Annotated in this window: 48 protein-coding genes (2 of these 48 only partly in view); 23 read left to right on the top strand and 25 right to left on the bottom strand. The window is 69.3% G+C overall.

All coding sequences use genetic code 11. The features are described 5' to 3' along the window. From QTI51_RS30285 to QTI51_RS30260, 6 genes are all read right to left on the bottom strand, one after another. Window positions 1–457: the 5' portion of an SDR family NAD(P)-dependent oxidoreductase gene (locus QTI51_RS30285; RefSeq protein ID WP_116910394.1), read on the bottom strand. It extends 329 nt beyond the left edge of the window; the window shows 457 of its 786 coding nt (coding positions 1–457); it begins with the start codon at window positions 455–457; the stop codon falls past the left edge of the window. A 5-nt stretch (window positions 458–462) separates the two neighbouring features. After that, window positions 463–1,770: an MFS transporter gene (locus QTI51_RS30280; RefSeq protein WP_116910393.1), complete on the bottom strand. Its 1,308-nt coding sequence runs from the start codon at window positions 1,768–1,770 to the stop codon at window positions 463–465. 16 nt (window positions 1,771–1,786) lie between these two features. Continuing rightward, window positions 1,787–3,001 carry an SAM-dependent methyltransferase gene (locus QTI51_RS30275; RefSeq protein ID WP_116910392.1) on the bottom strand — a complete coding sequence of 405 codons (1,215 nt, stop codon included), beginning with the start codon at window positions 2,999–3,001 and terminating at the stop codon, window positions 1,787–1,789. Between the two features lie 22 nt (window positions 3,002–3,023). Next, window positions 3,024–3,914 (bottom strand): DUF1365 domain-containing protein, encoded by an 891-nt coding sequence (locus QTI51_RS30270; RefSeq protein WP_116910391.1) that lies wholly within the window; start codon window positions 3,912–3,914, stop codon window positions 3,024–3,026. Next, window positions 3,911–5,266, bottom strand: coding sequence for an NAD(P)/FAD-dependent oxidoreductase (locus QTI51_RS30265; protein ID WP_116910390.1), 1,356 nt, complete (start codon window positions 5,264–5,266; stop codon window positions 3,911–3,913). Before QTI51_RS30265 ends, QTI51_RS30270 begins: the two co-directional genes overlap by 4 nt. Before the next feature lie 302 nt (window positions 5,267–5,568). Continuing rightward, window positions 5,569–6,183 carry a glutathione peroxidase gene (locus QTI51_RS30260; protein WP_116910389.1) on the bottom strand — a complete coding sequence of 205 codons (615 nt, stop codon included), beginning with the start codon at window positions 6,181–6,183 and terminating at the stop codon, window positions 5,569–5,571. Window positions 6,184–6,311: 128 nt separating this feature from the next. Here QTI51_RS30260 and QTI51_RS30255 point away from each other — a divergent pair, with 128 nt between their 5' ends. The 3 genes from QTI51_RS30255 to QTI51_RS30245 all read left to right on the top strand — a co-directional run bounded on the left by QTI51_RS30255 (window position 6,312) and on the right by QTI51_RS30245 (window position 8,742). Further along, window positions 6,312–7,169, top strand: a complete 858-nt coding sequence (locus QTI51_RS30255; protein WP_116910388.1) for a ferritin family protein — start codon at window positions 6,312–6,314, stop codon at window positions 7,167–7,169. 113 nt (window positions 7,170–7,282) lie between these two features. Then, a complete protein-coding gene (locus QTI51_RS30250) occupies window positions 7,283–8,194 on the top strand; it encodes an RNA polymerase sigma-70 factor (RefSeq protein ID WP_116910387.1) in 912 nt (303 codons plus the stop codon). A gap of 86 nt (window positions 8,195–8,280) precedes the next feature. Beyond that, entirely contained in the window at window positions 8,281–8,742 is a 462-nt protein-coding gene (locus QTI51_RS30245) for a carboxymuconolactone decarboxylase family protein (protein ID WP_116910386.1), read from the top strand. A gap of 35 nt (window positions 8,743–8,777) precedes the next feature. Here QTI51_RS30245 and QTI51_RS30240 read toward each other — a convergent pair whose 3' ends face one another. Continuing rightward, window positions 8,778–10,031 (bottom strand): septal ring lytic transglycosylase RlpA family protein, encoded by a 1,254-nt coding sequence (locus tag QTI51_RS30240; protein WP_116910385.1) that lies wholly within the window; start codon window positions 10,029–10,031, stop codon window positions 8,778–8,780. Then, entirely contained in the window at window positions 10,024–12,828 is a 2,805-nt protein-coding gene (gene glnE, locus QTI51_RS30235) for a bifunctional [glutamate--ammonia ligase]-adenylyl-L-tyrosine phosphorylase/[glutamate--ammonia-ligase] adenylyltransferase (protein WP_116910384.1), read from the bottom strand. Before glnE ends, QTI51_RS30240 begins: the two co-directional genes overlap by 8 nt. 25 nt (window positions 12,829–12,853) lie before the next feature. Here glnE and QTI51_RS30230 point away from each other — a divergent pair, with 25 nt between their 5' ends. The 4 genes from QTI51_RS30230 to QTI51_RS30215 are packed head-to-tail and all read left to right on the top strand — an operon-like array spanning window position 12,854 to window position 20,664. Beyond that, a complete protein-coding gene (locus QTI51_RS30230) occupies window positions 12,854–17,104 on the top strand; it encodes a YhdP family protein (RefSeq protein ID WP_353506560.1) in 4,251 nt (1,416 codons plus the stop codon). Next, complete coding sequence (locus QTI51_RS30225; RefSeq protein WP_116910382.1) at window positions 17,101–17,916, top strand: carbon-nitrogen hydrolase family protein; 816 nt, start codon at window positions 17,101–17,103, stop codon at window positions 17,914–17,916. Before QTI51_RS30230 ends, QTI51_RS30225 begins: the two co-directional genes overlap by 4 nt. Window positions 17,917–17,918: 2 nt before the next feature. Beyond that, on the top strand, window positions 17,919–20,000 hold the full coding sequence (locus QTI51_RS30220; protein WP_116910381.1) for a two-component system sensor histidine kinase NtrB: 2,082 nt from the start codon (window positions 17,919–17,921) through the stop codon (window positions 19,998–20,000). A gap of 37 nt (window positions 20,001–20,037) precedes the next feature. Then, window positions 20,038–20,664: a response regulator transcription factor gene (locus tag QTI51_RS30215; protein ID WP_093129028.1), complete on the top strand. Its 627-nt coding sequence runs from the start codon at window positions 20,038–20,040 to the stop codon at window positions 20,662–20,664. Between the two features lie 53 nt (window positions 20,665–20,717). Here QTI51_RS30215 and QTI51_RS30210 read toward each other — a convergent pair whose 3' ends face one another. From QTI51_RS30210 to QTI51_RS30200, 3 genes are all read right to left on the bottom strand, one after another. After that, window positions 20,718–21,284 carry an OmpA family protein gene (locus QTI51_RS30210; RefSeq protein ID WP_116910380.1) on the bottom strand — a complete coding sequence of 189 codons (567 nt, stop codon included), beginning with the start codon at window positions 21,282–21,284 and terminating at the stop codon, window positions 20,718–20,720. A 93-nt stretch (window positions 21,285–21,377) separates the two neighbouring features. Beyond that, on the bottom strand, window positions 21,378–22,037 hold the full coding sequence (locus tag QTI51_RS30205) for a YiaD family glycine zipper/OmpA-like lipoprotein (protein ID WP_116910379.1): 660 nt from the start codon (window positions 22,035–22,037) through the stop codon (window positions 21,378–21,380). Between the two features lie 197 nt (window positions 22,038–22,234). Then, window positions 22,235–22,423 carry a hypothetical protein gene (locus tag QTI51_RS30200; protein ID WP_116910378.1) on the bottom strand — a complete coding sequence of 63 codons (189 nt, stop codon included), beginning with the start codon at window positions 22,421–22,423 and terminating at the stop codon, window positions 22,235–22,237. On the opposite strand from QTI51_RS30200, the gene mltA reads away from it, so the two are divergent. Next, window positions 22,422–23,573, top strand: a complete 1,152-nt coding sequence (mltA, locus tag QTI51_RS30195) for a murein transglycosylase A (RefSeq protein WP_116910377.1) — start codon at window positions 22,422–22,424, stop codon at window positions 23,571–23,573. The genes QTI51_RS30200 and mltA overlap by 2 nt on opposite strands. Window positions 23,574–23,777: 204 nt before the next feature. Further along, a complete protein-coding gene (locus tag QTI51_RS30190) occupies window positions 23,778–25,787 on the top strand; it encodes a PhoX family protein (RefSeq protein WP_116910376.1) in 2,010 nt (669 codons plus the stop codon). A 16-nt stretch (window positions 25,788–25,803) separates the two neighbouring features. On the opposite strand, the gene QTI51_RS30185 is transcribed toward QTI51_RS30190, so the two are convergent. Further along, window positions 25,804–26,277: an Lrp/AsnC family transcriptional regulator gene (locus QTI51_RS30185; RefSeq protein ID WP_116910375.1), complete on the bottom strand. Its 474-nt coding sequence runs from the start codon at window positions 26,275–26,277 to the stop codon at window positions 25,804–25,806. A 105-nt stretch (window positions 26,278–26,382) separates the two neighbouring features. On the opposite strand from QTI51_RS30185, the gene mdeB reads away from it, so the two are divergent. The 9 genes from mdeB (at window position 26,383) to QTI51_RS30140 (ending at window position 36,663) form a co-directional block, all read left to right on the top strand. After that, window positions 26,383–29,070, top strand: a complete 2,688-nt coding sequence (gene mdeB, locus QTI51_RS30180; protein WP_116910374.1) for an alpha-ketoglutarate dehydrogenase — start codon at window positions 26,383–26,385, stop codon at window positions 29,068–29,070. Window positions 29,071–29,150: 80 nt separating this feature from the next. After that, entirely contained in the window at window positions 29,151–29,927 is a 777-nt protein-coding gene (locus tag QTI51_RS30175; RefSeq protein ID WP_116910373.1) for a FadR/GntR family transcriptional regulator, read from the top strand. 157 nt (window positions 29,928–30,084) lie between these two features. Next, window positions 30,085–31,011, top strand: coding sequence for an L-threonate dehydrogenase (gene ltnD, locus QTI51_RS30170; protein WP_116910372.1), 927 nt, complete (start codon window positions 30,085–30,087; stop codon window positions 31,009–31,011). A 16-nt stretch (window positions 31,012–31,027) separates the two neighbouring features. Further along, window positions 31,028–32,041, top strand: a complete 1,014-nt coding sequence (gene denD / locus QTI51_RS30165) for a D-erythronate dehydrogenase (RefSeq protein WP_116910371.1) — start codon at window positions 31,028–31,030, stop codon at window positions 32,039–32,041. A gap of 3 nt (window positions 32,042–32,044) precedes the next feature. Further along, window positions 32,045–33,343, top strand: coding sequence for a 3-oxo-tetronate kinase (otnK, locus tag QTI51_RS30160; RefSeq protein ID WP_116910370.1), 1,299 nt, complete (start codon window positions 32,045–32,047; stop codon window positions 33,341–33,343). Between the two features lie 69 nt (window positions 33,344–33,412). Continuing rightward, a complete protein-coding gene (locus QTI51_RS30155; RefSeq protein ID WP_116910369.1) occupies window positions 33,413–34,087 on the top strand; it encodes a class II aldolase/adducin family protein in 675 nt (224 codons plus the stop codon). A 12-nt stretch (window positions 34,088–34,099) separates the two neighbouring features. Next, the gene (otnI, locus tag QTI51_RS30150) at window positions 34,100–34,942 is read left to right on the top strand and encodes a 2-oxo-tetronate isomerase (protein ID WP_116910368.1); all 843 of its coding nucleotides are present in this window, start codon (window positions 34,100–34,102) and stop codon (window positions 34,940–34,942) included. After that, window positions 34,939–36,165: an amidohydrolase family protein gene (locus tag QTI51_RS30145; RefSeq protein WP_116910367.1), complete on the top strand. Its 1,227-nt coding sequence runs from the start codon at window positions 34,939–34,941 to the stop codon at window positions 36,163–36,165. Before otnI ends, QTI51_RS30145 begins: the two co-directional genes overlap by 4 nt. Before the next feature lie 30 nt (window positions 36,166–36,195). Beyond that, a complete protein-coding gene (locus QTI51_RS30140) occupies window positions 36,196–36,663 on the top strand; it encodes a RidA family protein (protein ID WP_116910366.1) in 468 nt (155 codons plus the stop codon). Here the strand turns inward: QTI51_RS30140 and QTI51_RS30135 are convergent. The 12 genes from QTI51_RS30135 to QTI51_RS30080 form a co-directional block, all read right to left on the bottom strand. Continuing rightward, entirely contained in the window at window positions 36,656–37,312 is a 657-nt protein-coding gene (locus tag QTI51_RS30135; protein ID WP_116910365.1) for a TetR family transcriptional regulator C-terminal domain-containing protein, read from the bottom strand. The two genes, QTI51_RS30140 and QTI51_RS30135, sit on opposite strands and share 8 nt — an antisense overlap. Continuing rightward, on the bottom strand, window positions 37,309–38,289 hold the full coding sequence (locus QTI51_RS30130) for a PDR/VanB family oxidoreductase (RefSeq protein ID WP_116910364.1): 981 nt from the start codon (window positions 38,287–38,289) through the stop codon (window positions 37,309–37,311). Before QTI51_RS30130 ends, QTI51_RS30135 begins: the two co-directional genes overlap by 4 nt. A gap of 16 nt (window positions 38,290–38,305) precedes the next feature. After that, the gene (locus tag QTI51_RS30125; RefSeq protein ID WP_116910363.1) at window positions 38,306–38,902 is read right to left on the bottom strand and encodes an NAD(P)H-dependent oxidoreductase; all 597 of its coding nucleotides are present in this window, start codon (window positions 38,900–38,902) and stop codon (window positions 38,306–38,308) included. A 151-nt stretch (window positions 38,903–39,053) separates the two neighbouring features. After that, entirely contained in the window at window positions 39,054–40,082 is a 1,029-nt protein-coding gene (locus QTI51_RS30120; RefSeq protein ID WP_116910362.1) for an ABC transporter substrate-binding protein, read from the bottom strand. 105 nt (window positions 40,083–40,187) lie between these two features. After that, entirely contained in the window at window positions 40,188–41,570 is a 1,383-nt protein-coding gene (locus QTI51_RS30115; protein ID WP_116910361.1) for an FAD-binding oxidoreductase, read from the bottom strand. Then, complete coding sequence (locus QTI51_RS30110; RefSeq protein WP_207786718.1) at window positions 41,560–42,462, bottom strand: ABC transporter permease; 903 nt, start codon at window positions 42,460–42,462, stop codon at window positions 41,560–41,562. Before QTI51_RS30110 ends, QTI51_RS30115 begins: the two co-directional genes overlap by 11 nt. Beyond that, window positions 42,440–43,270, bottom strand: coding sequence for an ABC transporter ATP-binding protein (locus tag QTI51_RS30105; RefSeq protein WP_116910360.1), 831 nt, complete (start codon window positions 43,268–43,270; stop codon window positions 42,440–42,442). The genes QTI51_RS30110 and QTI51_RS30105 overlap by 23 nt, the downstream gene beginning before the upstream one ends. A gap of 23 nt (window positions 43,271–43,293) precedes the next feature. Beyond that, window positions 43,294–44,115: a creatininase family protein gene (locus QTI51_RS30100; RefSeq protein ID WP_116910359.1), complete on the bottom strand. Its 822-nt coding sequence runs from the start codon at window positions 44,113–44,115 to the stop codon at window positions 43,294–43,296. 173 nt (window positions 44,116–44,288) lie between these two features. Next, complete coding sequence (locus tag QTI51_RS30095) at window positions 44,289–46,964, bottom strand: autotransporter family protein (protein ID WP_116910358.1); 2,676 nt, start codon at window positions 46,962–46,964, stop codon at window positions 44,289–44,291. 282 nt (window positions 46,965–47,246) lie between these two features. Next, window positions 47,247–48,872 (bottom strand): MFS transporter, encoded by a 1,626-nt coding sequence (locus tag QTI51_RS30090; RefSeq protein ID WP_116910357.1) that lies wholly within the window; start codon window positions 48,870–48,872, stop codon window positions 47,247–47,249. Between the two features lie 32 nt (window positions 48,873–48,904). Continuing rightward, window positions 48,905–49,675 carry an amino acid ABC transporter permease gene (locus tag QTI51_RS30085; protein ID WP_116910356.1) on the bottom strand — a complete coding sequence of 257 codons (771 nt, stop codon included), beginning with the start codon at window positions 49,673–49,675 and terminating at the stop codon, window positions 48,905–48,907. An 81-nt stretch (window positions 49,676–49,756) separates the two neighbouring features. Then, a complete protein-coding gene (locus QTI51_RS30080; RefSeq protein ID WP_116910355.1) occupies window positions 49,757–50,533 on the bottom strand; it encodes a basic amino acid ABC transporter substrate-binding protein in 777 nt (258 codons plus the stop codon). Between the two features lie 231 nt (window positions 50,534–50,764). On the opposite strand from QTI51_RS30080, the gene QTI51_RS30075 reads away from it, so the two are divergent. The 4 genes from QTI51_RS30075 to QTI51_RS30060 all read left to right on the top strand — a co-directional run bounded on the left by QTI51_RS30075 (window position 50,765) and on the right by QTI51_RS30060 (window position 52,990). Continuing rightward, entirely contained in the window at window positions 50,765–51,457 is a 693-nt protein-coding gene (locus tag QTI51_RS30075) for a hypothetical protein (protein WP_132748849.1), read from the top strand. A gap of 100 nt (window positions 51,458–51,557) precedes the next feature. Further along, a complete protein-coding gene (locus tag QTI51_RS30070; RefSeq protein WP_207786717.1) occupies window positions 51,558–52,100 on the top strand; it encodes a GTP-binding protein in 543 nt (180 codons plus the stop codon). Beyond that, window positions 52,097–52,534 carry a roadblock/LC7 domain-containing protein gene (locus QTI51_RS30065; protein ID WP_116910352.1) on the top strand — a complete coding sequence of 146 codons (438 nt, stop codon included), beginning with the start codon at window positions 52,097–52,099 and terminating at the stop codon, window positions 52,532–52,534. Before QTI51_RS30070 ends, QTI51_RS30065 begins: the two co-directional genes overlap by 4 nt. Window positions 52,535–52,630: 96 nt before the next feature. Further along, window positions 52,631–52,990 carry a hypothetical protein gene (locus QTI51_RS30060; RefSeq protein WP_116910351.1) on the top strand — a complete coding sequence of 120 codons (360 nt, stop codon included), beginning with the start codon at window positions 52,631–52,633 and terminating at the stop codon, window positions 52,988–52,990. Between the two features lie 112 nt (window positions 52,991–53,102). On the opposite strand, the gene QTI51_RS30055 is transcribed toward QTI51_RS30060, so the two are convergent. Continuing rightward, a complete protein-coding gene (locus QTI51_RS30055; protein WP_116910350.1) occupies window positions 53,103–53,579 on the bottom strand; it encodes an Lrp/AsnC family transcriptional regulator in 477 nt (158 codons plus the stop codon). Window positions 53,580–53,757: 178 nt separating this feature from the next. Here QTI51_RS30055 and QTI51_RS30050 point away from each other — a divergent pair, with 178 nt between their 5' ends. Further along, window positions 53,758–57,113 carry the 5' portion of an indolepyruvate ferredoxin oxidoreductase family protein gene (locus QTI51_RS30050; protein WP_116910349.1) on the top strand. The gene runs 253 nt beyond the window's last position, so the window shows 3,356 of its 3,609 coding nt (coding positions 1–3,356); it begins with the start codon at window positions 53,758–53,760; the stop codon falls past the right edge of the window.

The raw sequence follows: 57,113 nt of genomic DNA, 5'->3' as shown, positions 1-57,113 counted from the left end.
GAAAGCCGGCCACGCTGCCGGTGATGGCGATGTGGCCCGCGTTGCGCGCCACGAAGTCGGGCAGCACGGCCGCCAGCACGTGCAGCGCGCCCACGTAGTTGACCTCCTGGTGCGCCAGCATCGTGTCGAGCGCGAAGGCGTCCGCGCGCAGGGCGTCGTACATGGCCGCGTTGTGCAGCACGAAGTCGACGCTGCCGGTGGCCGCGCGCAGGTGCGCGTGCGCGGTGGCCACGGCGGCGGCGTCGCGCACGTCCAGCGGCAGCACGATCACGCGCGGGGGCTGGCCGGCCTCGTTGTGCAGCGCCGCCAGTTCGTCGAGCGCCTCGCCGTTGCGCGCCGACACACCCACCCGCGCCCCGCGCGCGAGCAGCGCCAGCACCGTCGCGCGGCCGATGCCCGACGAGGCGCCCACGACCCACGCCGTCTTGCCCTGCCAGTCGGTCAGTGGTGGATTCATGGGCTTCAAGGAGAAACTTTCGGCAGCGGCAAGGAAGAGGCGTCGTTGGACGGGCGAATCACCAGCGCCCACAGCGCCAGCCCCGCCGCCACCTTCAGCACGCAGGGCAGCAGGCAGTACGCCAGCGACAGCGCCTGCAGCGCGCCGGCTTCGCGCGCGCCCGGCACGTAGCCGGCCAGCCCGAGCAAGGGCAGGGCGAGCCCGGCGGCCAGCGCCAGGTTGAGCTTAGTCGCGAAGTTCCACCAGCCGAAGTAGGCGCCGGCGTGGGGCTGGTCGCCCGCCTCGGCGATGAGGCCGGCCAGCATCGCGCCCGGCAGCACCAGGTCGGAACCGATGGCGAAGCCCGACAGCGCGCACACCACCAGGAACGGCACCGCGTCGCCCGCGCCCATGGCGCCGGCCCAGGCGAACACCGCCACCGACATGCACATGCCACCCAGCCACGAGCGCGCCAGCCCGAAGCGCCGCACGATGCGTAGCCACGCCGGAATCGACGCCGCGGCCATCACGAAGTAAAGCCCGAGAAAGGCCGGCTCCAGCGAGGCCGGCGCCTGCAGCCGGTCTTGCACGAAGAACAGCACCAGCGTGGCCGGCACCGCGCTGGCGATGCCGTTGAGCACGAACACCGCGAGCAGCCGGCGGAACGCGGGGCGCCGAAGCGGCAGGCGCAGGTCGACTGGCGCGTGGGGCGCCGTGCCGCGCACCGGTCGGGGCGCCTGCGTCCACAGCGCCCAGCCGAGCACCAGCAGCACGCCGAACAGCGCCACCATCGCCAGCAGGCCCGCCACCGTCGGCACCACCGACGCCAGCACCACGCCCACCAGCCCCATGCCTTCGCGCCAGCCCACGATGCGCCCGCGCTGCAGCGCGTCGCCGCCCAGCATCGCGCCCCACGACTGGTGCGCGATGCTCAGCATGCTGTAGCCCGCATAGGTCACCGCCAGCAGCACGGCCGCCGCCACCAGCAGCGCGCCGTGGCGCGCGGGGTCGACCAGCAACTGCGGAAAGAACAGCAGCCCGAAGCCCAGCAGCAGCACGCCCGCGGCGAAGGCGCCGAAGCCCAGCACCGCCCGCGGCGAGCGCGCATGCAGCCGGTCGCTCAACCGCCCCAGCAGCGGGTCGACCAGCGCATCGAGCAGCCGTGCGCCCAGCAGCACCGCGCCCAGCGTGGCCAGCGGCACGCCGAAGGCGCGCGCGTAGTGGTTCGGCAGCAGCACGTACAGCGGCAGCGCAACGAACGCGAGCGGCAGCCCGAGCAGTCCGTAGCGCAGGCCGTCGAGGGTTCCGAAGCGGGAAGAAGAAACAGGAGGCACGGAAGGCCGCGCGCTGCTAGCGCTTGCGCAGCGTGTACTGCACCACGTCGATGTTGGCCTGCGAGAACGCGGCCTCGCAGTAGGCCAGGTAGAACTCCCAGATGCGCATGAAGCGCTCGTCGAAGCCCAGCTGCAGGATGTGGGCGCGCTGCGCCAGGAAGCTCTCGCGCCAGCGGCGTAATGTTTCGGCGTAGTCGGCGCCAAAGGCGAATTCGTCGATCACGTCCAGCCCCGCGGCCTCGGCTTCGCGGCGGAACTCGCGCGGGCACGGCAGGCAGCCGCCCGGAAAGATGTACTGCTGGATGAAGTCGGTCGAGTCGATGTAGCGGTCGAACAGCTGGTCGTCGATCACGATGCTCTGCACGCAGGCGCGCCCGCCCGGCTTCAGCAGCCGGCTCACGCTCTGGAAGTACGTCGGCCAGTATTCGCGGCCCACGGCCTCCACCATCTCGATGGAGCACACGGCGTCGAAGGGCGCGTCCTGGATGTCGCGGTAGTCCTGCAGCCGCAGGTCGGCGCCCATGCCGGCGGTGCGGTTCTGGGCGAAGGCCAGCTGCTCGGTGGACAGCGTCACGCCTGTCACCGAGGCGCCGAAGTCGGCGGCCGCCATTTCGGCCAGCGCGCCCCAGCCGCAGCCGATTTCGAGCACGCGGTCGCCGGGCTTCACCGCCGCCAGCTCGAGCGCGCGGCGCACCTTGGCGCGTTGCGCCACGGGCATCGGCTTGGCGAGGTCGCCTTCGAACCAGGCCGACGAGTAGTTCATGGTCTCGTCGAGCCACAGCTTGTAGAAGGCGTTGCCCAGGTCGTAGTGCGCGTGGATGTTGCGCGAGCTGCCGGCCTTGCTGTTGCGGTTCATGATGTGCCGCACCCGGTACACCAGCCGGCCGAACCAGCTGCCGTACACCACGTCCTCGATGGCGCGGCGGTTGGCGATGAACACCTTGATGAGTTCGGTGAGGTTGGGCGTGGTCCAGTCGCCGGCGATGTAGCTCTCGGCAAAGCCGATGTCGCCCGACTTCAGCGCCGCGTGGCACACGTTCCAGTTGCGCAGCGTGAGCGAGGCCGTGGGGCCGCTGCCCGGCGTGGCGCCGAAGTGGCGCACCGAGTCGTCCGGCAGGCGCACGGTGAGCGAGCCGTAGGCCAGCCGCTGCAGCAGGCCGAGCACGGTGCGTGCGGAACCGGGCGCGTCCTGGGGAAGCGAAAAGCGGGTGGCCGTGGTGGTGGACGTCATGGAAATACCTTGGTGCGTCGCACTACGGTGCGAGCTTGCTGGGGGCGGCCTGGCGCGGCTCGCGGGAGGTCGCCTGCTGCGGTTGCGGCAGCGTTGGATACGGCTGTTGCGGCGGTTGCTGTGGCTGCTGGTTGTCGCGCGAAACGAAATGGGTGGGCGCTGCCGGCTTGGGAATGAACGGCACGCGCTTGAACCAGAGCTTCGCGGCCTGCCAGTGGATGCGCGCGATCAGCCCGAAGGTCATTGCGGGGTAGCGCCACAGCGCGCGCCGCACGTTGGCCGGCGTTGCCAGCACCAGGTCGCCGCTCACGCTGGTCTGCAGCAGCGGGCCGTCGGCGTCGTCGTGGTCGATGCGCACCACGGTGCGGGTCATGTCGGCGTCGACGAAGAAGCGAAACCGGTAGCTGCCGCTCACGTGGCAGAACGGCGACACATGAAAGGCCTTGCTCGCCTTCAGCTCCGTGCCGTACACGGGCCGGTCGAGCAGGTAGCAATGGCGCTCGCCGAAGGTGTTGTTCACCTCGACCACGATGGCGCGCAGCACGCCTTCGCGTGTGTGGCAGTACCAGAAGCTCACCGGCTTGAAGGTGTAGCCGAGCACGCGCGGGTAGCAGTGCAGCCAGGCTTCGCCGGCGGCGTCGTGGATGTGGTGCGCTGCCAGCAGCTCGTCGAGCCAGGCCAGCGCGCCGCCCTGCGCGGGCGTGCGCCCGTCGCCGTGGTCGACGTCGTGGAACGACAGGGCGCCCGCGCGGTTGACCGCCAGGCTGTCGCTGCCGTGCGCGCGCAGGGTGCGCATGGGCAGCATCAGGAAATAGGTCGGGTAGACGAAGGCGTTGCGCGCGGGGCGCAGGCGAGCATGGCGCACCTCGCCGAATCCCATCAGCGGGGCCGGCGTCGGTTGCGCGTGGGTCATGCCAGCGCGCTCCCCATGGCATGGGCGGGCGCGCCCTGGCCGGCGAGGCGGGCGCGCAGGCCCTCGGCCGCGGCCAGGCCGGCCTTCAGCCCGTCTTCGTGGAAGCCGTAGCCCATCCACGCGCCCGCGAACCAGGTGTTGCGCTGGCCTTGCAGGGCGGGCACCTCGGCTTGCGCGCGGATCGCGGCAAGGTCGAGCACCGGGTGGTCGTAGTCGTATTCGGCCATGACCTGACTACGCTGGATCTCGCGCACCGGATTCAACGAAACGACGACCGGTTGTTCCCAGGGCAGCGGCTGCAGCTTGTTGAGCAGGTAGTGCAGGCAGACCCGGCCCGACTCGCGCTCGCCGGCGGCCGCGCGCTCGTAGTTCCAGGCGGCCCAGGCCGAGGGGCGCCGGGGCAGCACGCCGGCGTCGGTGTGCAGCACGGCGTGGTTCGCCTGGTAGCGGATGGCGCCCAGCACCGCAGCCTCGGCCGGGCTGGCGCCGCCGCCCAGCAGGGCGAGCGACTGGTCCGAATGGGTGGCGAGCACCACGTGGTCGAAGTGCTCGGTGCCGGCGTCGGTGGCCAGCCGCACGCCATCTGCGGCGCGGTCGATGTGGCGCACGGGCGTGTTCAGCCGCGTGTCGGGCAGGCCCGCGACGATCTTCTCGACGTAGTGGCGCGAGCCGCCGCGCACGGTGCGCCACTGCGGCCGGTTGGCGATCTGGATCAGGCCGTGGTTGTGGCAGAAGCGGATCATGGTCGCCACCGGAAACGCGAGCATCTGCGTGGTCGAGCAGCTCCAGATGCAACCCATCATCGGCAGGAAGTACCAGTCGCGAAACGCCGCGCCGAAGCGGTGGGCGTCCAAGAACTGGCCCAGCGGCTGGGCCAGCTCGCCCTCGGTGCCGGCCAGGGCGATGCGGGTGGTGAGGCGGTTGAAGCGCAGCAGGTCGCCCAGCATGCCGAGGAAGCGGGCGTCCAGCAGGTTGCGCCGCTGGGCGAACACGGTGTTCAGGTTGTTGCCGCTCCATTCGAGCGGGCCGCCGTCGTCGCGCGTGGCCTGCACCGAGAACGACATTTCCGACAGCGCCGTGTCGACGCCGAGTTCGGAGAAAAGCCGGATCAGCTGGGGGTAGGTGCGGTCGTTGTAGACCAGGAAGCCGGTGTCGACGCCGTGGGCGACGCGGGTGGGGTTCGAGGCGGAGCGGGGAAGCTCGATCGTTGCCGTGTGGGCGTGGCCACCGAAGTAGTCACTGGCTTCGAAGAGGGTGACGGCAGCCACGTCGCGCAATGCGTGGGCCGCGGCCAACCCGGAAATGCCGGCGCCGATGACGGCCACGCGGGCGGGTGACGTCACGGTGGTCATGACGCACCCCCCGGCCGGCGGGAAGACAAAAATGCTGCGAGGCGCCCCGACGCGAAGGAGGGAGGGAGGGAGGAGGAGAAGAATCGCCTCGGGATTTCGACCGGACGGCAGGCGCCCGGAAGACCTCGCAACATGAAAACCGGTGGGCACTCACTGCCCACCCGATTTAGGAGCGCGGCATCCGCAGCACGGTTCCCGCGCGTTTCGTAAACGTTTGTTTCTCTCGGCTCACGGAGTTCACATTGATTTGGACGCATCGGTAAATAATATTACCGATGCGTCTTCTTGTGAACTGGTCAGTCTCAATTCGGCCCGAGCTGCTTCTCGATGACGTTCACAAAGCCGTTCTCGTCGGGCGCCGTCATGCTCGACCACGCCTGCACGACCTTGCCGTCGCGCCCGATCAGGTACTTGTAGAAGTTCCACTTGGGCGTGGTGCCCGAGGCCTGCGCCAGCTGCTTGAACAGCGGGTTGGCGTCGCTGCCGCGCACCGAGGTCTTGGCGAACATCGGGAATTTCACGCCGAAGGTGCTTTCGCAGAAGTCGGCAATTTCTTTGTTCGAGCCCGATTCCTGGGCGAAGTCGTTCGACGGAAAGCCCAGCACCACGAGGCCGCGCGAGCGGTATTTGAGGTCCAGCGCCTCCAGCCCCTTGTATTGCGGCGTGAATCCGCAGAAGCTGGCCGTATTGACTACCAGCACCACCTTTCCGGAGTACTGGCACAAGGCCTGGGGTTTTTCGTCCTGCAGTCGCGGGAAGGTGTGTTGCAGGATGGCGGGGCACCCTGCGGCCTGCTCCGCGGCGGGTGCGGCGGGCGTGCCCTGGGCGCTGGCCGGCAGGGCGGAAAAGAGGCTCGCCACGAGGGAAATCGCAGGTGCGCAGCGCACCAGCGTCGACAATCGGGAGAGGGTTCGCATGGCGGACTCCAGGTTCGGAAAAGGGGGGCGCATCCGTGTCGTCGAGGCGCACGTATCCGCATCATCGCGCGTCTGTCATGGTCGCGCCAAACGTGCCGACTAAAATCGACGGCCATAGAAAGACATTGATGCTCTATCCGGAACTCTTCAGACAACTCGAATCCGTCCGCTGGGACATGGACAAAGACATTCCCTGGCAGTCGTTCGACGCTTCCTTGCTGACGGATGAGCAGGCGCAGACCATCAAGATGAATGCCATCACCGAGTGGGCGGCGTTGCCGGCCACCGAGATGTTCCTGCGCGACAACCGCCACGATAGCGATTTTTCCGCTTTCATGTCGATCTGGTTCTTCGAGGAACAGAAGCACTCGCTGGTGCTCATGGAGTACCTGAAGCGCTTCAGCCCCAAGCACGCGCCCACCGAGGCCGAGCTGCACGAGGTGCGCTTCGACTTCGATCCGGCGCCGCCGCTGGAAACCCTCATGCTGCATTTCTGCGGCGAAATCCGCCTCAACCACTGGTACCGCCGCGCCGCCCAGTGGCACACCGAGCCGGTCATCAAGCACATCTACACCACGCTGAGCCAGGACGAAGCCCGCCACGGCGGCGCCTACCTGCGCTACATGAAGCGCGCGATGGAAAAGTTCGGCGACGAAGCCCGCGCGGCCTTCACCAAGGTCGGCGTGCTGATGGCCAGCGCCCGGCGCACCGCGCAGGCGCTGCACCCGACCAACCTGCACGTGAACAAGGCGCTGTTCCCCAACGACACCATCCAGAGCCGCATGCCCGACCCGGACTGGCTGGAGCACTGGCTCGACAAGCAGATCAAGTTCGACGCCGTGTGGGAAACCAAGGTGGGCGAGCGCATCCTGCACAACCTGAGCCTGCTGATGAACCGCAGCTTCAAGACCGTGCAGGAGCTGAACCGCTACCGCAAGGAAGTCGCGGCCACGCTGGGCCCCAGGCCCGAGTACCAGGGCGCATAGGCGCGGGGCGCCAGGGCGCACGCAAGCAACACACCAGAAAGCGCCCCGGACCCCGGGGCGCTTTTTTTTGGCAGCCACCGTCACAAACCACCAACGCCATCCGTCTAGCCCCCATGGACGACGCCACCCTCACCTTCAACCGCCTGCGCCCGCGCCTGCAGGGCATCGCCTACCGCATGCTCGGCTCCATGGGCGAGGCGGAAGAGGTGGTGCAGGACGCCTGGCTGCGCTGGCATGAAGCCGCAAAAGACACCCTCGACAGCGCCGAAGCCTGGCTGGTGACCGTTGTCACCCGCCTGTCGATCGACCGGCTGCGCACCGCCAAGGTCGAGCGCGAGCACTACATCGGCACCTGGATGCCCGAGCCCACGATGACGGGCGCGCCCGACACCCCCGAGCAGCTGCTGGAGCGCGCCGACAACGTTTCCGTCGCGTTCCTGGCCGTGCTCGAGCGCCTGGCGCCGGAGTCGCGCGCCGCCTTCCTGCTGCGCGAGGTGTTCGACGCCGACTACGAGGACATCGCCAGCACCCTCGGCAAGACCGAGGCCGCCTGCCGCCAGCTGGTGCACCGCGCCAAGTCGCAGGTGCTGGAGGCGCGCCCGCGCTTCAGCGTGTCGCGCGAGACGCACGAGCGCCTGCTGCGCGCCTTTGCCGACGCCGCCGCCCGCGGCAACCTGCAGGACCTGAAGGCGCTGATGTCGGAAGACGCCGAACTCGTCTCCGACGGCGGCGGCAAGGTGCCCAGCTTCGGCAAGATCCTGCGCGGCAGCCAGCGGCTGGCGCAGCTGTATTTCTCGGTCTGGCGCCGGCTGGGCCCGGGCGGCGCGCACATGGTGCTGGTCGACCTCAACGGCGAGCCGGGGCTGCTGCGCTTCATCGACGGCCAGCTTGAATCGGCGCAGACCTTCGAGATCGAGGGCGAGCGCATCGTGCGCATCCGCGCGCAGCGCAACCCGGACAAGCTCGCGCGGATCGCGAACATGGCGAACATCGCTGGAACTGCGCAGGCGCTTTCGTCGAAATAATTCGCGCGGCGTGTCACAGGGCGATCAGTTCGCCCGTCTTCAGTGGGTAAGCAGATTTCATCGTCAACCACCTGAAGGAATTCACCATGAACACCGCCCCCCGTCTCGCCTGGTTCAAGATCGCGCCCAAGGCCTTCCAGGCCATGATCGGCGTCAACGGCGCCATCGAGGCGACCACGCTCGGCAAGAAGCTGGTCGACCTGGTCTTTGCCCGCGTCTCGCAGATCAACGGCTGCGCCTACTGCCTGGACATGCACGTGCGCGACCTGCGCGTGCAGGGCGAAGGCTGGCAGCGCATCAACAGCCTGGCCACCTGGCGCGAAGTGAGCTTCTACGACGCACGCGAACGCGCCGCCCTCGGCTGGGCCGAAAGCCTGACCCGCCTGTCGAGCGACCACGGCTCGCGCGATGAGGAATACGAGGCTGTGAAGGCCCAGTTCAACGAGCTTGAGATCGTCGAACTCTCGGTGGCCATCGCGCAGATCAACGCCTGGAACCGCCTGGGCGTGGGCATGCAGCTGCCGGTGGCGGCCAAGGCCATCGACTGAGCTCGGGCGCTGAAGGCCTGGAAGGCCCGGAAGGCTCAGCGCCTTTCCACCACCATCGGTGAAATGCGCAGGCTGTCGCGCAACTGCGTGACCGCCTCGCCGGCAGCACTGCGCGACGGGAAAGGCCCGGCCTGCAGCCGGTGCGTGCCCGCCTCGCTGAACACGCGCAGTTGCGACGCCAGAGAGGGCAGGCCGCGCGCGGCCTGGTTCAGCAAGGTCTCGGCGCCGTCGCGCTCGCGGAAGGCACCGAGCTGCACCCAGAAGCCCTGCAGTGCGGCCGATGGCGCGGGTGCGCCGGGCGGCAGCGGCGGCGGCGACGAAGGTGCCGCCTGCAGCGGCGCCAGGTCGTTGACCACGATGGCGGGCCCGGACGGCGCGGACGGCACAGAAGATTGGAAAGAGGGCGACCTGGCAGGCGGCACGGACGGAGGCGATTGCGCCGACTCCGGCTCGGCCCCGGTCCCGGCCGGCATCGCCGAGGTCATCGGCGTCTGTGGCGCCACCGGCATGGTCGAGGCCGGCGGTGGCAGGTCGTTGTAGGCCGCGCCCACCGGCGCCACCCATTCGGCCGGCACCTGCACCTGCTGGGCGCTCGCCACGCGCGTGGCCGGCATGCGCACCGGAACGGCCAGCGGCGAGGCCATGGGTGCCGTGACCGGCGCAGCAGCCGCGTACGCCGTGCCGTCATCCCGCCGCCATGCACCGGTACGGATGTCTTCGTTGGTGATCCGCTCGATCTCCACCGGCGCCACGCCGCGCAGCAGGTCGAGCTTCAGCGCGGCCGTGTAGCTCAGGTCGATGACGCGGCCGTCGACGAAGGGGCCGCGGTCGTTCACGCGCACGACCACTTCGCGCCCGTTGGCCGGGTTGCGCACGCGCACATAGCTCGGCAGCGGCAGCGTCTTGTGCGCGGCCGTCATGGCGTACATGTCGTAGGGCTCGCCGCTGGACGTGGAGGCCGCGTGAAATTTGCTGCCATACCAGGAGGCCAGCCCCGATTCGCGGAACGGCCGGTCGTCGGTCAGCGGCGCGTAGCCGCGGCCCAGCACCGTGTACGGCTTGCTGGTGCCGCCGCTGGTGCGGATGGGTTCGATGCGGGGCTCGGCGTCGGGCACGCTGGCCAGGTTCGGTGGAATGTTCGAGCCCGGGCCGTCCCGGCCGCCGGCGACGCCACCGCTGCTTCCACTGTTTCCACGAGGGCCGCTGGCGCAGCCGGCCAGAACAATGGCCACGGCCACCGCGCAGGCGCCCAGCGCGGTCGTCGCGTGCGAACGGCCGCCGTCAGCCAAACACGGCCTTCCACAGTGCCAGCATGGCGTCGCGCTCGGCGGCCAGTGCGGGCGGGGTGACCTGCGTGGGCTCTTCGTTCAGCCGCGCGCGATGCTGCACGCGGCGCAGCTCGCGGTAGGCGCGCGCGGCGCTGCGGCCCACGCCCTCGGGCAGCATGCCGGCCAGTTCGGCGCGCAGCAGCAGCGCGATGTTGCCCACGTTGGGAATCAGCTCGGGGTGCTCGCCGGACGACGACAGCACCAGGAACTGCACCGCGAACTCGGCATCGACCATGCCGCCGGGGCTGTGTTTCACATCGAAGTGGCCGGCCTTCACCGGCCGCGCGCCGCGCAGCTTGTCGCGCATGGCGATGATCTCGGCCTTCAGGGCCTCGCGGTCGCGCGGCGCCACCAGCACGGCCTCGCGCACCTGGTCGAAGCGCGCGCCCAGTTCGGCGCCGTGGTCCTCGCTGCCCAGCACGAAGCGCGCGCGCGTCATGGCCTGGTGCTCCCAGGTCCACGCGGTGTTGCTGCCGCGGCCGAGCTGGTACTTCTCGTAGGCCTGGAAGCTGGTGGTCAGCAGGCCCGAGTTGCCGTTGGGCCGCAGCGCCGTGTCGATCTCGAACAGGTCGCCCTCGCGCGTCTTCACGGTGAGCCAGTTGATCAGCTTGCGCACATAGGCCGCGTACACCTCGCCGGCGCGTTCGTCGTCGTCGTCGTAGACGAACACGATGTCCAGGTCGCTGCCGTAGCCCAGCTCTTTTCCGCCCAGCTTGCCGTAGCCGATGATCGCGAACTGCGCCACCTCGCGGTGCCGGTTGCGCACATGCGGCCAGCACCAGCGCGCGGTCACGCGCAGCGTGGTGTCGGCCAGCGCGCTCAGGTCGTCGGCCACCTGCTCCACGGTGATGCGGCCGTCCACGTCGCGCGCCAGGGTGCGGAACACCTCGGCGTGGTGCGCGTGGCGCAGCAGGTTCAGCAGGCGCTCCTCGTCGGCCTCGCCGGTGCGGGTGAGCGAGGCGTGGCGCGCTTCGAGCTCACGCTCGAATTCCGCGGCCACGAAGCGGCCCGACAGCATTTCGTCGCTCGCCAGCTCGTCGATCACGCCGGGGTGTTGCAGCAGGTAGCGCGCGGGCCACTTGGCCGAGCCCAGCAGGCGTAGCAGGCGCTCCTGCACGGCGGGGCGTTCGACCAGCAGCGCCAGGTAGCTCTCGCGGCGCATCAGCGGCTCGATCCAGTCGGCCCAGCGCAGCGCGGCATCGACGTGGCGCGGCGTCTGGCCTTCGCCGTCGCCGTCGGGCTCCTTCAGCCAGGTGCCGGTGCGCTGCACCAGCTGGCGCAGCCGTGCGCGGGTTTCCTCGCGCAGCGCCAGCACGCGCGGTTGCTCGCACCAGTCGCGAATGCGCTCGGCGAAGGCGGGCGGCAGGTCGTCGAGCAGGTCGGCCAGCTCGGCGGGCGCGGCGGCCTTCTTGCCGCTGCACTTGCCGTTGCAGGGCTTTTCGCCGCCGAGCAGCTTGTCGAACTCCTGCGCCACGAACTCGCGGTGCGTGTCGAGTTGCGCCAGGAAGGGGCAGGTGTCGGCATAGCCCAGGGTCTGGGCAATCCAGCGCAGGTCGTCGTCGGCCACCGGCAGCACGTGGGTCTGCTGGTCGTCCAGGTATTGAATGCGGTGCTCCACCCGGCGCAGGAACTCGTAGGCCTGCGCCAGCGCGTCGGCGGTTTCCTGCGGCATGAGGTTGGCGCGCGCCAGGCGCTGCAGCGCGTCGAGCGTGGGCCGCGTGCGCAGCTCGGGGAACTGGCCGCCGCGCACCACCTGCAGCAGCTGCACGGTGAACTCGATCTCGCGGATGCCGCCGCGCGACAGCTTCACGTCGTTGGCGCGTTCGGGCCGGCCCGCGCTGCGGCGCGCCGACTGCTCGCGAATCTGCCGGTGCAGCACGCGCAGCGCATCGAACACGCTGTAGTCGAGGTAGCGGCGGAACACGAAGGGCAGCACCGCCCCGCGCAGGCCCTGGGCCTGGCCCGCCAGCACGATGTCGCGCGGCGCCACCACGCGGCTCTTCATCCAGGCAAAGCGCTCCCACTCGCGGCCCTGCACCTGGAAATACTCTTCCAGCGCATCGAGCGAGACCACGCTCGGGCCCGAGTTGCCGTTGGGCCGCAGCGCCAGGTCGACGCGGAACACGAAGCCGTGCTCGGTGGTGTCGCCCACCAGCGCGTAGATGCGCTTCACGGCGCGCGAGAAGTACTCCTGGTTCGACAGCCGCCCGCGGCCGTCGGCGTCACCGCGGGTCTCGCCGTCGAGGTCGTAGAGGTAGATCAGGTCGATGTCGCTCGACACGTTCAGCTCGCGCGCGCCCAGCTTGCCCATGCCCACGATCCACAACTGCGCGCGCTGCCCGTCGGGGCCCAGCGGCGCGCCGTGCACGGTGTCGAGCTCGTGGCAGGCGTCTTCGCAGGCGAGGTCGAGCGCCAGCTCGGCCAGCTCGGTGACGGCGGTGGTCACCACGGCCAGCGGCGCCTGCGCGTCGCAATCGAGGGTGACGAGCCGCTCCATCACCAGCTGCCGCACAATCCTCAGTGCATCGCCCACGCTGTCCCCACGTTGGCGCAATGCCTCGTAGGCCACAGTCATCGAATCGCGCCGCGGCGCGCCAGGGGGAAGCAATGAAAGCTCGGCCGCATACCTGCGACGCAGGCGCTGCACGAAGCGGGAGTAGGAGGAGGACGCGATCTGCGCGACGGGCGTCGAAGTGGCTGGCAACTGGTTCACACTGCTATCGGTTTCCGTGGAACCCCTCTGAATGCTGGCGGTCATAATTCCCGACACAGCGCGATCCTCAATGAACGACACGGCGTCTTCCCCTTCACGTCTGCTCAAAATCACCGCTGTGACGGCGCGCTGGCTGTTGGGTCTGTTGATCGCCGCATGGCTTCTGCTGGCGCTGTCAGTCGTGGTCCTGCACGCGTGGATTGTGCCGCGAATCGGTGATTTTCGCGGCGCCCTGGAAGCACAGGCTAGCAAGGCCATCGGCGTGCCGGTGCGCATCGGCTCGATCACCGCCCGCTCCGAAGGGCTTTTTCCGGCCTTCGAATTGCGCGACGTGGTGCTGCAGGACGCCGACCAGCGCGAGGCGCTGCGCCTCGTGCGCGTGGTGGCCAGCGTGTCCCCGCGCTCGCTCTGGCGGCTGAACTTCGAGCAGCTCTACATCGAGGGCCCGCAGCTCGACGTGCGCCGCGACACTCAGGGAAAACTCCATGTGGCTGGATTGCACATGGCCACCGACACCACCGGAGAAACCCGTGGCGCCGACTGGTTTTTTGCGCAGCGCGAACTGGTGATCGAAGGCGGCACCGTGCGCTGGACCGACGAGCTGCGCCAGGCCGAGCCGCTGATGCTCACCGACGTGCGCTTCGTCGCGCGCAACACCGCGCGCCGCCACGGCCTGCGGCTCGACGCCACGCCGCCGGCCGGCTGGGGCGAGCGCTTCACCCTGCGCGGGCAGTTCCGCCAGCCGCTGCTGTCCATCCGCAGCGGCCACTGGCAGACCTGGGACGGGCAGCTCTACGCCGACCTGCCCTACATCGACGTCACGCGCCTGGGCCAGTACGTGTCGCTGGACGCGCGCATCCGCGAAGGCAACGGCGCGCTGCGCGTGTGGGCCGACGTGGACGACGGCCAGGTCGTGGGCGGCGCGGCCGACCTGGGGCTGGCCAAGGTCGACGTGTCGCTCGACAAGGGCCTGCAGCCGCTGGTGCTGCGCGCCGTCACCGGCCGCCTGGCCGGCCTGCTGACCGAAGACACGCTCGAGTTCTCGACCACCGCGCTGCAGTTCGACACCAGCGACGGCCTGCGCTGGCCCGGCGGCAACCTGTGGCTGCAGCACACGCCCAACAAGGGCCGCACGCCCGAGCACGGCGCCATGCGCGCCGACCGGCTCGACCTGGCCGCGCTGGCGCTCATCGCCGACCGGCTGCCGCTCGGCGCGGCCACGCACAAGGTGCTCGATGCCTACGCGCCGCGCGGGCTGGTGGAGCACATCGACGTCAACTGGCAGGGCTCGCTGGGCGCGCCAGAGCGCTACCAGGCCAAGGGACGCATCGTCGGCCTGCGCGTGGCCTCGCAGCCCGGCGCGAGCGACGCGGCGGCCACGGCATCAGCCACGACATCGACCACGGCATCGACCACCACGCCGAACGCACCCACGACCAACGCCGCAGCCAACGCGGCAGCCGCCACACCGCCCAAGGTCCACCCCGGCACGCCCGGCCTGAGCGGCGCCACCGTCGACTTCGACGCCACCCACACCGGCGGCACCGCCACGCTGGCCATCGCGCAGGGCACGCTCGAATTCCCCGGCGTGTTCGAGGAGCCGGTGATTCCCATCGACCGGCTTTCCACCCAACTGCAGTGGAAGCTCGACAAGGGCAACGCCCAGCTGCAGGTGTCGAAGCTCAGCTTCGCCAACACCGACGCCGAGGGCGACGCCCAGGCCAGCTGGCGCACCAGCGACCCGGCCACCTCGAGCAGCAAGGCGCGCTTTCCGGGCGTGCTCGACCTGCAGGGCAAGCTCACGCGCGCCGACGGCACGCGCGTGTTCCGCTACCTGCCGCTGGACATTCCCCAGCACACGCGCGACTACGTGCGCGACGCCGTCACCAAGGGCACCGCCAGCAGCGTCGACTTCCGCGTGCGCGGCGACCTGCACGACATGCCCTTCATGGACCCGAAGCTGGGCGACTTCCGCATCGCGGCCAAGGTGGCCGATGTCGACTACGCCTACGCCCCCCCTCACAACCCGCCCACCCCCGCGCGCAACGGCATGCCCCCGCCCGTGTGGCCGCCGCTCACGGCGCTGTCGGGCGAGCTGGTGTTCGAGCGCGCCGGCATGCTGGTGCGCAACGCGCGCGGCCGGCTGGTCGGCGCGCCGGGCGTGGAGGTGACCCGGGCCGAGGCGCAGATTGGCGACATGTCGCACCACGCCTCCCTGCTGCGCGTGGACGCGCAGGCCAAGGGCCCGCTCGCCGAGGTGCTGCGCGCGGGTGCGCCGCTGGCGGGCGAAACCGGCGAGATCATGCTGCGCGCGCGCGCCACCGGTTCGGCCGACTACAAGCTGCACCTGGAGCTGCCGCTCGCCGCCATGGACAACGCCAAGGTGCAGGCCAGCGTGGTGCTGGCCGACAACGAGCTGCAGGTCGTGCCCGAGGCGGCCAGCTTCAGCCAGGCCAAGGGCACGCTCAACTTCACCGAGACCGGCTTCGCGCTGGCCAACGTGCAGGCGAAGCTGCTCGGCGGCGACATCCGCGTGGAAGGCCGCGGCCGCTTCAGCGGGCCCAACCGCGAAGTGGCGCTGAAGGCGCAGGGCACCGCCACCGCCGACGGCCTGCGCGGCGCGCGCGAGGTCGACTGGCTGGCCCGCCTGGCCAGGAAGGCCACGGGCAGCACGCCCTACGCGGCCACCTTCTCGATGCGCGACGGCACGCCCGAGTTCTCGCTCACCAGCACCCTGCAGGGCCTGGCGCTGCAACTGCCGCCGCCGCTCGTGAAGACCGCCGAGGAGCAGATGCCGCTGCGCATCGAGAAGAAGGTGCTGGCGCGCGAAACCCGCACGGGCACGGCCGTGCCCGTGGGCACCGCCACGCAGGACCAGCTGCTGCTCGACCTCGGCCGCGTCGGCAGCGTGCAGTACGTGCGCGACCTGGTGGGCGGCGAGGCCCGCGTGGCGCGCGGCAGCATCGGCATCGGCCTGTCGGCGGGCGAGACGGCCGCGCTGCCCGACAAGGGCGTGTTCGCCAACATCAACGTGGCCAAGCTCGACACCGCCGCGTGGCAGGCGCTGGTCGGCGAGGCCACCGGTTCCGCCCAGGCCGCGCCGGTGTCGTCCGGCACGGCCGCCACCGAAATGCCAGAGCGCGCGGACGACCCGTCGATGGCCTACCTGCCCACGCGCATCGCCGTGCGCGCGCAGCAGCTCGCCGTGGCCGGCCGCACGCTGCACAACGTGGTGCTCGGCGGCACGCGCGACGGCGCCCTGTGGCGCGCCAACATCGACGCCACCGAGCTCAGCGGCTACGCCGAGTACCGCCACACGCAGGCCGGGCGCCTGTATGCGCGGCTCGCGCGGCTGAAGATCGCGCCCAGCGAGGCCACCCAGGTCGAGACCCTGCTCGACGAGCAGCCCGGCACGCTGCCCGCGCTGGACATCGTGGTGGACGACTTCGAGCTGCTCGGCAAGCGCCTGGGCCGCGCCGAGATCGACGCGGTCAACCGCGGCGGCGCGGGCCGCGAATGGGCGCTCAACAAACTGGCCTTCACCATGCCCGAGGCCAGCTTCGCCGCCAAGGGCACCTGGGCCGGCGTGCCCGGCGGCACGGCCGGCCAGCGCCGCACCGGCATGACCTTCAGGCTCGACATCGCCGATGCCGGCGAGCTGCTCGCGCGCTTCGGCATGCCGGGCGTGCTGCGCCGCGGCAAGGGCCGGCTGGAGGGCGACGTCAACTGGAGCGGCTCGCCGTTCTCGCTCGACTACCCCAGCCTGGGCGGCCAGCTGCAGGTCGACGTGGAGCAGGGCCAGTTCCTGAAGGCCGACCCGGGCCTGGCCAAGCTGCTGGGCGTGCTGAGCCTGCAGGCGCTGCCGCGGCGCCTCACGCTCGACTTCCGCGACGTGTTCAGCCAGGGCTTCGCCTTCGACTTCATCCGCGGCGACGCGAAGATCGCCAAGGGCATCGCCAGCACCAACAACCTGCAGATGAAGGGCGTGAACGCCGCCGCGCTGATGGACGGCTCGGCCGACATCGTGCGCGAGACCACCGACCTGCGCGTGGTGGTGGTGCCCGAGATCACCGCCGGCACGGCCGCGCTGGTGGCCACGGCCATCAACCCGGCCATCGGGTTGGGCGCCTTCCTGGCCCAATGGGTGCTGAGCAAGCCGCTGTCGGCGGCCGCCACGCAGGAATTTCACATCGAAGGCACCTGGGCCGACCCCAAGATCGCGAAGGTGCCGCGCTCGCTGCAGCTGCTGCCACAGGGCATTCCTTCGATGCCGGGCCTCTCGGGTGCGAACGAAGGCAAGAAACAGGAGACCACGCAATGAAAGTCGCAGCCATCCAGATGGTGTCCGCCATCGCCCGCGAAGCCAACCTCGCACGCGCCCACGAGCTGCTCGCGCAGGCCGCCGCGGCCGGCGCCGAGCTGGCCGTGCTGCCCGAGTATTTCTGCATGATGGGCGCGCGCGACACCGACAAGCTGGCCCTGCGCGAGACCGCCGGCGCGGGCACGGTGCAGGGCTTCCTGGCCGACGCGGCGCGCGAGTTCGGGCTGTGGATCGTGGGCGGCACGCTGCCGATAGAAAGCACCGACGCCGAGCACGTGTTCAACAGCTCGCTCGCCTTCTCTCCCGAGGGCAAGTGCGTGGCGCGCTACGACAAGATCCACCTCTTCTATTTCGACAACGGCACCGAGCGCTACGACGAGCGCCGCGTCATCGCGCCGGGCCACGAGCCCGTGGTGTTCGAGCTGCCTTCGCGCGACGGCCACGCCTGGCGTGTGGGCATGAGCGTGTGCTACGACTTGCGCTTTCCGGAGCTGTACCGCGCGCTGGCCAGGCAGGGCGCCGACCTGATGCTGGTGCCCAGCGCGTTCACGCGCACCACCGGCGCCGCGCACTGGGAGGTGCTGCTGCGCGCCCGCGCCATCGAGAACCTGGCCTGGGTGGTCGCGCCCGCGCAGGGCGGCACGCACGAAAACGGCCGCCACACCTGGGGCCAGTCGCTGGTGGTCGATCCCTGGGGCGCGGTGGTGGCGCAGCAGCCCACCGGCGAGGGCGTGGTGCTGTTCGACATCGACGCCGCGCAGGTCGCGCGCACACGGGCGCAACTGCCCGTGCTGTCCCACTGCGTGCTCTAGCGATGTCCGATGCGCTGCTGACCGTCGCACCGCAGCGGTGGGCGCTGCTGGCGCTCGCGCGGCTGCGCTCGCTGTGGCAGCGCTGGTTCCTGTGGCTGCTGCTGGCGGTGCTGGTGTCGGCGCTGCTGGTCACGGTGGTGTGGCTGGCGGGCCGGCACGAGGTGGAGCAGGTGCAGGCCGCGCTCGACCGCGACACGGCCGACGCCGTCTCCGACCTGCGCAGCGGCTTCCAGCGCAATGCGCAGAGCCTGCGCGCCACGCAGGCCCCGGGCGCCGACCGCGCGCTGTGGCCCGACATCGCGGCCTCGCTGCTGCGCGAGCACCGCGAGTGGCTGCGGCTCGAGTGGCGCGACGCCGCGCTGCGCCCGCTGCAGGCCGTCAACACGCCCTACCGCATGCGCATCCTCGACGAGGCCACGCGCGGCGCCGAGCAGTCCGACGTCACGCTGGCCTGCGCCGCGGCGCGCAAGCTGGGCGCGCCGGCCTACTCGCCGAGCCACTACGTGCCCATTGCCGGCGGCGGCGGCGTCGAGGTGATGGAGCTGTGCGTGCCCATCGACGCGGGCGGCTACCTGGTGGCCAGCTATTCGCTGCGCGACGCGCTCATCGAGCTGGTCGGCCCCACGCTCACGCGCGGGCAGGAGGTGGCCTTCACCGAAGCCGACGGCACGCGGCTGGTGGCGCTGGGCACCTCGCGGCGCACCGGCACGCGGGTGTTCACCTCGCAGCAGCTCATCGACCTGCCGGGCACCGCGCTGATGCTGCGCGTGGACGGCTGGCGCGCCGCGCCCGACCTGTTCCCCAACATGCTCACCGCGCTGGTCACGGCCATTTCCATCGCGCTGGTGTCGGTGCTGGTGCTGCTGGCGCGCGACACCCGCCGCCGCCTGCGCGCCGAGCGCGATCTGGCCGACGCGCTGGCCTTTCGCAAGGCGATGGAAGACTCGGTCATCACCGGCCTGCGCGCGCGCGACCTGCAGGGCCGCATCACCTACGTGAACCCGGCCTTCTGCGAGATGGTGGGCTTCAGCCCCGAGGAGCTGATGGCGGGCAACGCCGAAACATCCGCCGCCCCCGGCGCACCCAGCGCACCCGAAGCGCCCTATTGGCCCACCGAGCTGGCGCACGAATACCAGCAGCGCCAGGCCCGGCGCCTGGCCGGCGGCATGCCGCCGCGCGAGGGCTTCGAGTCGGTCTTCATGCGCAAGGACGGCACGCGCTTTCCGGTGCTGATCTTCGAGGCGCCGCTCATCAACGCGCACAAGGTGCAGACCGGCTGGATGAGCGCCTTCATCGACGTGAGCGAGCAGCGCCGCATCGAGGAGCTGTCGCGCGCCAGCCAGGAGCGCCTGCAGGCCAGCGCGCGGCTGGCCACCGTGGGCGAGATGGCCTCGCTGCTCAGCCACGAGCTCACGCAGCCGCTGGCCGCCATTGCCAGCTACGCGAGCGGCTCGCTCAACCTGCTCGGCCCGCACGCCAAGGGCGACCAGGGCGAGGTGGCGATGGCCGTGCGGCGCATTGCAGAGCAGGCCGACCGCGCCGGCCAGGTGATTCGCAGCGTGCACGACTTCGTGCGCCGGCGCGACCGCACGCGCGAGCCCGTGGCGCCGCAGGCGCTGATCGACGCGGTGCTGCCGCTGGTGCGGTTGCAGGCGCGCAAGCTGGGCGTGATCATCGAGGTGGTGTTCGAAGACAAGCTGCCCGCGGCCATGTGCGACCGCACCCTGGTCGAGCAGGTGCTGCTGAACCTGGCGCGCAACGCCATGCAGGCCATGGACAGCCCCGACAACGTCGGCAGCCGCGTGCTGCGCCTGCGCGTGGCGCGCGCCGTGGCGGTGGGCGGCACCGGGCAGGAAGACGGCCGGCGCTGGATCGAGTTCTCGGTGGCCGACCTGGGCTGCGGCATCGGCGCCGAAGTGGCCGAGCGGCTGTTCACGCCCTTTTTCACCACGCGCGCCGACGGCATGGGGCTCGGCCTGAGCCTGTGCCGCACGGTGGTGGAGCAGCACGGCGGGGCGCTGGTGTTCGAGCCCAACAAGCCGCGCGGCACCGTCTTCCGCTTCACGCTGCCAGCCGCCGGCTGACGCCGCGTTCAACCAACAATCTCCTGGACCTCATGGCATGCAACCGCTGATCGATGGCTTGATCTTTATCGTGGACGACGACGCCAGCGTGCGCGAGGCGCTGGCCTGGCTGCTGCGTTCGCGGCGCCTGGCGAGCGAGCATTTCGGCAGCGCCGAGGCGTTCGAGCAGTTTCTCGACCAGGGCCCGCTGCCCGAGCAGCCGCTGTGCCTGCTGCTGGACGTGCGCATGCCCGGCACCAGCGGGCTGGTGCTGTTCGATCGGCTGGTGGAGCGCGGGCTGCTGCCCGCGATGCCGGTCATCTTCCTGACGGGCCATGCCGACGTGCCCACGGCGGTGGACGCCGTGAAGCGCGGCGCCTTCGACTTCTGCGAGAAGCCGTTCTCGGACAACGCGCTGGTCGACCGCATCGAGCATGCGCTGAATGCGTCGCTGCAGGCGCTCGAGGTGCAGCGCCTGCGCCGCGGCCTGGCCGAGCGCATCGCCGAGCTGACCGACCGCGAGCGCGACGTGATGCGGCTCGTGGTCGAGGGCCTGCCGAACAAGCTGATTGCCGACCAGCTCGCGATCAGCGTGCGCACGGTGGAGGTCCACCGCGCGCGCGTGTTCGACAAGATGGAAGTGAAATCGGCGGTGGAGCTGGCCAACCGCCTCAGGGACCTCTAGAGGTCGCCTGAAAGCTCAGGGCTTCGGAGCTTTCGGCCTTCAGGCCTCAGGCCTCAGGCTTTTTCCGCCACGAAGATTTCCACGCGGCGGTTCTGCGCCCGGCCTGCCGCCGTGGCGTTGTCCGCCAGCGGTTCGCGCGAGCCGCGGCCGTCGGTGGTGATGGCCGTGGTCGACACGCCGCGGCCCACCAGGTGGTTGCGCACGCTGTCGGCGCGGCTCACCGAGAGGCGTTCGTTGCCTTCTTCGCTGCCGGTGCTGTCGGTGTGGCCGATCACGCGCACGCTGGCGGCGGTGGCGCTCTTCAGGCCGCCGGCGACCTTGTCGAGCACCTGCGCCAGGTTGCGCTTGACGTTGGCGCGGCCCGTGTCGAACGAGAGTTCGTTCGGAATCACCACGTGCAGCTGGTTGTCGGCGGTCTGCTCGATCACCGCGCCCGTTCCCTTGGTCGATGCCTCGAGGTCGGTCTTCAGCGCCGCGAGGCGCGCCGTCCAGCTGTTGGCTGGGGCGGCGGCGACCGGTGGGGCCGGTTCGGCCGCGGCCGGCGGTGGCGACTGCGAAGCGCAGCCCGCGACGAAAACCAGCGCGGCCATGGCGGCGCCGGCAACAACAAACTTCCTCATGAGTTTCCCTCTCTATGGACCAATGGAATGGTGGCGGGAACCGGCCTTTCAGCGCGGCCGTGTTCCCTGTGCGGTGACGCTGCGAGCCCGGGGTCAGCCTCGCGGTGCGCGTTCACCCACGTAGATTTCGACGCGGCGATTCTGTGCCCGGCCTGTGTCGCTGTTGTTATCGGCAATCGGTTCGCGCGAACCGCGGCCTTCGATGCGGAAGGCCGCCGCGTTCACGCCGCGCGCCACGAGGTAGTCGCGCGTGCTGGCCGCGCGGTCGACCGACAGCGGGTTGTTGATGGCGTCCGAGCCGGTGCTGTCGGTGTGGCCGATGATGCGCACCTCGGCGTTCGGGTTGTTGCGCAGGCCATTGGCGAACTGGTCGAGCACGGGCGCGAAGTTCGACTTGATGTTGGCGCGGCCCACGTCGAATGACACGTCGCTCGGGATCTGCAGCTTCAGCTCGTTGTTGGGCGTTTGCGTGACGGCGATGCCCGTGCCTTGCGTGGCGGCTTCCATCTGGCGCTTCTGGTTTTCCATGCGCTGCGACCACAGGTAGCCGCCCAGCGCGCCGGCTGCCGCGCCGACCACCGCGCCCGTGCCGATGGCACCGCGGTTGCCGCCGGTGGCCGAGCCGATGGCCGCACCGCCCAGGGCGCCGATGCCGGCACCGATGCCGGTGTTGCGTTGCGTGTCGCTCATGCCGCCGGCGCAGCCGGACAGGACGACAGCGGCGGCACAGGTGGCGAGTACGAATTTTTTCATGGCGTTTCCCTTTCAAGGTTGAGTCAAGCGGGCCACAGCTTAGCTCCGGGGAGCACGCGATGGTACGGCCTGAAAGCCCTACGGAAAATAAGAAAAGCTTCGCAATCGCCCATGAATGCTACGATGATTGCTACTAAAGTAATAGCAACGGGGTGCTTCTCCGACACACGGCATCGGCATCGGGCTACGCGCGGACTTCAGGGTCGAGGCGGCGGATTGTTCTTTGCGCTGCCCGGGCGGTCGGAGGTGTCCGGGGTGCCGCGGTGGGCGTCGGCATCGTCCTCGTCGTGCAGCTCACCCTTCTTGCGCCCGGAAAACATGGTCCACCAGATGATCAAGATGAACACGAGTCCCGCGGCGAGGGCTTCAAGCAGAATCAAACCCATGAGAAATGGACTCCAGTGGCTGGTCGGGCTTGTGATCGTAGCAACGCTCGCAGCCTGTTCCACCGGCCCGCGCGCACCTGACGTGCCCACCCGCCCCCCCGCCATCACCCCGCCGCGCGACCTCGGTCCGCTCACCGGCTCGCTCGCGCACCCCAAGAGCCGCTGGGTGCCGGTCGGCTGGTCGGAGCTGCCGGGCTTCGGCGAAGACCCGCTGCACGAAGCGTGGATCGCGCTGCTGGCCAACTGCTCGCGCCCCAACGCCGCCTTCGCGCCGCTGTGCCGCGACGTGCGCCAGCTCACCATCGCCACGCCCGAAGAGCAGCGCCAGTGGATGACCGACCGGCTGCAGCCCTACCGCGTGGAGGCGCTCAACGGCCAGACCGAAGGCAAGCTCACCAGCTACTACGAGCCGGTGTACGAGGCCTCGCGCACGCCCACCGCCACCTTCAACGTGCCGATCTACCAGGCGCCCGAGGGCCTCGCGCCGCGCCGCCCCTGGTACACGCGGCAAGAGATCGAGACGCTGCCCGAGGCGCAGGCCGCGCTGCGCGGGCGCGAGATCGCGTGGATGGCCGACCCCATCGACGCGCTGATGCTGCACATCCAGGGCTCGGGGCGCCTGCGCATCACCGAGGCCAACGGCTACCAGCACACCGTGCGCATGGCCTTCTCGGCCACCAACGAGCAGCCCTACCGCAGCGTGCAGCAGTGGCTCATGAGCCAGGGCGTGAGCAAGGTCGGCAAGTGGCCCGACGACACCAAGGCCTGGGCCGCGCAGAACCCGCAGCGCGTGCCGCAGCTGCTGTGGAGCAACCCGCGCTACGTGTTCTTCCGCGAGGAAACCATGAGCGAGGTCGACGCTGCCTTCGGCCCGCGCGGCGCGCAGGGCGTGCCGCTGACGGCGGGGCGCTCCATCGCGGTCGACCGCGAGAGCATTCCCTACGGCACGCCGGTGTGGCTTGCGTCCAACGGACCGGCCGCGCAATTGCAGAAACTGGTGGTCGCGCAAGACACCGGCAGCGCCATCCTCGGCGCGGTGCGCGCGGACTACTTCGCGGGCACCGGCGCCGATGCCGGGCGGCTGGCCGCGAGCATGAACCAGCCGCTGCGGCTGTGGGCCTTGTGGCCCCGGCAGTTGCCGGCGCCCTGATTCGAAACGGGCCCGGCGCAAGGGCCTGTTCCCTTTTTTCCAGATGACCGGCGCGCCCTTGCGGCGCGCCTTGTCATGGTTCTGTCATGCGCGATGCATGGTTCCGTCACGGGCGCCTTTTAAGGTTCGCGGGCTGACGAGAGGCTGACTTCTTTTGACTTCAGACCTCACGGCGATCCCCTCCCACGATCTCTGGAAAACAAAATGACCGATTCCACCAAGGCGCCCGGCGCCTCCCGTCGCCACGCCCTCAAGTTGCTCGGCGCCGCGCCCATGTTGCCACTGGGCGGTGTCGCCTTCCTGACCGCTTGCGGCGGCGGCAGCGACGGCGGCCAGACCTTCCTGCCCATCGCGCCCGCCCCGGCGCCGGCACCCGCTCCGGCCCCTGCGCCCACGCCGAACTTCGTTTCGGCCGAGTTCGGCAGCATGCCCGCGCCGTCGCTGGCCAATGCCGCCGCCATGGCCACCACCACGGTCGCCTCCACGCTCAAGGTGTCGTTCGACAACGGCACCTCCACCGAATACCAGCTGGCCTACCAGCCCTTCTTCCTGACCGGCGACATGGTCTCCGACGGCAAGGGTGGCAAGGTGCTGGCCGGCGGCTACGTCGACATCAACAACAAGCCGATCATGGACGTGTCGGTGGTCGGCAAGGAGCGCCAGTTCTTCTCCGACGCGCCGGACGGCAGCTCGCTGCTGACCGTTCCCAATGCCAACGTGCCCGGCGTCAAGGGCAAGCCGGTGTTCGCCGTCGTGCAGTTCGAGTACATGACCAAGAACCAGAAGGGTGACAGCACCTACGGCCAGCTGCCCTCGCCCATCGCCGTGCTCACGCTCGACCAGGACCAGACCACCGGCAAGCTCTCGCTCGTCAAGTACCACAACGTCGACATGTCCAGCGCCCACGGCCTGTGGATCACCTGCGGCGCCAGCCTGTCGCCCTGGGGCACCCACCTGTCGAGCGAAGAGTACGAGCCCGATGCCTTCACCGCCACGTCCAACGCGCAGTTCAAGGCCTACAGCAAGAACGTGTTCGGCAGCGAGACCACGGCCAAGGCCTACCACTACGGTCACCTGCCCGAAGTCACCGTGAACCCCGACGGCACCGGCAGCGTGAAGAAGCACTACTGCCTGGGCCGCATCTCGCACGAGCTGATCCAGGTGATGCCTGACAACCGCACCGCGCTGATGGGCGACGACTACACCAACGGCGGCCTGTTCATGTTCGTGGCCGACAAGGAAAAAGACCTGTCCGCCGGCACGCTGTACGTCGCCAAGGTGGGCGCCGGCTTCTCCATCGACCCGGCCGCCGCCGGCGCCGATTTGACCTGGATCAAGCTCGGCCACGCCACCAGCGCCGAGATCGAGGCGCTGGCCAACACGCTCGCGCCGACCGACATCATGGACGTGAAGTACGCCGACCCGACCGACGTCAGCTACACCAAGATCTTTGCCGACGGCGCCGCCCAGTGGATCAAGCTCGTGCCCGGCATGGAAAAGGCCGCTGCCTTCCTGGAGACGCACCGCTACGCCAACCTCGTGGGCGCCAGCATGGCCTTCACCAAGATGGAAGGCACCACCGTCAACGCCAAGGACAAGATCGCCTACTCGGCGCTGGCCAACATCCAGTCGTCCATGGTCAAGGGCAACGCCGCATGGCGCGCCGACCTGAACGTGACGGTCGAAAAGGCCCTGGTGGCCGGCGGCGTGCTCGCCCACACCCTGGCCGGCGGCAAGAAGGACACTGCCGGCACTTCCATCAACAGCGACTGGGTGCCCGTGCTCACCAAGGCACTGCTGGTGGGCGAGGACATTGCCGCCGACGCGCTCGGCAACACCGCCCACGCCGACAAGATCGCCAGCCCCGACAACATCAAGTTCTCGGAAAAGATGCGCACCCTGTTCATCGGCGAAGACAGCGGCAACCACGTCAACAACTTCCTGTGGGCCTACAACGTCGACACGAAGAAGCTGTCGCGCATCCTGTCGACGCCGACCGGCGCGGAGTGCACGGGCCTGCACGCCGTGGACGAGATCAATGGCTGGACGTACATCATGAGCAACTTCCAGCACGCGGGCGAGTTCATCAAGACGGCCACGACCGAGGTGAAGAACGCGCTTGGCCCGCTGGTGAAGGCCAACTACAACGACGCTTTCAGCGCCGCCGTCGGCTACCTCACCGCCGACCCGATCCAGCCCAAGCTGGCCAAGTAAGCGGCTTGCCCGCTATTCAGGACGGCGCTGTCGGCAACGGCAGCGCCGTTTTGTATCTCACCTGCTTGAGCGCGAAGCTCGAGCGGATCTTCTCGATGCCTGGAATCGGCGTGAGCTGTTCCATGATGAATTTTTCGAGCGCCGCCATGTCGGCCACGGCGATGCGAATGAGGTAGTCGCGGTCGCCCGTCATCAGGTAGCACTCCATCACCTCGTCGTGCTCGGCGATGCGCTGCTCGAAGTCGGCCAGCGACTGCTTGCTTTGCGTGCGCAGGCTGATCGAGATGAACACGTTCAGGCCCAGGCCCAGCGCCTTCGGGTTGGCAAGCGCCACGTAGCGGTCGATGACGCCGTTGGTTTCCAGCGCCTTCACGCGCGCCAGGCAGGGCGAGGGCGACAGGTGCACGCGGCGCGCGAGTTCCACGTTCGACAGCGCGCCGTCGCGCTGCAGTTCGTCGAGGATGCGCAGGTCGATGGCGTCGAGTTGCATGAAATGCCGTCTCCAATTCTGTTTTAAAAATTTTATGCTGCGACCTTGGCACGGATTTGCGAGCGCCGGTAGCTAATTTTCATGGGTGCGGCCTAAAGTGCCGGTATGAACGCCCCGATCTCGCCCGACCAGATGCGCGCCCTGTTGCTGGACGCGTCGCCCACGCCGCTGTCGCACGACCCCGACCCCACGGAAACCGCCGAATGGCGCGACGCCTTCCTGGCGCTGGCGCAAACGCAGGGCCCGCAGCGCGCGCGGCAGATGCTGGTGGAGCTGGCCCGCCTGGCGCGCCAGCAGCGCATCGGCTGGCAGCCCGAGCTGGCGACGCCGTACGTCAACACCATCGCCGCGCAAGACCAGCCGCCATTTCCGGGCGACCTCGCCGTGGAAGAAAAGCTCGCCTCGCTGATGCGCTGGAACGCGCTGGCCATGGTGGCCAAGGCCAACCAGGCCTACGGCGAACTCGGCGGCCACATTGCCAGCTACGCGAGCGCGGCCGACCTGTTCGAGACCGGCTTCAACCACTTCTTTCATGCGCGCAGCGAACACCACCGCGGCGACCTGGTGTTCTTCCAGCCGCACAGCGCGCCCGGCGTGTATGCGCGTGCGTACCTCGAAGGCCGCCTGAGCGAAGAAGACCTGGCGCACTACCGCCAGGAGCTCACCGCCCCGGCCTTCACGGAAGGCACGGGCGCGCGCGGCCTCAGCAGCTATCCGCACCCGTACCTGATGCCGGACTTCTGGCAGTTCCCCACCGGCTCGATGGGCATCGGCCCCATCAGCTCGATCTACCACGCGCGCTTCATGCGCTACCTCACGCACCGCAACCTGCTGAACTGCGAAGGCCGCAAGGTGTGGGGCGTGTTCGGCGACGGCGAAATGGACGAGCCCGAATCCATGAGCGCGCTGACGCTGGCCGCGCGCGAAAAGCTCGACAACCTCGTGTGGGTGGTCAACTGCAACCTGCAGCGCCTGGACGGCCCGGTGCGCGGCAACGGCCGCATCATCGACGAGCTCGAGAAGCTCTTCGCCGGCGCCGGCTGGAACGTCGTCAAGCTCGTGTGGGGCAGCGACTGGGACGGCCTTTTCGCGCAGGACGTGAGCGGCGCGCTGGCGCGCGTGTTCGCGGAAACCGTCGACGGCCAGATGCAGACCTTCGCCGCGAAGGACGGCCGCTTCAACCGCGACAACTTCTTCGGCCAGAACCCCGAGCTCGCGCGCCTGGCCGAGGGCATGACCGACGAGCAGATCGACCGCCTCAAGCGCGGCGGCCACGACCTCGTGAAGATCCACGCGGCCTACGCCGCCGCGGCCGCGCACAAGGGCCAGCCCACCGTCATCCTCGCCCACACCAAGAAGGGCTACGGCATGGGCAGCGCCGCGCAGGGCAAGATGACCACGCATTCGCACAAGAAGATGGGCGACGTGGACCTCATCGAGTTCCGCGACCGCTTCAACCTGCCGCTGACCGACGCGCAGGCCACCGCCATGGACTTCTACCGCCCGCCGGAAGACAGCGCCGAGATGCGCTACCTGCGCCAGCACCGCGAAGCCCTGGGCGGCGCCATGCCGCGCCGCGAGACCGCATGCGACGTGGTGCCCAAGCCCGACATCGCCAGCTACGCGCAGTTCGCGACCGCCGCGGCCGGCAAGGAAATGAGCACCACCATGGCCTTCGTGCGCATGCTGGGCAACCTCATGAAGGACAAGGCCCTGGGCCCGCGCATCGTGCCCATCGTGGCCGACGAGGCACGCACCTTCGGCATGGCCAACCTGTTCAAGCAGGTGGGCATCTACTCGAGCGTGGGCCAGCGCTATGCGCCCGAAGACATCGGCTCGGTGCTGAGCTACCGCGAGGCCACCGACGGGCAGATCCTGGAAGAGGGCATCAGCGAGGCCGGCGCCATCGCGAGCTGGACGGCCGCGGCCACCAGCTACAGCGTGCATGGGCTGGCGATGCTGCCCTTCTACATCTACTACTCGATGTTCGGCTTCCAGCGCGTGGGCGACGCCATCTGGGCGGCGGCCGACCAGCGCGCGCGCGGCTTCCTGCTGGGCGCCACTTCGGGCCGCACCACGCTCGGCGGCGAAGGCCTGCAGCACCAGGACGGTAGCAGCCACCTCGTGGCCGCGACCATTCCCAACTGCAAGGCCTACGACCCGGCCTACGCGGGCGAGATGGCGGTGATCGTCGATGCGGGCATCCGCGAAATGATGGTCGAGCAGAAGGACGTTTTCTACTACGTCACGCTCATGAACGAGAACTACGCGCAGCCCGACGTGCCCGCGGGCGCGGAGAGCGACATCCTGCGCGGCTGCTACCGCTTCGGTGTGTACACGCCCACCTCCGGCAAGGCGCAGAAGAAGGTCACGCTCATGGGCTCGGGCGCCATCCTCACCGAGGTGGTGAAGGCCGCGCAGCTGCTGGCCGACGAAGGCATCGAGGCCGAGGTGTTCAGCGTGACGAGCTGGAGCGAGCTGGCACGCGACGGCGCGGCCTGCGAGCAGCGCGCACTGGCCGGCGCGAGCGCGGAAAAAGCCGGCACCGCCTTCATCGCGCAGCAGCTCGGCAAGGGCGAGGGCAAGGGTAAGAACACCTCGCCCATCGTCGCCGCCACCGACTACGTGCGCGCCGTGCCCGAAAGCGTGCGCGCCTTTTTGCCGGAAGGCCGGCGCTACCTCACGCTGGGCACCGACGGCTTCGGGCGCAGCGACACGCGCGCCGCGCTGCGCGGGTTCTTCGGGGTGGACGCGGCCAGCATCGCGAACGCTGCGCGGCACGCGCTGCGCTGAGGCCACGCGGCCGGGAGGCGTGTGCGGGCGCGCCCGTGCGGAGGGCCTGCGTTAGAGTCGCAGGCCCCACCTTCCGCCCCATGACCGCCCGCTTCCAGTCCGTAGCCCCCACCGTCCGCCTGGCCGACCAGGTGGCCGACGCGCTGGCCGCCGAGGTGCGCAGCGGGCGGCTCGGCGAAGGCGACCGGCTGCCCACCGAGACCGCATTGGCCGCGCAATTCGGCGTGAGCCGCACCGTGGTGCGCGAGGCGGTGTCGCGGCTCAAGTCGCTGGGGCTGGTCGATTCGCGCCAGGGCAGCGGCGTGTACGTGCGCGCCGCCGGCATCGAGCCGCTGCGCTTCGACATGCCGCACGTGGCCTCGCGCGAAGCCGTCATCCAGATGGTCGAGCTGCGCCGCGCGCTCGAGGCCGAAGTGGCCGCGCTGGCGGCCGAGCGCCGCACCAAGACCGACCTGCGCCGCATCCGCGAGGCCATCAAGGCGCTGAAGGCGGCGGTGGTGGCCGGGGGCAACGGGGCCGACGAAGACGTGCGCTTCCACACCGCCATCGCCGAGGCCGCGCGCAACCCCTTCCTGCTCGGCACGCTGCAGTACCTGCGCCAGTTCCTGCACGGCGCCACGCGCGTGACGCGCGCCAACGAAGCCCGCCGCGCCGACTTCGCGGCCCAGGTGGCGCAGGAGCACGCGCTGATCGTCGATGCCATCGACGCGGGCGACCCGGCGCGCGCGCGCGAGGCCGCCAAGTCGCACATGGACAACGCCATCCGCCGCATCGAGCAGGCCGACCCGGCGTTCTGGCAGCAAGAGGGCGCGCAGCTCGCACGACCGCTGGTCGAAGGCTGGCCCGCGCGCCATTGAGCACCTGGGCCTCGAGGCGCTGAGCCCCTGCACACGGCTCGGGTACGGGTTCAAACGGATCGGCCCGCAGCACCCAAATTTGTATGATGACCTGACAAATTGAAGCGCGGGCGGCAGAAGCCTACGCTGCACACCCGTTCAAGGAAAAGCCCCTCCAATGACCACTTCCCCCTCTCCCTTCGTCGGCGCGGTCGGCGTCGTGGGCCTCGGCGCCATGGGCGCCGGCATGGCGCAGTCGCTGCGCCGCGCGGGCCACGCGCCGCATGTGTTCGACGTGCGCCGCGAGGTCGCCGAAGCCTTCGCGCGCGACGGCGGCACCGCCTGCGATTCGCTGGCCGCGCTCGGCGCGCAATGCGACGTCGTGGTGTCGGTGGTGGTCAACGCCGCGCAGACCGAGTCGGTGCTGTTCGGCGACGGCACCGCCCCCGGCTGCGCCGCCTCGATGAAGCCCGGCAGCCTGTTCGTGATGTGCTCCACCGTCGATCCGAACTGGTCGGTCGCGCTGGAGGCGCGGCTCCAGAAGCTGGGCATCCTGTACCTCGACGCGCCCATTTCCGGCGGCGCCGCCAAGGCCGCGAACGGCCAGATGACGATGATGACCGCCGGCACTCCGGCGGCTTACGACAAGGCCGGCGCGTTGCTCGACGCCATGGCCGCCAAGGTCTACCGGCTTGGCGACAGCGCGGGCGCGGGCAGCAAGGTGAAGGTCATCAACCAGCTGCTGGCCGGCGTGCACATCGCGGCCGCCGCCGAGGCCATGGCGCTGGGCCTGCGCGAAGGCGTGGACCCGGCCGCGCTGTACGAGGTCATCACCCACAGCGCGGGCAACAGCTGGATGTTCGAGAACCGCATGGCCCATGTGCTGGCCGGCGACTACACGCCGCTGTCGGCCGTCGACATTTTCGTGAAGGACCTGGGCCTGGTGCTCGACGTGGCGCGCGCCAGCAAGTTTCCGCTGCCGCTGTCGTCCACCGCGCACCAGATGTTCATGCAGGCCTCCACCGCGGGCCATGCGCGCGAGGACGACAGCGCGGTCATCAAGATCTTCCCGGGCATCGAGCTGCCCGGGAAGCAAAACGACTGAAGAAAGCAGAGACACCATGCACATCCTCATCACCGGCGGCTGCGGCTTCCTCGGCGCGCGCCTCGCGCGCACCTTGCTGGCAGGCGGCGACATCGCCCTGGCCGGCGCCGCCGCGCAAGCCATTTCGCGCGTCACCCTGGCCGACCGCGTGCCACCACCCGCCGACCTGGCCGCCGACGCGCGCGTGCAGTTCGCGGAGGGCGACCTGCTGGCGCAGCTGGCCGCCAACGCGCTGCCCATCGCCGACACCCAGCTCGTGTTCCACCTGGCCGCCGCCGTGAGCGGCGAATGCGAGGCCGACTTCGACCTCGGCATGCGCAGCAACCTCGACGCCACGCGCGGCCTGCTCGAGGCCGCGCGCCGTGCCGGGAGCGCCCCGGTGTTCGTGTTTTCCAGCTCGGTCGCCGTGTTCGGCGATTCGCCCGAGCAGCGCCTGCCCGCGGTCATCGAGGACACCACCTTGCCGACGCCGCAGAACAGCTACGGCATCCAGAAGTTCATCGGCGAGCAGCTGGTCGCCGACTTCACGCGCAAGGGCTTCGTGCAGGGCCGCAACGTGCGGCTCATGACCGTGTCGGTGCGCCCGGGCAAGCCCAACGGCGCGGCATCGAGCTTCCTGAGCGGCATGCTGCGCGAGCCGCTGGCCGGGGAGCGCGCGCGCTGCCCGGTGCCGCCGGACACGCCCGTGGCACTGGCATCGCCCGGCAACACCGTCGCCGGCCTCGTGCGCGCCGCCACGGCCAGCGCCGCCGAGTGGGGCGCGCGCACCGCCGTCAACCTGCCCGCGCTGACCACCACCGTGCGCGACATGGCACAGGCGCTCGAACGCATCGCGGGCAAGGAGGCCGGCGCGCTGATCGACTGGACGCCCGATGCCGCCATTGCCAAGATCGTCACCAGCTGGCCCAGCCGCATCCACGCCGCACGCGCCGAAGCATTGGGCTTGAAGGCCGACGCGAGCTTCGACGCCATCCTGCGCGACTACGTGCGCGAGAACGCGCAGGCCGTGAAGCTGCCGGTGAAGGGCTGAGCCATGGCGAACCCGTCCACGCCCTCCGCACAACCCAGGCTCCTGCTCGGCTGCATCGCCGACGACTTCACCGGCGCCACCGACCTCGCCAATAACCTCGTGCGCGCGGGCATGCGCGTGGTGCAGGCCATCGGCGTGCCCGACGGCCCGCTCGGTGCGGATGTCGATGCGGTGGTGGTCGCCCTCAAGTCGCGCACCATCGCGCCGGCCGAGGCCGTCGCCCAGTCGCTCGACGCGCTGCGCTGGCTGCAGGCGCAGGGCGCGCAGCAGGTCTATTTCAAGTACTGCTCCACCTTCGACAGCACGCCCCAAGGCAACATCGGTCCCGTCACCGAGGCGCTGATGGACGCGCTGCAGTGCGACTTCACCATCGCCACGCCTGCCTTCCCCGACAACAAGCGCACCGTGTTCAAGGGCTACCTGTTCGCAGGTGACGTGCTGCTCAACGAGAGCGGCATGCAGAACCACCCGCTCACGCCCATGACCGACCCGAACCTGGTGCGCGTGCTGCAGGCGCAGTGCCAGCGCAAGGTCGGCCTCATCGACCACGCGGTGGTCGCGCGCGGCGCGCAGGCCATCGAAGAGCGCATCGCGCAGCTGAAGGCCGAGGGCGTGTCCATCGCCGTCGTCGATGCCGTGTCGAACGACGACCTGCTGCGCATGGGCCCGGCGCTCGCGAAGTTGCCGTTGCTCACCGCGGGTTCGGGCGTGGCCATCGGCCTGCCGGCCAACTTCGGGCTGGCGCCGTCGTCCCAGGCCAGCGCCTTGCCCCCGGCCGGCGGCAAGCAGGCCGTGGTCTCGGGCAGCTGTTCGCTCGCCACCAACCGCCAGGTGCAAGATTTCGTGCAGCGCGGCGGCGCGGCCATGGCCATCGACCCGTTGCGCATCGCGCAGGGCGCGGACGTGGCGGCCGAGGTCTTGTCGTGGGCCACGCCGCTGCTCGACAAGGGCCCCGTGCTCGTCTACTCCACGGCCGAAGCCGGCGCCGTCAAGTCGGTGCAAGGCCAACTCGGCGCAGAGCAGGCGGGCGCCATGGTCGAGCGCACCGTCGCAGCCATCGCGCGCGGCCTGGTCGAGCGCGGCGTGCACCAGCTGGTGGTGGCCGGCGGCGAAACCTCGGGTGCGTGCGTGCAGGCGCTGGGCATCGCGCAGATGCAGATCGGCCCGCAGATCGACCCGGGCGTGCCGTGGTGCCATGCGCGCTCCGACGCCGCGCCCGCATCGGGGTTGCACATCGCGCTGAAGTCCGGCAACTTCGGCAGTGACGATTTTTTTACGAAAGCGTTCTTGGTGTTGGGGTGACGGCCGCTGGTTCGTGATCGTTATGCGCAGCGGTCGTTGATCGTCCCGAACAGCAACACAGCAAAAGACATGACCGAAACCCAAGCCAGAGAAGAAATCTGCCGAACAGGCCGCAGCCTTTTCGAACGCGGCTACGTGCACGCGACAGCAGGCAACATCAGCGTGCGGCTGGACGACGGCTTCCTCATCACCCCGACCGATGCCTGCCTGGGTTTTCTCGACCCCGCGCGCCTCGCGAAGCTCGATGCGCAAGGCCGGCAGACCAGCGGCGACCGTGCCAGCAAGACCATCGCGCTGCACATGCGCATCTACGCCGCGGCGCGCAAGTTCGACACCGACACGGCCTGCGTCATCCACACGCACAGCACGCACTGCGTGGCGCTCACGCTGAACACGCCGCAAGACGAACTGCTGCCCGCGCTCACCCCGTACTTCGTCATGAAGGTCGGCCACGTCCCCGTCATCGCGTACCACCGCCCCGGCGCACCCGAGGCGGCGGAACAGGTGGCGCAGGCCATCGAGCGGTTCGGAAATTCAGGCACGCCCATTCGCGCCGTGATGCTCACGCGCCTGGGCCCCAACGTGTGGCACGACACGCCCGCCGCCGCCATGTCCGTGCTCGAGGAACTCGAGGAAACCGCCCGGCTCCAGATGCTCACGCAGGCTGCAGGAACAGCAACGCCCGCGCCGCTGGATGCCGATCAGATCGATGAACTGCGCCGCACCTTCGGCGCACGCTGGTAGTACAAACACCCCATGCCCCAATTCGCCGCCAACCTCTCGATGCTCTACCCGGAGCTCGCCTTTCTCGACCGCTTCGATGCCGCCGCGAAAGACGGCTTCCAAGGCGTGGAGTACCTCTTTCCGTACGACTTCGCGAAGAACGAGATCCTCGCGCGGCTGAAGCACAACGGCCTGCAGCAGGTGCTGTTCAACGGCCCGCCCGGCGACTGGAACGGCGGCGAGCGCGGGCTGGCCTGCCTGCCCGGGCGCGACGCCGAGTTTCGCGAGGGCATCGCCAAGGCCATCGACTACGCCGTGGCGCTGGACTGCCCGCGCATCCACGTCATGGCCGGCCTCGTGCCCGAAGGGCTCGCGCGCGACGCGCTGCAACCCGTGTACCTCGACAACCTGCACTGGGCCGCCACCGAAGCCGCCAAGGCCGGGTGCGACGTGCTCATCGAGCCCATCAACACGCGCGACATTCCCGGCTTCTTCCTCAACCGGCAAGACCACGCGCACGAGATCGTCCAGGCCGTGGGCGCGCCCAACCTCAAGGTGCAGATGGACCTGTACCACTGCCAGATCGTCGAGGGCGACGTGGCCATGAAGATCCGCAAGTACCTGCCCACCGGCCGCGTCGGCCACCTCCAGATCGCGGGCGTGCCCGACCGGCACGAGCCCGACCTCGGCGAGCAGAACTACCCCTACCTGTTCGACGTGCTCGACGAGGTGTCGGCGCAATGCGGCTGGCAAGGCTGGGTCGGGTGCGAGTACCGGCCGAAGCGCGGCGCGGAGCCCGGTGGCACGTCGGCCGGCCTGGGCTGGCTGCGTGCGCAGGAAGAGCGCGTGAAGCAACGCGGCGCGCAACGCGCATGAAGCTCGAGGCGCTGCGCATTCCCGCGCCGCTGCGCGGCTTCGACGCTGGCGGTCCCGGGGGTTCCGGCGGTTCCGGCGACGTGAACGTGTTCGACGTCACGCTGGCCGGCGACACCGTCGAGTCCATCGTTCCCAGCGCGCAGCAACGCGAGGCGCGCGGCACGCTGCTGAGCGCGCTGGTCGAAGCGCACGCGCACATCGACAAGAACTACACCGTGCAGGACGTGGGCGCGGCGCAGGGCAACCTGTTTGCCGCCATCGACCGCATGAACAGGCACCGCGACAGCTGGACCGGCGAGTCGCTGCGCCTGCGCATGGAACGCGCGCTCAACGACGCCTGGCGCTCGGGCACGCGCGCGCTGCGCACGCACCTCGACTGGGTGCAGGCCGAGCCGCCCGCCGCGCTGGCGGTGTTCGAGGCGCTGCGCGCCGAATGGCGCGGCCGCGTCGAGCTGCAGTTCGTGTCGCTCACGCCGCTCGACCTGTTCGCCGACCTTGCCGCGGGCGAGCGCATCGCGCGCGAGGTGAAGCGCGCGGGCGGCACGCTGGGCGCGTTCGTCTACCGCAACGACGGCATCGTGCACAAGCTGGGCCGCGTGTTCGACCTGGCGCAGCAGCACGGCCTGGGCCTGGACTTTCATGTGGACGAAGGCCTCGACGTCGAGGCCGGCGGCCTGCGCGCCATTGCGCAGCTGGTGCGCGCGCGCGACTTCCGCCACGGCGTGGTCTGCGGCCACTGCTGTTCGCTGTCGGTGCAGGACGATGCGGTCGCCAACGAAACGCTCGCGCTGTGCGCCGGCGCGGGCCTGCACCTGGTCGCGCTGCCGACCACCAACCTGTACCTGCAGGGCGCCTGGGACCGCACGCCGGTGCAGCGCGGCATCACGCGCATCCGCGAGGCGGCGGCACGGGGCTTGCGTGCGAGCCTGGCGACCGACAACGTGCAGGACGCCTTCTATCCCTACGGCAGCTACGACCTGCTGGAGACCTTCGGCCTCGGTGTGCAGGTGGCGCACCTGGCGCCGGCCTCCGACTGGCTCGACGCCGTCACCGTGAGCCCCGCGAAAGCACTGGGCCTCGCGTGGGACGGGCGCATTGCGCCGGGCTGCCCGGCGGACCTGCTGGTGTTGGCGGCCACCGACGAACACGAGCTCGTCGGCCCGCGCGGACGGCAACGCACCGTCATCCGCGCAGGCCGCGTGCTCGTGCCCCCGACACCTTGATACCTTGAACTGAACCCGGAGAACACCCCCATGAGCATGGGCAAGCCAATGGCCAACTACGCCGCCGCCAAGCGCGTCGGCGATTTCGTCTTCATGAGCGGCGTGGTCGCCGTCGACCCGGCCACGCGCCGCGCCGTCGCCGGCTACGACGCCATCCCTGAAGAAGCACGCACCGCGCTGCAGGGCGTGGGCTACGCCACGGGCCAGATGTCGGTCGACGTGTTCGAGGCGCCCATCGTCGCGCAGAGCTGGTTCGTGCTGGAGCGCATCCGCCAGATCGCCGCCGAGCACGGCGGCACCATGGAAGACGTGGTGAAGCTGGTGCAGTACTTTCGCCACCTGCCGCACTACGCGTTCTACAACCGCGTGCGCGGGCTGTTCTACCCCGGCGAGCCGCCGGTGAGCACGGTGGTGGAGGTGTCGCGCTTCCTGCCGGGCGACGAGGTGCTGGTGGAAGTCGAAGCCACCATGTACCTGCCGAAGCGTTCTTCTACCTGACGCCCGCGCCCTTGAGCAGGAACTCCGTCACCTGCTCGATGAGGTAGCGGCGGTCCTTGTCCTCGCCCTGCTGCGCGGTGTTGCGGTAGTAGGCGGCCTGGGTGGCGTGGTCGGCGTAGAACTGCGTCACGGCCCAGATGTGGAACAGCACCAGCATCGGGTCGGCCTTGTCCATCAGGCCCTGGTTCATCCAGTTCTGGATCACGGCAGCGGCCTGGTCGGTGCGCTGCTTGCTCGTGTCCATCATGTCGTTGACCACCGGCGCGCCGCGCATCATCTCGGCCGTGAAGATGCGCGAGCGCAGCGGATGGTCGAACGAGAACATCATCTTGCGGTGGATCAGGTCGCCCAGCACCTTGCGCGGGCCGAAGGCCTCGTCGCTGAAGCCGAACACCACGATCCAGTCGGTGAGGATGTCCTGCAGCACCTGCCGGTACAGCGCCTCCTTGCTGTCGATGTAGTAGTGCAGCTGCGCCTTCGACAGCCCGGCCTTGTCGGCGATGGCCTGCGTCGACGCGCCGGCCAGCCCCTCGCTGGCGAACACCTCGATGGCGGCCTGGTTGATGAGGCCGAGCACCTGCGTGTACTTGCGCGAGCGGCCGCGCGTGGCGGGCGCGTCGGTGTCGGCGGCGTTGTCTTCCAGGCTCACAGCTGCAGCACCAGTTCCGTGCCCTTTGCGCGCGAGCAGCACAGCGCCACCTTGTGGCGGCGCTCGCTGCCGGTGAGGCAGAAGTCGCGGTGCTCGGCGCCTTCGCCATCGCCCTCGACCACGCAGGTGCCGCACAGGCCCTGCTGGCACGACACCGGAATGTCGATGCCCACTTCATGCAGCGCGTCGACCGCGGTCTGGTCCGCGGCCACCGGCACGCTGATGCCGCGCTGCGCGAGCCTGAGCGTGAAGGGCAGGCCGGTGGTGGTGTTGGCGTCGGTGGGGGCGGCGAAGTATTCGGCGTGCAGCGCGTCTTCGGGCCAGTGCGCGGAGGCCTCGCGCACCGCCTGCATGAAGCCGCCGGGGCCGCACACGTACAGGTGCGTGCCGGGCGCGCGCTCGGCCAGCAGCGCGCGCAGGTCGATGCGCTGCGTGGCGTCGCCCTGGTCGAGGTGCAGGCGAAGGTGAGGCGCCAGCGCGGGGTGGCGCAGCGCGTCGGCGAAGGCCAGGTGCTCTTCGCTGCGCGCGAACACGCACAGCGTGAACGCGGCGCCGCGCGCGGCCAGCGCCTGCGCCATGGCCAGCAGCGGCGTCATGCCGATGCCGCCGGCCAGCAGCAGGTGGTGCGTGGCTTCGTCGCGCAGCGGAAAGGTGTTGCGCGGCGCGCTGATGGGCAGCAGGTCGCCTTCGCGCACGCGCTCGTGCATCGAGGCCGAGCCGCCGCGGCTCGCGCCCTCGCGCTTGACACCGATCACGTAGCTGCCGGTCACGTTGCCGCCTTCGTTCGGCGAAGAAGGCGCGCGCGCCAGCGAGTACTGCCGCGAGAAGCCGCCGGGCATGTGCACGTCGATGTGCGCGCCGGCCTCGTACGAAGGCAGCGGCCGGCCCCACGGGTGGGCCAGTTCGAAGGCGAGGATTTCGGGCGTCTGCCGCGAGATGCGTGCGACGCGCACGGTCAGCGTGCGTTCGAGGCTCATGGTGTGGGTCTCCCTGTCAGGTCTGGATCTTCTGCAACTGGCGCGCGACGCGCTCGATGAAATGGGTGCGGTCGTGCGCGGTGACGGCGTTCATGTCGTGCAGCTGCAGCCAGGTCACCTTGCAGCGCCACGCGAACAGCGCCCGCAGCGCGCGCGTGAACAGCCGCCGTGCCGGGTCGCCGATGAGCATCACGAACCAGCGCGGCGAGCCGCCCGTGGTCACCACCGTCAGGCGCCGGATGTGGCGCATGCCCGACTTGGCCAGCTGCCCCTTGCGCTCGGCCGGCAGGAAGGCCACGCCCGGCAGCCACACCCGCTCCAGCCAGCCCTTGAGCATCGACGGCGGCCCATGGAACCAGATGGGAAACACGAACACCAGGTGCTCGGCCCACAGCAGCGCGTCGACGTGGGGTTTCACGCGCTCGCGGATCAGCTCGGGGTTGTCGAGGTACGCAATGCGCTCCTCGCGCGTGAGCGTGGGGTCGAAGCCTTCGGCGTACAGGTCGATGGCCTTGACGGTGTGGCGGGGCTCCAGGGCCTCGAGGGTGGTGCGGTAGAGCGCGTGGTTGAAGCTGTCAGGGTTCGGATGGCAGTGGACGACGAGCGTTTTCATGAGGGCCGGTTCGCCTGTCGGCGAGACGGGGTCAGAGCCCAGGAATAAAAGGCCGCGCGTGCCTTATGGCAACCCAGGCGCCGGCATCTGACCCCGGCGCAAGCCCCGCGCGACCCACGGGAAGGACAACGAAACGAAAAAGCGGAACGCGTTATTTGCCGGTGAGCTTCTTGCGCACGTCGACGCCCACGCCCTTGTTCACGAACTGCGTGGTGACCACCTTCGACAGGTCGACCTCGCCGGCCTTGTACAGGCCGGCCTTGACCATCTTGTCGTAGAAGTCCTTCACGCGGGCCTCGTCCATGGCGCCGATGCCCTTGGTGAGCGACTCGCCGCTGTCGACGATGCCCATCTTCTTCATGAGCTCGATGGAGCCCTGCAGCGACGCGACGGGCGAGTCGGGGTTGGTCTTGGCGATGAGCTCGTTGGCGGCCTTGTTGTCGCCGTAGAGGTAGTTGTTCCAGCCGATGATCGACGCTTCGACGAACTTGCGCACGGTCTCGGGCTTGGTCTTGATGAGGTCGGCGCGCGTCTCGATGGTGGTCGAGTAGGTCGAGAAGCCGTTGTCGGCCAGCAGCTGCACCACGGGGTCGAAGCCGGCCTGCGCCTTGATCGACAGCGGCTCGGAGATGGCGTAGCCCTGCTGGATCGACTTCTTGTCCGCCAGGAACGGGCCGACGTTGAAGGTGTACGGCTTGAGCTGCGAGTCCTTGAAGCCGTGCTCCGACTTCATCCACTGCCAGAAGCTGAACTGGCCGTCCTTGCCGATGAAGGCCACGGGGGCCTTGGTCATGTCCTTGAAGGTGTCGAAGCCCTGGCCGGGGTGCGCGAACATGGCCTGCGGGTCTTTCTGGAAGAAGGCCGCGACCACCACGGTGGGCACGCCGTTCTTCACGTTGTCGAAGGACTGCAGCAGGTTGCCGGTCATCAGGAAGTCGACCTTGCCGGCCGGCAGCATCGGCCGGTTGTTGACCATGGGGCCGCCCTGCTGGATCTCCACGTCGAGGCCGTACTTCTTGTAGGTGCCGTCCACCAGCGCCTGGTAGAACCCGCCGTGTCCGGCCTGTGCTTTCCAGTTGGTGGCGAACACCACTTTTTCTTGCGCCTGCACGGCGAAGGCGGCAGCCGCAAGGGCGAGGCCGAGGGCAAGCGGGCGAATGGTCAGAGCGGGAACGCGCATGGCAGTGGACTCCTGGTTTTGAATTCGACGGGTATTTTCATGTCATCGCGCCCTGAACGACGATGAAGCACAGCGCGGCGATGCAACAAGGAACAGCTTTTCATCTCAACGCTCGACAGCCATGTCCGCGGTCCAGCCCCGCGTCTTGCCCGGGTTCATCAGCCCCATCGGGTCGCTGCGCTTCTTGAAGTCGATCTGCTGCGTGTCGATGGTCTTCATGCCGCCGTCCTCGATGGTGACCACGTGCGGGTTGAAGATCTGGCAACCGCCCTGCGACTCGATCTCGCGGATCAGCTCGTACTGGTGGGCCTCGCCCTTCCAGCGCACCAGCAGGATGCCGAAGGTGCCGCACTCGCCACCGGCGCGCGCGAAGTCCTGGTGCTGCAACACGTCGTCGCCGAAGATTGTCAGATGGCGCTCCACCACCGACGGATCGAAAGGCTGCGCGTAGGCAACCTGCAGGTACGTCCAGCCGCGGTCGGCCTTCAGCGCCTGCAGCGTCGTGTGGTTGAAGGCGCATTCATAGGCCGGCGGCAGGCCGTCGGCGAGCAGTTCGGCCTCGGTGCCCGCGACCGAGATCGTGCCGCCGTGCGCAGCGGCCAGCGCGCGGAATTCTTTCATCGACTCGGGCGACACCATGGTGAACACCGCGTGCCGGTCGATGGGGAAACGGTCGCGCATCGCCGTGTAGTACGGCGAGAAGCGCGCCTCCACCGTCGACAGCAGGAAGATGTCGAGCGTGGGCGCCTGCGCCGCGATGCCGAAGTCCAGCGCACCCCGGTAGGTCTCGAACAGCACCGTGCAGTGCACCCACTCGACGGCGGGGCTCAGCGCGACCTCCACGTCGAGGATCACGCCGTTGGTGCCATAGGCGTGGTGCACCTGCTGGATCTCGTCGCCGTGCAGCTCGATGACCCGCGGCTCGCGCTCCACCGTCATCACGCGCGCGCGCAGCAGGTTGCCGGGGTCGCGCAGGATGCCGTGGCGAAACGAGCCGATGCCGCCGAAGCCGCCCGCGATGAAGCCGCCGATGCTGGCCACGTGCCAGGTCGAGGGCCACATGCGCAGCGCCTGCCCGGTCTCGCGCGCAGCCAGGTCGATGTCGTGCATGCGCGCGCCGGCTTCGACGCGCATGCTGCCCGGCTGAATGTCCAGCACGCGGCACATCTGCGTCACGTCGAGCACGATGCCGCCTTGCAGCGGCACGCACTGGCCGTAGTTGCCGGTGCCGCCCGCGCGCACGGTGAGCGGCAGCTTCCACTTCGCGGCCACGGCCGCGGCCTGGCGCACGTCGTCTTCGGTGCTCACCTTGACCACCAGGTCGGCCACGCAGCCCGCGAGCTGCGCGCTGAGGATGGGGCTGTACCAGTAGAAGTCCTTCGACAGCTGCTTGCGCTGCGCGGGCGCGGTGATCACGTTGAGGCCGCGCAGGTCTTCGCGCACCGCGTCCCAGTCGCGAAGCCTGGGGGGGAGCGATTTACCTTTCACGGCGCATCTCGCTTTCGTGCCAGTGGCCGAGCACCAGGCGCGACAGCGCCGCGAACACGATGAAGATCACGATGCCCAGCAAGGACACCAGCAGCAGCGCCGCGAACATCATCGGGATCTCGGTGCGAAAGCTCGATTCGAGAATGCGCGAGGCCAGGCCCGTTTCCTTGCCCGCCGTGCCGGCCGTGAACTCGGCCACCACCGCGCCGATCAGGCTCAGGCCGCCCGCGATCTTCAGGCCCGCCATGAAGTACGGCAGCGCGCTCGGCGCGAGCAGGTAGCGAAAGGTCTGCCAGGGCGAGGCCTTGTAGAGCTGGAACAGGTCGCGCAGGTTGCTGTCGGCGCTCTTCAGGCCGATGACGGTGTTCGACAGGATCGGAAAGAAGGCCACGATCCACGCGCACAGCAGCAGCGCCGCCGTGGTGCTCGACACGTAGATCAGGATCAGCGGCGCGATCGCGATGATGGGCGTGACCTGCAGGATCACCGCGATGGGGAACAGGCCGATTTCCACCCACTTGAACAACGCGAACGCAATGGCCAGCGCCACGCCGCCGACGATGGCCGCGGTGAGCGCGAGCAGCGTGAGCTTCACGGTGAACCACAGCGCGCTCGACAGCGAGTCCCAGTTGTCGAACAGCGTGCGCAGGATGAGCGAGGGCGCGGGCAGGATGTAGTGCGGAATGTTGTTGGCCCGCACCATCCACTCCCACAGCAGCAGCAGGCCGAGGACGATGCCCGCGGGCACCACGATGCGCAGCATCGATTCGCGCCGGCGCAGCCTGTCTTCGTGGGCGCGCAGCATCTCGGCGGTGGGCGCGGCGTCGGTGCCGTCCAGGGGTGTCACTGGATTCACGGCAATCACCGTTTCAATGGTCGACGTCGAGGCCATGCAGCGCTCCATGCAGGGATTGGGACACCGCCGTGCAATGCGCGTTGTAGCGGCTCGAGGTGCGGAACTCTTCACCGCGCGGGTACGGCTCGTCGATGCGGATCTCGTCGATCACGCGGCCCGGGCGCGCGGCCATCACCACGATGCGGTTCGACAGGTACACCGACTCGTACACGCTGTGCGTGACGAACACGATCGAAAAACGATGCTCGCGCCAGATGGCCAGCAGGTCGTTATTGAGCTTGATGCGCGTCATTTCGTCGAGCGCGGCAAAGGGCTCGTCCATCAGCAGCAGGCGCGGGTGCGTGACCAGCGCGCGGGCGATCGACACGCGCATCTTCATGCCGCCGGAGAGCTCGCGCGGGTACACGTCGGCAAAGCGCGAGAGGCCCACCAGCTCCAGCACCTGCTCGACCACCGGCGCGGCCTCGTCGCGGCGCATGCCCGCGAGCTTCAGCGGCAGCCACACGTTGTCGAACACCTTGGTCCAGGGCATGAGCGTGGGCTCCTGGAACACGAAGCCCAGGTCGCGGTCGCTCTTGCTGTCCTTGGCGGCGCCGGTGTTGGCGCCCGACCAGTGCATGTCGCCCGAGCTGAGCCGGGTGAGCCCGGCGATCAGCCGCAGCGCGGTGCTCTTGCCGCAGCCCGAGGGGCCGAGGAAGCTGACGAAGTCGTGCTCGCCGATGTCGAGCGTCATGCCCTGCAGCGCGAGCGTGCCGTTGGCGAAGCGCTTGCTGACGTTGCGCAAGCCGACCAGCGGGGGCGTGGCGGTGGTGGAGGGTGTGGTGGATGGCGTGGTGCTTTCCATGGCGCGTTCCTTTGGCGCGCAGCCTAGCGCCAGGCCGGCGTGTTGGCGAGGCGAGACAGCGGAAAACGGTCGACCTCGTGCAGCAGCTCGACAAAGCGCCGGCCCACGTGGTCGAGCACCGCCGCGCCTTTCTCCGCGGTGGCGCGCGTGGCGTCGCCGGCGGCGCCCGCGGGGTTGATGTCGTGCATCTGCCAGCCGAGCTTGCCGCTGGGCGTGATCGACAGAAACTTGTTCTCCTCGGCCAGTTGCTCGGTCATGGAGCTGAAGTTCTGGAACTGGTCGCGGCGCACGTAGTCGGGCGTGAGGTGCAGCATGACCGAGCTCTCGAGGTCGCCGGCATGGATGCCGTGCTTGCCCTCGTGCGCGGTGAACAGGCCTTCGGGCAGGCCCAGCGTGTACCAGTTGGCGGCCACGATCATCATGTCGTGTTCCTCGCGCAGGTCGCGCGCCACGATGTCCATCACGCTCATCTGGCCGCCGTGGCTGTTGTAGAGCACCAGCTTGCGCACGCCGGCCTTGGCGACGCAGGCGCCGATGTCCTTCCACAGCGAAATGAGCGTGTTGGCCGACACGGTGAGCGTGCCCGGATAGCGCGAGTGCTCGTTGCTCTTGCCGTAGGGCACGGTGGGCAGGAAGAGCACGGGCAGCTCGTCGGGCAGGTGCGGGAGCGTGGCGCGCACCATGCCGTCGATGGTGGCCGTGTCGGTCGACATCGGCAGGTGGGGGCCGTGCTGTTCGGTGGCGCCCACCGGCAGCACGGCGATGAGCCGTTCGCGGTCGAGGCGGGAGAACTCTTCGCTGGTCAGGTCGGACCAGAAGCGGCTGCGCAGGCGGGGCGGATTCATCGTGGCACACCTCTTTGACGTCGGGTTGGACAGTTTAAATTATCCATGTGGTCAAAAAAAGTGGCTCGGCAATTACCCGAATGCCTATCCACTGCTTGGTAAAGACAGGTAACGGACGTGCAAACCAGAGCAACTGGTCAAGTTGCGGCGTCGGGCCAGTTCCGATGCGGCCCTTACCAGCGCAGCCGCACGCCCAGCTGCCCCTGCACCCCCGTCTGCTCGGTGTTGCCCACGGCGCTGGTGTAGGCCAGCCCGCCGTACACCGACACCGTCTTGTTGACCTGGCCGACGACACCGGCGCCCACCTCCAGCGCGCTCGCGTTGCGCCGGTTGACGACCTGGTCGGTGGGGCCGAAGAAGAGCGCGTTGCTGCCGCTGAAGGTGTGCCACAGGTTGGCCTTGAGGTACGGACGCCAGGTGCCTCCGCCAGCGTCCACCCGGCCTTCGAGCCGCGCGCCGATACGCCCGGTGACGGCGTTGTCCCGCTGGAAGCGCACGGCGGAAATACCGTCGTCGAAGTCGTCGAGCGAACTGCGCTGCCAGACGAGCTGCACCTGCGGCTGCAGCGTGAGGTTGTCGCCCAGCGCCAGCGGGTAGCCGGCCTCCAAAGACGCCGTGACCGCCGAGCCGCGCGGGGTGCCGCCGCGGCCGAGCGTGGAGCGCGCGTCGGCCTTGTAGCGGCTGGCCATGAGCACCGCGTCGCTGTACCAGCCGCTGGCGGCAACGCGGGTCCAGTAGGCGCCCAGGCTGTAGCCCTCGACGGTGAGGCGGCCGGTGGCGGTGTTGGTGCCGCCGCTGGCCACGCCGCTGGTGTCGCCACTGGCGCGCGTGTAGCCGCCGAGCACGCCGATGCGGTGGCGCCCGCCCGCGCCGTCGGTGGCGGCGAGAAAGTCGTGGCCCAGCTGCAGGCCGCTGATCTGGCCGTCGAACTGCGGGTCGGCGTCGCCGCGCAGGCGCTGGCGGGTGCTTTCGCCGAACACGCGGCCCCACGAGGCCTGCGTGCTCCCCAGGCCGTCATCGCCGGCCAGCAGTTGCATGTCGGTATTGCCTTGCCGGTCGTGGAAGGTGCCCAGCTGCGCCAGCCCCAGCCGGCGCACCACCAGCGGCATGCTGCTGTAGAGCGCCACCTCGGGGCGGTACAGCTTCACGGGCTCCAGCGATGTCGCGGGTCCGGCCCCGCCACCGCCCCCGCCGCCAACGCCACCGGATGCCGATGCCTCCAGGAGCGCGACCGCCTCCGCCAGCGAGCCGACCACCGTGCCGCCGACCGCATAGCCGCTGTTGCGCAGGTACCAGCTGTCGGAATTTCCGCCCACATTTCCGCCCACATTCCCGCCTCGGTACAGCCGGTAGCTGTACGCCCCGGCCTCGACGGCCTGCGCGAGCGAGAACGCACCCGGCGCGGTGGTGGCGCCGTTCACCGCCTGCACCACCAGGATGCCGTCGGCCAGCGTCGGCGCGCCCAGCCCGCCGCGGTTGACCACGCGCACCGCCGTGCTGCCCGAGGCGTTGCCGCCGTCGACCACCAGCTTGTCGGAGGGCGAGTTGTCGCCGCCCAGCACGGTGTTGACCTGCAGCAGCGCCGGGCCGCTGCCCGTGTAGTTGCCGCGCACGGTGAAGGCGCCGAAGTTCGCCCCGTCGTTCGGACCGGGCAGCAGCGTGCCCTGGTTCGTCACGTTGCCCGCGAAGGTGCCGGTGCCGGCCACCGTGGTGCCGGGCAGCACGGCGATGACCGGGCTGGTGAGCGTCGCGGGCAGCTCGAAGCGGCCGGACTCGATGCGCACCGCGTCTGAAAAGCTCGCGTCGGTGCGCCACGACCACGCAGTGCCGCGCATCGTCAGGTTCTGGAAATTGCGAAAGGCGTTGTCCACCGTGCCGCTGCCTTCCAGGAAGGCGTTGGCGCGCCCGCCGCCGCCGTCGGCGCCGCCGCGGATGACCGAGCCGGTCTGCAGCACCAGCGTGCCCACGCCCAGCGCGCCCATGTAGATGGCGTCGCCGTTGCCCGCGCCGCCATGGCCTTCGATGGTGCCGGCGTTGACCAGCACGTCGTTGCCGTTCTGGCCGCGATAGCCGTAGCCGTTGGCGCTCGACAGCGTGGCGCCGGCCCGGTTTTCCACGCGCGAGAAGAAGGTGGCGCCCAGCGTGTTCGCATGCACCGCGTCGGCGCCGCCCGAGGGCGAGTTGGCGCCCGTGGCGGCGATGGTGCCGGTGTTGACCAGCAGGTTGGCGACCAGGTTGCCGCCCTGCAGGTACACGCCCTTGGCCGAGGCGCCGGCGGCCGAGATGGTGCCGTTGTTGACCACCGTGTTGCCCGGCCCCAGCGTGGAGATGCCGTGCGAGCTGCCGCCCGTGGTGACGATGCTGCCGTTGTTGGCGATGAGCGTGCGCGTGCTGCTGTTCGACGTCACCAGGATGCCCGAGGTGCCGCCGCTGGTGGTGCGGATGGCGCCGTTGTTGGTCAGGGTGTTGTCGTTGCCCGTGGCCACCATGGCCGCGCGCGCCGAGCCCGAGCCGCCCGACACGGTGACCTGGCCATTGTTGGTGATGCTGCTGGCGTCGCGCACCAGCAGGGCCTGCGTGGCGTTGGTGGACAGCGTGGCGCCGGGGTTCACGGTGATGGTCACGCCGGTGCTGCCGGGCGCGGCGACGACGCTGGCCGAGCCGGTGGTCGTGCCGTCGCAGGTCACCGCAGTGTTGGAACCCGGCGTGGCGCCGGGGCCGCAGGCGGCGCCGGCACCGTCGGCGGCGAGCGTGGCCAGCGTGGCGGCCAGCCAGGAGACAAGCGGAAGCGGAGGGGGAAAGGGAAAGGGACGACGGTGCTGAACCCGACGCGATCGCGCGATGCTCATGGGTGCTCCTTGAATGTCTCTTGTGCACGCCCCGGGGGCTGGGGCAGCGCCTGGCCGTTTGTCACGGCATTTGGCACGTCTGACAATCAGGAAACAATCAGCCGTTCGTTCTCATGTTGCCGCGGCGAGACGCCGTGGATACATCTGGCAGGCGTTCCAGGCCGTCCAGGGGGTTTTCAGGCTGCGACGGCTGTCAGCAGCTGCGGCGCGCTCGGGATCGCGGCGCTGAAGAGCGCCAAGCCGAGCAGCCTCGCCCGCAGCGGCCGCTTGCAATCTGCCCGCTCATCGCCGCACCACGTACCGCGTCACCACCGGCGGCGTTTCGCCCAGGTGGAACGCCAGGCGCCGCTCGCGCAGCGCCATGTCGCTGGCCGTGGCTCGGTTGAAGCGGCGCAGGTGGTCGGTCCACGAGTCGTCCACGATCTGCTCCACGTAGCGCTCGGGCTGCGCGATGTCGTGCAGCAGCTCCCAGCCGACGGCGCCCTGGCTCAGGCGCGCGCGGCGGGTCTGCTGCATCACCAGGTGAAAGGCGGCGGCGCGGGCCGGGTCGATGAAGAACTCCACCGTGATGACCACGCGGCCGTGCTCCTGCGGCGCCTCGGCCGGCGGCCCGGCGGCCCAGCCGGCCTGGGCGGGGCTGGTGTCGTCCTCGCCGCTCAGGTCGGTCACCCAGCGCAACGCGGCCAGCATCAGCAGCGTGCCGCTCACGGCGGCGATGGCCAGGCTGATTTCCAGGTTGCTCACCGTGGCCACCTGGCCCCAGATGGCGGCGCCGATGGCGCTCGCGCCCATGATGGCCATCTGGTACATCGACATGCCGCGCGCGCGCACCCAGTCGGGCAGCGCGAGCTGGGCCGACACCGACAGCGAATTGGCCACCGTGATCCACGCCATGCCGCCGAAGAACATCGCCGGCACCGCGACCCAGGCGTTGGGCGCAAAGGCCATCACCGCGGTGGCGCCCGACTGCAGCAGCGTGCCGCGCAGCACCAGCTGGTCGCGCCCCAGCGCCTGGCGCAGCCGCGGCAGGAACAGCACGGCGATGATCGCGCCGGCGCCCATGGCCGCCAGCAGCAGCGTGAAGGTGCCGGCGCCGCCGCCCTGCAGGTTGCGCGCCAGCAGCGGCAGCAGCGCCAGCAGCGCGGTCGAGTGAAAGAAGAAGATCGACACGCGCGTGAGCACCGCGCGCATGCGCTGCGACTGCCGCACGAACTGCACGCCCACGCGCATGGCGCCGATGAGCTTTTCGCGGCCCAGCGGGTTGGGCGTGTGCTCGCGCCGCCAGCGCAGCACCACGAAGCCCGAGGCCACCGACAGCACCGCGTTCAACGCGAACACCCAGACGCTGCCCGCGCTGGCGATCAGCACGCCCGCGGTGAGCGGGCCGATGATGCGCGAGGCGTTCATGGCAATGCCGTTCAGGCCCAGCGCGGCGGGCAGCTGCGGGCGCGGCACCAGCTCGGGCACGATGGCCGCGAACACCGGCCAGCGCAGCGCCAGCCCGATGCCGTTGGCGAAGGTGAGCGCCAGCAGCAGCGGCGCGGTCATGAGGTCGAGCGCCAACGCGGCGCACAGCACGATGGCGGTGCCGGCCAGCCAGAACTGCGTGGCCACCAGCCAGCGCCGGCGGTCCAGGATGTCGGCCAGCGCCCCGCTGGGCAGCCCCAGCAGGAACACCGGCAGCGTGGAGGCCGACTGCACCAGCGCCACCCAGATGGGCGAGGTGGTCAGCGAGGTCATCATCCACGCGGCGGCCACATCGTTCATCCACATGCAGATGTTGGCGATGAGCCAGGTGCTCCACAGCATGCGGAACACGGGGAGCTTCAGGGGCTCGAGGGCCGCGAGCTTCGATGGCTGCGGCCGCGCGGGCGGAATCGGTGTCTCTTCGGTGGATATGGGTGGCATGTGGCGCTATTGTGGCGCCGTGCTTTTTGCGCTCAGCCCCGGTCGCTGCGCGCGAGGTGGATTTCCAGGCGCCGCAGCAGCGTGGTCAGCACCAGCGTCATGACCCAGTAGATGACCGAGATCGCCAGGTACGGCTCCCAGTAGCGCGCATAGGCGCCGGCCACGGTGCGCGCCGCGTAGGCCAGCTCGGCCAGGCCGATGGCGGAGACCAGCGAGGTGTCCTTCAGCAGCGCGATGGCGTTGTTGCCCAGCGGCGGCAGCATGCGCCTGAAGGCCTGCGGCAGCACCACGTAGCGCATCACCTGCGCGGGCGTGAAGCCGATGGAGCGGCCCGCGTCGAACTGCCCGCGCGAAATCGACTGGATGCCCGCGCGGAACACTTCGGAGATGTAGGCGGCCGAGTTGAGCGTGAGCGCCACCACGCCCGAGATGAGCGCGCCGTGCTCCTGCTTGAGCGTGCGCGCGAGCTCGCCGTCGATGAGGATGCCGCTCGTCGGATGGATGAACACCGGCATCACCGCGAAGTGGATCAGCAGGATCTGCACGAACAGCGGCGTGCCCCGAAAGAAGCTCACGTACACCGTGGCCGGCCAGCGCAGGAAGAAGCGCGCCACCCAGGTCCAGGGCGCGTGGCGCGGTTGCGCCAGCCGCGCGAGCGCCAGGCACAGGCCCCAGCTCGCGCCCAGCAGCACGCAGACCACCGTCATGCGCAGCGTCATCCAGGCGCCTTGCCAGAACAGGTCCTTGTATTCGACCAGGATGTCCCACCGGAACCATCCAAAAAGCAGCACCGGTTGTTCCATGCTTGCGTCCTCAGCTCATCAGTCAACGAAAAACGAAACGGCCGCGTGAGGGCGGCCGTGTTCAGGGAAATGCCGTGCGGCTCAGCGCACGTTCGGGTCCTTGTTGAACCACTTCTTGTAGATGGTCACGTAGCTGCCGTCCGCGCGAATGGCGGCCAGGCCGGCCGTGAGCTTGTCGAGCAGGGCCTTGTCGCCCTTCTTCACGACGATGCCGAAACCCTCTTCGGGGAACGACTTGTCGTCCAGCGTCTTCAGCTCGGGGTTCTGCGCCACGCGGTAGGCAATGACGCCGTTGTCGCCCATGGCCGCGTCGACGCCGCCGCCGGCCAGCTCGGAAATGATGAGCGGCGTGCTCTCGAAGCGGCGGATGTCGGGGCTGGTCTTGCCGAACTCGCGCGAGGCGATGTCGTCGGCGGTGGAGGCGCTGACCACGGCGATCTTCTTGCCGGCCAGGTCCTTCAGCGAGGCGACCTTGCTGTTCTTCGGCAGCGCGATGAGCTGGCGGGCCGCGAAGTAGGGCGGCGTGAAGTCGTAGCTTTGCTTGCGCTTCTCGTTGATGGTGACGCCCGAGATCACGAGGTCGACGTCGCCGTTGTTCAGCGCGCCGAAGATGCCGGTGAAGGGCGTGTTGACGATCTTGATCTTCAGCCCCTGCTGCTTGGCGATGGCGTTGATGATGTCGATGTCGAAGCCGACGATCTGCTTGTCCTTGTTCTCGAAGGCGAAGGGCGCGTAGGTGGCGCTGGAAGCGACGGTGAGTTCGCGATTCTGGGCCTGGGCACCGAGCGAGAAACTGGCCGCCGCGGCAGCGAGGCCGAGCGGGATGCCGAACGAAAGTGCGCGCCGGATGCGGTTCATGGAGTCTCCCGGGAGGGTGGATTGTTGGCTTTGGAGGCCGGGGATTCTATGCCTGCAAGACCGGTGCCCGGCCCGGCGACCGGGCGCGCCGGGCGTTGCTGCACTGCGTCAGGCACGCTCTTTTGTTGTGCATTTGTTCTCGAAGCGCGCAACGGATTCGCCCCTCAAGAATCATTTAGTTCACATATGTAGCAATATCTGACCATTAGAAACACGGGCAGGTAAGCAGTCATGTCACTCGTTCTGGGGGTCTTGGGAATCCCGAAGGTGGAGGTCGAACTCCTGAAGATCATCGTTCGCCTGAGCTCCAACCTGCGCACCACCTGGACCGTGAGCGAGTCGGGCAACTGCGACGTGCTGCTGGTGGACAGCGCCACGCCTATCGACACCTGGCACGCGCCGTCGGCGCCCGTGGTGATGGTGCCCATGGTGCAGCGCGGCCAGGCCAATGCGGGCGCGCCGGCCGTCGGCCGCACGCTGGCGCGGCCGATCTTCGCGGAAGAGCTGGTCGACCTGCTCAACGAGTTGACGGCGGGCGTCCACAAGAACAAAGACAACGACAAGGACAAAGGCTGGGCGACCGCCGCGGCGGTGGAGCGCTCGGCGCGCGACCGCGCCTCGCTGGTGCGCTGGCCCGCGCAGATCACGATGCAGCGCAACCCGGTGTACCTGCGGCTGGCCGCGGCGCTGTCGAAGAGCGCGCAGTCCGCCGAGAGCCTGAGCGCGCTCAGCCGTGTGGACGTCGACGAATGCTCGACCTTCATGGGCCTGCTCGAGCAGGAGGGCGTGCTGGCGTGGTCGCCCGACGCCGCCGCGCGCGACGTGATGGCGGCCAGGGCCACCGGGAACGCAGGGCTCGCCGGCGACGCGCGTGAGCGCACCGGCCTGCTTTCGCGCATCCGCCGGCGGCTCGGGCTGGCCTGAGCGCCGCATTGCTCCGAGCCACGCCGGGCTGCGGCGCGCCGCACCGCTTCTCTTCTATTTGTTCATTCACCAATCCGTTCGTGCGTCCAGGGGAAATCGCTTGAGGGAATACAAACTCGTCTTCACCGGCCCGATGGGCGTCGGCAAGACCACCGCCATTGCCGCCATCAGCGAGCGGGCGCCCATTTCGACCGACGTCGCCAACGCCGACCGCTCGGTGGACAAGGCCACCACCACGGTGGGGCTGGACTTCGGCGAGCTCACGCTGGACAACGGCGACCGCTTGCGCCTGTACGGCACGCCGGGGCAGAGCCGCTTCGACTTCATGTGGAAGATCTTGATCCGCGACGCGCTGGGCCTGGCCATCCTGCTGGACAACTCGCGCCCCGCGCCGCTGGAAGACCTGGCCACCTACCTCGACGGCTTTGCCGACGCGCTGCAGCACATGCCCTGCGCGCTGGGCATCAGCCGCAGCGAGTCGCACCCCTCGCCCTCGCTGGACGACTACGCCCGCGCGCTGCAGGCCCGCGGGCTGGTGCTGCCGGTGCTCGCGGTCGACCTGCGCCGGGGCGACGACGTCATTTCCCTCATCGACACGCTGCTGATGCAGATCGAAGTCACCGACACCGGAGCCGCCCTGTGAACATCAGCCGCCTTTTGAAGCTCAAGGCCGCGTCCGAAGCGCAGCGCATCCTGGAGGACATCGCGGGCGTGACCACGGTGGTCATCGCCACGCCCGACGGTTTCGAGATTGCCAGCGCCAGCGTGCGCAGTGTCGACCCGTCGCGCATCGCGGCCATGGCCAGCTCCATTTCGGCCATGGGCGCCGTGGTGTCGCAGGAAGCCCGGCTGGGCCGCTGCAAGTGCACGACCGTGGCCACCGATGACGGCTTCGCCCTGTTCAGCCCGGTGCGCAATGGCGAGACCGAGCTGGTGGTGAACGTGATCGCCGGCGCCAGCGCGGTGCTGGCGCAGGTGATGTACCGCACGGCCGCCTGCGTGAAGCTGCTCGAGGCGCACCAGCCGGAGCAAGCCGATCCCCTGCAACCCGTGCAGCCCGTGCAGCCCTTGGCCTGAAAGCCCGGCAGCACCGATCCGAATCAGCGAGCGGGGACGCGTTTGCATGCGGCGCCCCCGCTCTTTTCATACGCATGACCGATAGGAAACACCAAGATGGCAACGATCCAGCAAAGCATTGACAACCTTTTGACCGCCGACGGCGCCCTGTGCGCGGCCGTGGTCGACTCCGCCAGCGGCATGATGCTGGGCGCGGGCGGCACCGGCGTGGACCTGGAAGTGGCCGCCGCCGGCAACACCGAGGTGGTGCGCGCCAAGCTCAAGACCATGCGCTCGCTGGGCCTGAACGACGTGATCGAGGACATCCTGATCACCCTGGGCAAGCAATACCACCTGCTGCGCCCGCTGGCGCAGAAGGAAGGCGTGTTCATCTACTACGTGCTGGACAAGGCCAAGTCGAACCTGGCGCTGGCGCGCCGCAAGCTGCAGGAAGTCGAGAAGGACATCACCTTCTGAAGGTGAAATAACGTCGCGGGGCCAGCGCCCCGCGCCTGCCTTTTTCAGGAAGCCGGTTTCGCGAGGAGCCGGCTTTTTTCGTTTCCGCTTGTCGCGCTCGCCTTTTCCTCGCTCAGCGCGCCAGGTGCCCCAGCGGCAGCGCGCTGCTCGCCTTCACCTCGCCCAGCGAGAAGCTGGTGTGCAGGTCTTTCACGTTGGGCAGGTTCATCAGGTGCTGGCGCGCGAAGGCCGAGAAGCCGTCGAGGTCGCGCGCCACCACCTGCAGCTCGAAGGTGCCGGTGCCGCTGATGTAGTGGCAGGCGACCACGTCGGGCAGCTTGCGGATGGCGTCTTCCAGCTTGCGGGTGGCCTCGTGGGTGACGCGCTCGGTGTCGACGCGCACGAAAGCGAGCACGCCCAGCCCGATCTTGTGGCGGTCGATTTCGGCGTGGTAGCCCTTGATGAAGCCGGATTCCTCCAGCGCGCGCACGCGGCGCCAGCAGGGCGCGGCCGACAGGCCCACGCGCTGGGCCAGCTCGGCGTTGGTGAGGCGGCCGTCGGCCTGCAGTTCTTGCAGGATTGCGAGGTCGAACTTGTCAATGCTTTCCATGGGCGTGGATATTAAGCAAGATTCTTTCTGGAACCGCGTTTTTCGGGGCAAAGAACGCAAACACCTGTCGCGGACCCCGGCATACACTTTGCGTGATCATGGGCTCGCGCCCTACCCGGGCACAGACCCACACCCATCAGCCAGGCCCACAAGGCCCTGCCACACGGAGACAGACAAAATGAATGCACCGCTGCCCGCGCACATTCGCAAGGCCCTCGAAACGGTCACGCTCGACGACAAATACTCGCTCGACTACGGCCGGGCCTTCATGAGCGGCGTCCAGGCCCTCGTCAAGCTGCCCATGCTGCAGCAGCTGCGCGACAAGCAGGCCGGCAAGAACACCGCCGGCTTCATCAGCGGCTACCGCGGCTCCCCGCTAGGCGGCTACGACCAAGCGCTATGGAAGGCCAGCAAGTTCCTGAAGGAACAGAACATCGTCTTCCAGCCCGGCGTCAACGAAGAGCTGGCGGCCACCGCGCTGTGGGGCACCCAGCAGCTGGGCTTCTCCCCGCAGGGCACCAACAAGTTCGACGGCGTCTTCGGCATCTGGTACGGCAAGGGCCCGGGCGTGGACCGCTGCTCCGACGTGTTCAAGCACGCCAACATGGCCGGCACTACCGAGTTCGGCGGCGTGATCGCGGTGGCGGGCGACGACCACATCTCCAAGAGCTCCACCGCCGCGCACCAGAGCGACCACATCTTCAAGGCCTGCGGCACGCCGGTGTTCTTCCCGGCCAACGTGCAGGAAATTCTCGACCTGGGCATCCACGCCTTCGCCATGAGCCGCTTCTCGGGCGTGTGGTCGGGCATGAAGACGATCCAGGAAATCGTCGAGTCGAGCGCCACGGCCATGATCGACCCCGAGCGCGTCGAGATCGTCATTCCCACCGACTTCGAAATGCCGCCCGGCGGCCTGCACATCCGCTGGCCCGACCATGCGCTGGAGCAGGAAGCCCGGCTCATGCACTACAAGTGGTACGCCGCACTGGCCTACATTCGCGCGAACCGCCTGAACTACAACGTGATCCAGGGGCCGAACGACCGCTTCGGCATCATGGCCAGCGGCAAGGCCTTCAACGACACGCGCCAGGCGCTGATCGACCTGGGCCTGGACGACGCGGCCTGCCGCCAGCTGGGCATTCGCCTGCACAAGGTGGGCGTGGTGTGGCCGCTGGAAGCACAGCTCACGCGCGAATTCGCCACCGGCCTGCAGGAAATCCTGGTGGTCGAGGAGAAGCGCCAGGTCATCGAATACCAGCTGAAGGAAGAGCTCTACAACTGGCGCTCCGACGTGCGGCCCAACGTGGTCGGCAAGTTCGACGAAGGCCAGGGCGCGAGCGACGACGGCTACTCCGGCGGCGAATGGTCGATGCCCAACCCGACCGCGCACACGCTGCTGCGCGCCAACGCCGACCTGAACCCCGCGCTGATCGCCAAGGCCATCGCCGCGCGCCTGAAGAAGACCGGCGTGCTGGCCGCGGCCGGCGCCGACATGGCCGCGCGCATCGACGCGCAGCTGGCCATCCTGGAGGCCAAGGAGCGTTCGATGGTGGTGCAGCAGGCCTCCACCAGCGTGGCCGACGCCTCGCGCCAGCCCTGGTTCTGCTCGGGCTGCCCGCACAACACCAGCACCGTGGTGCCTGAAGGCTCGCGCGCGCTGGGCGGCATCGGCTGCCACTTCATGGCCACCTGGATGGACCGCTCCACCATCGGCTTCACCCAGATGGGCGGCGAGGGCGTGCCGTGGGTGGGGCAGCAGCCCTTCACCACCGACCAGCACATCTTCGCGAACCTGGGCGACGGCACGTACTTCCACAGCGGCCTGCTCGCCATTCGCCAGAGCATCGCGGCGGGCGTGAACATCACCTACAAGATTCTGTACAACGACGCGGTCGCCATGACCGGCGGCCAGCAGGTCGGCGAGCGGCCCGAAGGCCACTCGGTGCTGCAGATTGCCGAGAGCCTGCACGCCGAGGGCACGAAGAAGGTCGTCATCGTCACGGACGAGCCTGAAAAATACGAAGGCGTGAGCATCCCGGGCGACCACGTGCAGGTGAAGCACCGCGACCTGCTCGACGAGATCCAGCGCGAGTTCCGCGCCATGCCGGGCACCACGGCCATCATCTACGACCAGACCTGCGCCACCGAGAAGCGCCGCCGCCGCAAGCGGGGCACCGCCGTCGACCCGGCCAAGCGCGTGGTCATCAACGAGCTGGTCTGCGAAGGCTGCGGCGACTGCAGCGTGCAGAGCAACTGCCTGAGCGTGGAGCCGCTGGAAACCGAATTCGGCCGCAAGCGCACCATCAACCAGAGCAGCTGCAACAAGGACATGAGCTGCCTGAAGGGCTTCTGCCCGAGCTTCGTCACCGTCGAGGGCGGCCAGCTCAAGAAGAAGAGCAAGAGCAAGGGCGCCACGCCGGCCGAGTTCGGCCTGCTGCCCGAGCCCGCGCTGCCGTCGCTGGTGGGCGGCAAGGTCTGGGGCGTGGTGGTGGCGGGCGTGGGCGGCACGGGTGTCATCACCATCGGCCAGCTGCTGGGCATGGCCGCGCACATCGAGGCCAAGGGCATCGTCACGCAGGACGCGGCCGGCCTCGCGCAAAAGGGCGGCGCCACCTGGAGCCACGTGCTCATCGGCGACACGCAGGACGACATTCGCACCACCCGCGTGGGCACCGCGGCGGCCGACCTGGTCCTGGCGTGCGACCCGCTGGTCACCATCAACGCCGAAACCATGGCGCGCATGCGCGAAGGGCGCACCCGCGTGGCGCTCAACACGCACAGCTCGCCCACCGCGGCCTTCGTGCGCAACGCCAACTGGCAGAACCCCGAAGACGCCTGCGCAGCCGAGATTGCGCGCGCCGTGGGGCTCGACGCCATGGGCACCTTCGACGCCGACGCGGCCGCCACCACGCTGATGGGCGACAGCATCTACGTCAACCCGATGATCCTGGGCTACGCCTGGCAAAAGGGCTGGCTGCCGCTGGGGCACGAGTCGCTGATGCGCGCCATCGAGCTGAACGCCGTGGCCGTGGAAAACAACAAGACCGCCTTCGAGTGGGGCCGCCAGGCCGCGGTGCGCCCGGAAGAGTTCCAGAAGCGCGTGCGCCCGGGCCAGGTCATCGAGTTCAAGAAGCGCGAGACGGTCGAAAGCCTGGTCGCGCGCCGCGTGGAGTTCCTGACGGACTACCAGAACGCCGCGTACGCCGCCGAGTACAAGCAGTTCGTCGGCAAGGTGCAGCAGGCCGAGTCGGCCCTGGGCCGCACCGGCCTGAGCGAGACGGTGGCGCGCTACCTGTTCAAGCTCATGGCCTACAAGGACGAGTACGAGGTGGCGCGGCTGCACGCCGACCGCAGCTTCCTCGAGCGCGTCGAGGGCATGTTCGAGGGCGACTACAAGCTCAACTACCACCTGGCGCCGCCCATCGTCGCCAAGAAGAACGCCAAGGGCCAGCTGCAGAAGCAGAAGTTCGGCCCGTGGATGCTGACGGGCTTCCGCCTGCTGGCCAGGCTCAAGGGCGTGCGCGGCACGGCGCT

This window comes from Variovorax sp. J22G73, assembly GCF_030317035.1.
GTDB lineage: Bacteria > Pseudomonadota > Gammaproteobacteria > Burkholderiales > Burkholderiaceae_C > Variovorax.
Note: the sequence above shows the minus strand (reverse complement) of the source record. Positions and strands in the feature narration are given on the sequence as shown.

Bases quoted from the DNA above. Each gene is read 5' to 3' on its own strand.
- QTI51_RS30275 (WP_116910392.1), bottom strand. From the start codon at position 3,001: ATGACGTCCACCACCACGGCCACCCGCTTTTCGCTTCCCCAGGACGCG.
- QTI51_RS30270 (WP_116910391.1), bottom strand. From the start codon at position 3,914: ATGACCCACGCGCAACCGACGCCGGCCCCGCTGATGGGATTCGGCGAG.
- QTI51_RS30265 (WP_116910390.1), bottom strand. From the start codon at position 5,266: ATGACCACCGTGACGTCACCCGCCCGCGTGGCCGTCATCGGCGCCGGC.
- QTI51_RS30260 (WP_116910389.1), bottom strand. From the start codon at position 6,183: ATGCGAACCCTCTCCCGATTGTCGACGCTGGTGCGCTGCGCACCTGCG.
- QTI51_RS30255 (WP_116910388.1), top strand. From the start codon at position 6,312: ATGCTCTATCCGGAACTCTTCAGACAACTCGAATCCGTCCGCTGGGAC.
- QTI51_RS30250 (WP_116910387.1), top strand. From the start codon at position 7,283: ATGGACGACGCCACCCTCACCTTCAACCGCCTGCGCCCGCGCCTGCAG.
- QTI51_RS30245 (WP_116910386.1), top strand. From the start codon at position 8,281: ATGAACACCGCCCCCCGTCTCGCCTGGTTCAAGATCGCGCCCAAGGCC.
- glnE (WP_116910384.1), bottom strand. From the start codon at position 12,828: ATGACCGCCAGCATTCAGAGGGGTTCCACGGAAACCGATAGCAGTGTG.
- QTI51_RS30230 (WP_353506560.1), top strand. From the start codon at position 12,854: ATGAACGACACGGCGTCTTCCCCTTCACGTCTGCTCAAAATCACCGCT.
- QTI51_RS30225 (WP_116910382.1), top strand. From the start codon at position 17,101: ATGAAAGTCGCAGCCATCCAGATGGTGTCCGCCATCGCCCGCGAAGCC.
- QTI51_RS30220 (WP_116910381.1), top strand. From the start codon at position 17,919: ATGTCCGATGCGCTGCTGACCGTCGCACCGCAGCGGTGGGCGCTGCTG.
- QTI51_RS30215 (WP_093129028.1), top strand. From the start codon at position 20,038: ATGCAACCGCTGATCGATGGCTTGATCTTTATCGTGGACGACGACGCC.
- QTI51_RS30210 (WP_116910380.1), bottom strand. From the start codon at position 21,284: ATGAGGAAGTTTGTTGTTGCCGGCGCCGCCATGGCCGCGCTGGTTTTC.
- QTI51_RS30205 (WP_116910379.1), bottom strand. From the start codon at position 22,037: ATGAAAAAATTCGTACTCGCCACCTGTGCCGCCGCTGTCGTCCTGTCC.
- mltA (WP_116910377.1), top strand. From the start codon at position 22,422: ATGAGAAATGGACTCCAGTGGCTGGTCGGGCTTGTGATCGTAGCAACG.
- QTI51_RS30200 (WP_116910378.1), bottom strand. From the start codon at position 22,423: ATGGGTTTGATTCTGCTTGAAGCCCTCGCCGCGGGACTCGTGTTCATC.
- QTI51_RS30190 (WP_116910376.1), top strand. From the start codon at position 23,778: ATGACCGATTCCACCAAGGCGCCCGGCGCCTCCCGTCGCCACGCCCTC.
- QTI51_RS30185 (WP_116910375.1), bottom strand. From the start codon at position 26,277: ATGCAACTCGACGCCATCGACCTGCGCATCCTCGACGAACTGCAGCGC.
- mdeB (WP_116910374.1), top strand. From the start codon at position 26,383: ATGAACGCCCCGATCTCGCCCGACCAGATGCGCGCCCTGTTGCTGGAC.
- QTI51_RS30175 (WP_116910373.1), top strand. From the start codon at position 29,151: ATGACCGCCCGCTTCCAGTCCGTAGCCCCCACCGTCCGCCTGGCCGAC.
- ltnD (WP_116910372.1), top strand. From the start codon at position 30,085: ATGACCACTTCCCCCTCTCCCTTCGTCGGCGCGGTCGGCGTCGTGGGC.
- denD (WP_116910371.1), top strand. From the start codon at position 31,028: ATGCACATCCTCATCACCGGCGGCTGCGGCTTCCTCGGCGCGCGCCTC.
- otnK (WP_116910370.1), top strand. From the start codon at position 32,045: ATGGCGAACCCGTCCACGCCCTCCGCACAACCCAGGCTCCTGCTCGGC.
- QTI51_RS30155 (WP_116910369.1), top strand. From the start codon at position 33,413: ATGACCGAAACCCAAGCCAGAGAAGAAATCTGCCGAACAGGCCGCAGC.
- otnI (WP_116910368.1), top strand. From the start codon at position 34,100: ATGCCCCAATTCGCCGCCAACCTCTCGATGCTCTACCCGGAGCTCGCC.
- QTI51_RS30145 (WP_116910367.1), top strand. From the start codon at position 34,939: ATGAAGCTCGAGGCGCTGCGCATTCCCGCGCCGCTGCGCGGCTTCGAC.
- QTI51_RS30140 (WP_116910366.1), top strand. From the start codon at position 36,196: ATGAGCATGGGCAAGCCAATGGCCAACTACGCCGCCGCCAAGCGCGTC.
- QTI51_RS30130 (WP_116910364.1), bottom strand. From the start codon at position 38,289: ATGAGCCTCGAACGCACGCTGACCGTGCGCGTCGCACGCATCTCGCGG.
- QTI51_RS30125 (WP_116910363.1), bottom strand. From the start codon at position 38,902: ATGAAAACGCTCGTCGTCCACTGCCATCCGAACCCTGACAGCTTCAAC.
- QTI51_RS30120 (WP_116910362.1), bottom strand. From the start codon at position 40,082: ATGCGCGTTCCCGCTCTGACCATTCGCCCGCTTGCCCTCGGCCTCGCC.
- QTI51_RS30110 (WP_207786718.1), bottom strand. From the start codon at position 42,462: ATGGCCTCGACGTCGACCATTGAAACGGTGATTGCCGTGAATCCAGTG.
- QTI51_RS30105 (WP_116910360.1), bottom strand. From the start codon at position 43,270: ATGGAAAGCACCACGCCATCCACCACACCCTCCACCACCGCCACGCCC.
- QTI51_RS30100 (WP_116910359.1), bottom strand. From the start codon at position 44,115: ATGAATCCGCCCCGCCTGCGCAGCCGCTTCTGGTCCGACCTGACCAGC.
- QTI51_RS30095 (WP_116910358.1), bottom strand. From the start codon at position 46,964: ATGAGCATCGCGCGATCGCGTCGGGTTCAGCACCGTCGTCCCTTTCCC.
- QTI51_RS30090 (WP_116910357.1), bottom strand. From the start codon at position 48,872: ATGCCACCCATATCCACCGAAGAGACACCGATTCCGCCCGCGCGGCCG.
- QTI51_RS30085 (WP_116910356.1), bottom strand. From the start codon at position 49,675: ATGGAACAACCGGTGCTGCTTTTTGGATGGTTCCGGTGGGACATCCTG.
- QTI51_RS30080 (WP_116910355.1), bottom strand. From the start codon at position 50,533: ATGAACCGCATCCGGCGCGCACTTTCGTTCGGCATCCCGCTCGGCCTC.
- QTI51_RS30075 (WP_132748849.1), top strand. From the start codon at position 50,765: ATGTCACTCGTTCTGGGGGTCTTGGGAATCCCGAAGGTGGAGGTCGAA.
- QTI51_RS30060 (WP_116910351.1), top strand. From the start codon at position 52,631: ATGGCAACGATCCAGCAAAGCATTGACAACCTTTTGACCGCCGACGGC.
- QTI51_RS30055 (WP_116910350.1), bottom strand. From the start codon at position 53,579: ATGGAAAGCATTGACAAGTTCGACCTCGCAATCCTGCAAGAACTGCAG.